Source organism: Nonomuraea sp. NPDC049028 (genome assembly GCF_043197735.1).
Classification (GTDB): Bacteria; Actinomycetota; Actinomycetes; order Streptosporangiales; family Streptosporangiaceae; genus Nonomuraea.
The window spans coordinates 553,438-606,331 of sequence record NZ_JBICTR010000008.1 but is presented as its reverse complement, the minus strand read 5'-3'; the positions used below and the strand labels follow the sequence as shown (position 1 = coordinate 606,331).

At 70.1% G+C, this 52,894-nt stretch carries 56 protein-coding genes and 2 tRNA genes; 27 read left to right on the top strand and 31 right to left on the bottom strand.

The genetic code is table 11. From position 1 onward, the window contains the following. Positions 1–430: 430 nt before the first annotated feature. Entirely contained in the window at positions 431–2,578 is a 2,148-nt protein-coding gene (gene helR, locus ACGFJ2_RS33470; RefSeq protein WP_393475073.1) for an RNA polymerase recycling motor ATPase HelR, read from the top strand. A gap of 14 nt (positions 2,579–2,592) precedes the next feature. Here the strand turns inward: helR and ACGFJ2_RS33465 are convergent, their stop codons facing one another. The 3 genes from ACGFJ2_RS33465 to ACGFJ2_RS33455 form a co-directional block, all read right to left on the bottom strand. Beyond that, a complete protein-coding gene (locus ACGFJ2_RS33465) occupies positions 2,593–3,606 on the bottom strand; it encodes an NAD(P)-dependent alcohol dehydrogenase (RefSeq protein ID WP_393475070.1) in 1,014 nt (337 codons plus the stop codon). Between the two features lie 82 nt (positions 3,607–3,688). Beyond that, on the bottom strand, positions 3,689–4,177 hold the full coding sequence (locus tag ACGFJ2_RS33460) for an RNA polymerase sigma factor (protein ID WP_393475067.1): 489 nt from the start codon (positions 4,175–4,177) through the stop codon (positions 3,689–3,691). Further along, positions 4,174–4,638, bottom strand: coding sequence for a hypothetical protein (locus ACGFJ2_RS33455; RefSeq protein WP_357959290.1), 465 nt, complete (start codon positions 4,636–4,638; stop codon positions 4,174–4,176). The genes ACGFJ2_RS33460 and ACGFJ2_RS33455 overlap by 4 nt, the downstream gene beginning before the upstream one ends. 72 nt (positions 4,639–4,710) lie before the next feature. On the opposite strand from ACGFJ2_RS33455, the gene ACGFJ2_RS33450 reads away from it, so the two are divergent. Further along, positions 4,711–5,145, top strand: coding sequence for a hypothetical protein (locus ACGFJ2_RS33450; RefSeq protein WP_393475064.1), 435 nt, complete (start codon positions 4,711–4,713; stop codon positions 5,143–5,145). On the opposite strand, the gene ACGFJ2_RS33445 is transcribed toward ACGFJ2_RS33450, so the two are convergent. Next, on the bottom strand, positions 5,140–5,742 hold the full coding sequence (locus ACGFJ2_RS33445; protein ID WP_393475061.1) for a TetR/AcrR family transcriptional regulator: 603 nt from the start codon (positions 5,740–5,742) through the stop codon (positions 5,140–5,142). The two genes, ACGFJ2_RS33450 and ACGFJ2_RS33445, sit on opposite strands and share 6 nt — an antisense overlap. 98 nt (positions 5,743–5,840) lie before the next feature. Between ACGFJ2_RS33445 and ACGFJ2_RS33440 the strand changes: the two genes are divergently transcribed. After that, positions 5,841–6,665 carry a class I SAM-dependent methyltransferase gene (locus ACGFJ2_RS33440; protein ID WP_357959279.1) on the top strand — a complete coding sequence of 275 codons (825 nt, stop codon included), beginning with the start codon at positions 5,841–5,843 and terminating at the stop codon, positions 6,663–6,665. 84 nt (positions 6,666–6,749) lie between these two features. On the opposite strand, the gene ACGFJ2_RS33435 is transcribed toward ACGFJ2_RS33440, so the two are convergent. From ACGFJ2_RS33435 to ACGFJ2_RS33420, 4 genes are all read right to left on the bottom strand, one after another. Further along, a complete protein-coding gene (locus ACGFJ2_RS33435; RefSeq protein ID WP_393475058.1) occupies positions 6,750–7,145 on the bottom strand; it encodes a hypothetical protein in 396 nt (131 codons plus the stop codon). Between the two features lie 8 nt (positions 7,146–7,153). Continuing rightward, positions 7,154–7,564 (bottom strand): hypothetical protein, encoded by a 411-nt coding sequence (locus ACGFJ2_RS33430; protein ID WP_358185335.1) that lies wholly within the window; start codon positions 7,562–7,564, stop codon positions 7,154–7,156. 107 nt (positions 7,565–7,671) lie between these two features. Continuing rightward, positions 7,672–8,895 (bottom strand): hypothetical protein, encoded by a 1,224-nt coding sequence (locus ACGFJ2_RS33425; protein ID WP_393475055.1) that lies wholly within the window; start codon positions 8,893–8,895, stop codon positions 7,672–7,674. Next, positions 8,892–9,398 carry a SigE family RNA polymerase sigma factor gene (locus tag ACGFJ2_RS33420; protein ID WP_358185341.1) on the bottom strand — a complete coding sequence of 169 codons (507 nt, stop codon included), beginning with the start codon at positions 9,396–9,398 and terminating at the stop codon, positions 8,892–8,894. Before ACGFJ2_RS33420 ends, ACGFJ2_RS33425 begins: the two co-directional genes overlap by 4 nt. Before the next feature lie 125 nt (positions 9,399–9,523). Between ACGFJ2_RS33420 and argG the strand changes: the two genes are divergently transcribed. The 3 genes from argG to ACGFJ2_RS33405 all read left to right on the top strand — a co-directional run bounded on the left by argG (position 9,524) and on the right by ACGFJ2_RS33405 (position 12,082). Continuing rightward, positions 9,524–10,972, top strand: coding sequence for an argininosuccinate synthase (gene argG / locus ACGFJ2_RS33415; protein ID WP_393475052.1), 1,449 nt, complete (start codon positions 9,524–9,526; stop codon positions 10,970–10,972). 110 nt (positions 10,973–11,082) lie between these two features. Further along, entirely contained in the window at positions 11,083–11,445 is a 363-nt protein-coding gene (locus ACGFJ2_RS33410; protein ID WP_393475049.1) for a hypothetical protein, read from the top strand. A gap of 64 nt (positions 11,446–11,509) precedes the next feature. Further along, complete coding sequence (locus tag ACGFJ2_RS33405) at positions 11,510–12,082, top strand: hypothetical protein (RefSeq protein WP_393475046.1); 573 nt, start codon at positions 11,510–11,512, stop codon at positions 12,080–12,082. A gap of 61 nt (positions 12,083–12,143) precedes the next feature. Here ACGFJ2_RS33405 and ACGFJ2_RS33400 read toward each other — a convergent pair whose 3' ends face one another. The 10 genes from ACGFJ2_RS33400 to ACGFJ2_RS33355 all read right to left on the bottom strand — a co-directional run bounded on the left by ACGFJ2_RS33400 (position 12,144) and on the right by ACGFJ2_RS33355 (position 20,580). Continuing rightward, positions 12,144–12,587 (bottom strand): hypothetical protein, encoded by a 444-nt coding sequence (locus tag ACGFJ2_RS33400; protein ID WP_393475043.1) that lies wholly within the window; start codon positions 12,585–12,587, stop codon positions 12,144–12,146. A gap of 247 nt (positions 12,588–12,834) precedes the next feature. Beyond that, a complete protein-coding gene (locus tag ACGFJ2_RS33395) occupies positions 12,835–14,547 on the bottom strand; it encodes a GMC oxidoreductase (protein ID WP_357959245.1) in 1,713 nt (570 codons plus the stop codon). A 100-nt stretch (positions 14,548–14,647) separates the two neighbouring features. After that, complete coding sequence (locus ACGFJ2_RS33390) at positions 14,648–15,052, bottom strand: GNAT family N-acetyltransferase (RefSeq protein WP_357959242.1); 405 nt, start codon at positions 15,050–15,052, stop codon at positions 14,648–14,650. Between the two features lie 10 nt (positions 15,053–15,062). Next, a complete protein-coding gene (locus ACGFJ2_RS33385) occupies positions 15,063–16,241 on the bottom strand; it encodes an ABC transporter permease (protein ID WP_357959239.1) in 1,179 nt (392 codons plus the stop codon). After that, positions 16,241–16,918, bottom strand: coding sequence for an ABC transporter ATP-binding protein (locus tag ACGFJ2_RS33380; protein WP_393475038.1), 678 nt, complete (start codon positions 16,916–16,918; stop codon positions 16,241–16,243). Before ACGFJ2_RS33380 ends, ACGFJ2_RS33385 begins: the two co-directional genes overlap by 1 nt. Next, the gene (locus ACGFJ2_RS33375; protein WP_393475035.1) at positions 16,911–18,650 is read right to left on the bottom strand and encodes a peptidoglycan-binding protein; all 1,740 of its coding nucleotides are present in this window, start codon (positions 18,648–18,650) and stop codon (positions 16,911–16,913) included. Before ACGFJ2_RS33375 ends, ACGFJ2_RS33380 begins: the two co-directional genes overlap by 8 nt. Beyond that, a complete protein-coding gene (locus tag ACGFJ2_RS33370) occupies positions 18,647–18,778 on the bottom strand; it encodes a hypothetical protein (protein ID WP_357959232.1) in 132 nt (43 codons plus the stop codon). The genes ACGFJ2_RS33375 and ACGFJ2_RS33370 overlap by 4 nt, the downstream gene beginning before the upstream one ends. Before the next feature lie 34 nt (positions 18,779–18,812). Further along, the gene (locus tag ACGFJ2_RS33365) at positions 18,813–19,697 is read right to left on the bottom strand and encodes a hypothetical protein (RefSeq protein WP_393475032.1); all 885 of its coding nucleotides are present in this window, start codon (positions 19,695–19,697) and stop codon (positions 18,813–18,815) included. After that, on the bottom strand, positions 19,694–20,044 hold the full coding sequence (locus tag ACGFJ2_RS33360; RefSeq protein WP_393475029.1) for a PadR family transcriptional regulator: 351 nt from the start codon (positions 20,042–20,044) through the stop codon (positions 19,694–19,696). The genes ACGFJ2_RS33365 and ACGFJ2_RS33360 overlap by 4 nt, the downstream gene beginning before the upstream one ends. Before the next feature lie 38 nt (positions 20,045–20,082). Next, positions 20,083–20,580 (bottom strand): NUDIX hydrolase, encoded by a 498-nt coding sequence (locus ACGFJ2_RS33355; RefSeq protein WP_393475026.1) that lies wholly within the window; start codon positions 20,578–20,580, stop codon positions 20,083–20,085. Between the two features lie 110 nt (positions 20,581–20,690). Between ACGFJ2_RS33355 and ACGFJ2_RS33350 the strand changes: the two genes are divergently transcribed. Continuing rightward, entirely contained in the window at positions 20,691–21,842 is a 1,152-nt protein-coding gene (locus tag ACGFJ2_RS33350) for a calcium:proton antiporter (RefSeq protein WP_393475023.1), read from the top strand. A gap of 15 nt (positions 21,843–21,857) precedes the next feature. Here the strand turns inward: ACGFJ2_RS33350 and ACGFJ2_RS33345 are convergent, their stop codons facing one another. Together ACGFJ2_RS33345 and ACGFJ2_RS33340 are read right to left on the bottom strand one after the other, a co-directional pair. Beyond that, positions 21,858–22,601, bottom strand: coding sequence for an ABC transporter permease (locus ACGFJ2_RS33345; protein ID WP_393475020.1), 744 nt, complete (start codon positions 22,599–22,601; stop codon positions 21,858–21,860). After that, positions 22,582–23,532, bottom strand: a complete 951-nt coding sequence (locus tag ACGFJ2_RS33340) for an ATP-binding cassette domain-containing protein (protein WP_393475017.1) — start codon at positions 23,530–23,532, stop codon at positions 22,582–22,584. The genes ACGFJ2_RS33345 and ACGFJ2_RS33340 overlap by 20 nt, the downstream gene beginning before the upstream one ends. 249 nt (positions 23,533–23,781) lie before the next feature. Here ACGFJ2_RS33340 and ACGFJ2_RS33335 point away from each other — a divergent pair, with 249 nt between their 5' ends. From ACGFJ2_RS33335 to ACGFJ2_RS33280, 12 genes are all read left to right on the top strand, one after another. Then, positions 23,782–24,789: a GH25 family lysozyme gene (locus tag ACGFJ2_RS33335; RefSeq protein WP_393475014.1), complete on the top strand. Its 1,008-nt coding sequence runs from the start codon at positions 23,782–23,784 to the stop codon at positions 24,787–24,789. 91 nt (positions 24,790–24,880) lie between these two features. Then, positions 24,881–25,387 carry an NlpC/P60 family protein gene (locus ACGFJ2_RS33330; RefSeq protein WP_357959215.1) on the top strand — a complete coding sequence of 169 codons (507 nt, stop codon included), beginning with the start codon at positions 24,881–24,883 and terminating at the stop codon, positions 25,385–25,387. Positions 25,388–25,431: 44 nt separating this feature from the next. Next, positions 25,432–26,295 carry a phosphotransferase family protein gene (locus tag ACGFJ2_RS33325; protein WP_393475010.1) on the top strand — a complete coding sequence of 288 codons (864 nt, stop codon included), beginning with the start codon at positions 25,432–25,434 and terminating at the stop codon, positions 26,293–26,295. Between the two features lie 97 nt (positions 26,296–26,392). Next, positions 26,393–26,596 carry a transposase gene (locus tag ACGFJ2_RS33320; protein ID WP_357959209.1) on the top strand — a complete coding sequence of 68 codons (204 nt, stop codon included), beginning with the start codon at positions 26,393–26,395 and terminating at the stop codon, positions 26,594–26,596. Positions 26,597–26,664: 68 nt separating this feature from the next. After that, positions 26,665–26,737, top strand: a tRNA-Thr gene (locus tag ACGFJ2_RS33315). A gap of 192 nt (positions 26,738–26,929) precedes the next feature. Then, a tRNA-Met gene (locus ACGFJ2_RS33310) sits at positions 26,930–27,003 on the top strand. A gap of 70 nt (positions 27,004–27,073) precedes the next feature. Further along, the gene (gene rpmG, locus ACGFJ2_RS33305; protein WP_019632658.1) at positions 27,074–27,238 is read left to right on the top strand and encodes a 50S ribosomal protein L33; all 165 of its coding nucleotides are present in this window, start codon (positions 27,074–27,076) and stop codon (positions 27,236–27,238) included. Positions 27,239–27,525: 287 nt separating this feature from the next. Beyond that, the gene (locus ACGFJ2_RS33300) at positions 27,526–27,975 is read left to right on the top strand and encodes a MaoC family dehydratase N-terminal domain-containing protein (protein WP_357959206.1); all 450 of its coding nucleotides are present in this window, start codon (positions 27,526–27,528) and stop codon (positions 27,973–27,975) included. A 1-nt stretch (position 27,976) separates the two neighbouring features. After that, complete coding sequence (locus ACGFJ2_RS33295) at positions 27,977–28,405, top strand: MaoC family dehydratase (RefSeq protein WP_393475007.1); 429 nt, start codon at positions 27,977–27,979, stop codon at positions 28,403–28,405. 77 nt (positions 28,406–28,482) lie between these two features. Further along, positions 28,483–29,514, top strand: a complete 1,032-nt coding sequence (locus ACGFJ2_RS33290) for a hypothetical protein (protein ID WP_393475004.1) — start codon at positions 28,483–28,485, stop codon at positions 29,512–29,514. Between the two features lie 49 nt (positions 29,515–29,563). Next, positions 29,564–30,598 (top strand): UDP-N-acetylmuramate dehydrogenase, encoded by a 1,035-nt coding sequence (locus ACGFJ2_RS33285; RefSeq protein ID WP_357959197.1) that lies wholly within the window; start codon positions 29,564–29,566, stop codon positions 30,596–30,598. A gap of 223 nt (positions 30,599–30,821) precedes the next feature. Next, on the top strand, positions 30,822–31,388 hold the full coding sequence (locus tag ACGFJ2_RS33280; protein WP_357959194.1) for a TMEM165/GDT1 family protein: 567 nt from the start codon (positions 30,822–30,824) through the stop codon (positions 31,386–31,388). Between the two features lie 30 nt (positions 31,389–31,418). On the opposite strand, the gene ACGFJ2_RS33275 is transcribed toward ACGFJ2_RS33280, so the two are convergent. Beyond that, on the bottom strand, positions 31,419–32,195 hold the full coding sequence (locus tag ACGFJ2_RS33275; RefSeq protein ID WP_393474999.1) for a TetR/AcrR family transcriptional regulator: 777 nt from the start codon (positions 32,193–32,195) through the stop codon (positions 31,419–31,421). A 67-nt stretch (positions 32,196–32,262) separates the two neighbouring features. Between ACGFJ2_RS33275 and ACGFJ2_RS33270 the strand changes: the two genes are divergently transcribed. Continuing rightward, positions 32,263–34,530, top strand: a complete 2,268-nt coding sequence (locus ACGFJ2_RS33270; protein WP_393474996.1) for an ATP-binding cassette domain-containing protein — start codon at positions 32,263–32,265, stop codon at positions 34,528–34,530. Positions 34,531–34,557: 27 nt separating this feature from the next. Here the strand turns inward: ACGFJ2_RS33270 and ACGFJ2_RS33265 are convergent, their stop codons facing one another. Both ACGFJ2_RS33265 and ACGFJ2_RS33260 read right to left on the bottom strand, forming a co-directional pair. Further along, positions 34,558–37,428: an AAA family ATPase gene (locus tag ACGFJ2_RS33265; protein ID WP_393474993.1), complete on the bottom strand. Its 2,871-nt coding sequence runs from the start codon at positions 37,426–37,428 to the stop codon at positions 34,558–34,560. A 268-nt stretch (positions 37,429–37,696) separates the two neighbouring features. Next, on the bottom strand, positions 37,697–37,843 hold the full coding sequence (locus ACGFJ2_RS33260) for a hypothetical protein (protein WP_357649218.1): 147 nt from the start codon (positions 37,841–37,843) through the stop codon (positions 37,697–37,699). Between the two features lie 195 nt (positions 37,844–38,038). On the opposite strand from ACGFJ2_RS33260, the gene deoC reads away from it, so the two are divergent. From deoC to ACGFJ2_RS33240, 4 genes are read left to right on the top strand one after another with little or no spacing between them, the layout of a single operon-like run. Then, positions 38,039–38,968: a deoxyribose-phosphate aldolase gene (gene deoC / locus ACGFJ2_RS33255; RefSeq protein WP_357959308.1), complete on the top strand. Its 930-nt coding sequence runs from the start codon at positions 38,039–38,041 to the stop codon at positions 38,966–38,968. A 2-nt stretch (positions 38,969–38,970) separates the two neighbouring features. Then, the gene (locus tag ACGFJ2_RS33250; protein WP_357959305.1) at positions 38,971–40,401 is read left to right on the top strand and encodes an aldehyde dehydrogenase family protein; all 1,431 of its coding nucleotides are present in this window, start codon (positions 38,971–38,973) and stop codon (positions 40,399–40,401) included. Continuing rightward, positions 40,394–40,588: a hypothetical protein gene (locus ACGFJ2_RS33245; RefSeq protein ID WP_357959182.1), complete on the top strand. Its 195-nt coding sequence runs from the start codon at positions 40,394–40,396 to the stop codon at positions 40,586–40,588. Before ACGFJ2_RS33250 ends, ACGFJ2_RS33245 begins: the two co-directional genes overlap by 8 nt. After that, complete coding sequence (locus tag ACGFJ2_RS33240; protein ID WP_393474989.1) at positions 40,581–41,429, top strand: aldehyde dehydrogenase family protein; 849 nt, start codon at positions 40,581–40,583, stop codon at positions 41,427–41,429. Before ACGFJ2_RS33245 ends, ACGFJ2_RS33240 begins: the two co-directional genes overlap by 8 nt. 3 nt (positions 41,430–41,432) lie before the next feature. Here ACGFJ2_RS33240 and ACGFJ2_RS33235 read toward each other — a convergent pair whose 3' ends face one another. Continuing rightward, a complete protein-coding gene (locus tag ACGFJ2_RS33235) occupies positions 41,433–42,749 on the bottom strand; it encodes an FAD-binding oxidoreductase (RefSeq protein WP_393474986.1) in 1,317 nt (438 codons plus the stop codon). 71 nt (positions 42,750–42,820) lie between these two features. On the opposite strand from ACGFJ2_RS33235, the gene ACGFJ2_RS33230 reads away from it, so the two are divergent. After that, positions 42,821–43,726 (top strand): LysR family transcriptional regulator, encoded by a 906-nt coding sequence (locus ACGFJ2_RS33230; protein WP_393474983.1) that lies wholly within the window; start codon positions 42,821–42,823, stop codon positions 43,724–43,726. An 8-nt stretch (positions 43,727–43,734) separates the two neighbouring features. Here ACGFJ2_RS33230 and ACGFJ2_RS33225 read toward each other — a convergent pair whose 3' ends face one another. Genes ACGFJ2_RS33225 through ACGFJ2_RS33215 form a run of 3 tightly spaced genes read right to left on the bottom strand, consistent with a single transcriptional unit; the run spans position 43,735 to position 46,184 of the window. Continuing rightward, positions 43,735–45,180 (bottom strand): amidase, encoded by a 1,446-nt coding sequence (locus ACGFJ2_RS33225; RefSeq protein WP_393474980.1) that lies wholly within the window; start codon positions 45,178–45,180, stop codon positions 43,735–43,737. 19 nt (positions 45,181–45,199) lie between these two features. Next, entirely contained in the window at positions 45,200–45,361 is a 162-nt protein-coding gene (locus ACGFJ2_RS33220; RefSeq protein WP_357649351.1) for a hypothetical protein, read from the bottom strand. Beyond that, positions 45,354–46,184, bottom strand: coding sequence for an SPFH domain-containing protein (locus tag ACGFJ2_RS33215; RefSeq protein ID WP_357959169.1), 831 nt, complete (start codon positions 46,182–46,184; stop codon positions 45,354–45,356). Before ACGFJ2_RS33215 ends, ACGFJ2_RS33220 begins: the two co-directional genes overlap by 8 nt. A gap of 58 nt (positions 46,185–46,242) precedes the next feature. Between ACGFJ2_RS33215 and ACGFJ2_RS33210 the strand changes: the two genes are divergently transcribed. After that, entirely contained in the window at positions 46,243–47,418 is a 1,176-nt protein-coding gene (locus tag ACGFJ2_RS33210; RefSeq protein WP_393474977.1) for a pyridoxal-phosphate dependent enzyme, read from the top strand. 30 nt (positions 47,419–47,448) lie between these two features. Here ACGFJ2_RS33210 and ACGFJ2_RS33205 read toward each other — a convergent pair whose 3' ends face one another. The 3 genes from ACGFJ2_RS33205 to ACGFJ2_RS33195 are packed head-to-tail and all read right to left on the bottom strand — an operon-like array spanning position 47,449 to position 51,068. Further along, positions 47,449–48,150 (bottom strand): hypothetical protein, encoded by a 702-nt coding sequence (locus ACGFJ2_RS33205; protein ID WP_393474974.1) that lies wholly within the window; start codon positions 48,148–48,150, stop codon positions 47,449–47,451. Between the two features lie 25 nt (positions 48,151–48,175). Next, positions 48,176–50,764: an ATP-dependent RNA helicase gene (locus ACGFJ2_RS33200; RefSeq protein WP_393474971.1), complete on the bottom strand. Its 2,589-nt coding sequence runs from the start codon at positions 50,762–50,764 to the stop codon at positions 48,176–48,178. Beyond that, a complete protein-coding gene (locus ACGFJ2_RS33195; RefSeq protein WP_357959159.1) occupies positions 50,751–51,068 on the bottom strand; it encodes a helix-turn-helix transcriptional regulator in 318 nt (105 codons plus the stop codon). Before ACGFJ2_RS33195 ends, ACGFJ2_RS33200 begins: the two co-directional genes overlap by 14 nt. 83 nt (positions 51,069–51,151) lie before the next feature. Between ACGFJ2_RS33195 and ACGFJ2_RS33190 the strand changes: the two genes are divergently transcribed. Beyond that, complete coding sequence (locus ACGFJ2_RS33190; RefSeq protein ID WP_393474968.1) at positions 51,152–52,303, top strand: MFS transporter; 1,152 nt, start codon at positions 51,152–51,154, stop codon at positions 52,301–52,303. Here the strand turns inward: ACGFJ2_RS33190 and ACGFJ2_RS33185 are convergent. Further along, positions 52,252–52,866, bottom strand: a complete 615-nt coding sequence (locus ACGFJ2_RS33185) for a TetR family transcriptional regulator (RefSeq protein ID WP_393474965.1) — start codon at positions 52,864–52,866, stop codon at positions 52,252–52,254. The genes ACGFJ2_RS33190 and ACGFJ2_RS33185 overlap by 52 nt on opposite strands. Positions 52,867–52,894 lie beyond the last annotated feature (28 nt).

Genomic DNA, 52,894 nt, shown 5'->3' with positions numbered 1-52,894 from the left:
GCGCGAGGCTGCCAACAGATGTCCTTCCGAGGGCTCGCGGCGGACTGACTACACGCACGCCAGACAACCTCGCAACGTGAGCAAGCGGAGCGGGTTGTCAGAACAGCAGCGTGGAAGCATGAGCGTACTCGCTCAAATGCAATTTGTCCACGCTTACGCAGACCCAGCGTTCCGGTCGCATTTCCATGATGACGTATGGAGCCCCCACTTGTCAACGCCGAACGCGACTGAAGATAGTCTCCGACGAACCGTGGGTGCGGCGGCGATGTGCCGCCTCGTGAAGGGGAAAGGGGATTATCCGCGCCTTTCCACTCTCAACGTATAGCGCACCGGGGGGCTTGCGGCAAGACCCGGGTCGTGCCGCAGAATCAGCGGCCGAGGCCAGAACGCCAGGAACGGGTCCCAGTGACCTCAGATCGGAGCTTGATACGTGAACCCCCTGACCACCAGCGCGTTCGACCTTCCCGACCGTCTTGCCCTCAAGGGCGACCAGGCGCTGATCGCCGGCGATGAGCGACACTTCGCGGCCATCGCGGAGAGCCTTGAGCAGTCGATCGCCGACCTGTCCGACCGCCTCGACGCCGAGCGCAAGGCGCCCGGCGGCATCGGCCGGGCGGCGATGGACCGGGACATGGAGATCCACCGGCTGACCGCTCGCCTGCGCGCGCTCCGCCGGTTCGGTTTGGACCTGTGCCTCGGACACATGGTCAGCGCGGACGACCCCGAGCCCGTGTACGTCGGCCGGCTCGGCCTCAGGGACAGCGCGGGCCGTCAACTGCTGGTCGACTGGCGTTCCCCGGCGGCCGAGCCGTTCTTCGGAGCCACCCACGCCAACCCGATGGGCCTGGCCAGCCGCCGCCGGTATCGCTGGACCCGCGGCCGGATCAGCGACTACTGGGACGAGGTGTTCACCTCGGACGGGCTGGTCGGGCACGCCGCGCTCGACGACCAGTCCGCCTTCATCGCCAGCCTGGGCAGCAACCGGTCGGCCCGGATGCGAGACGTGCTCGGCACCATCCAGGCCGACCAGGACGCCATCATCCGCGCCGGCTCCCGGGGCGCTCTCGTCGTCGACGGCGGTCCGGGCACGGGCAAGACCGTCGTCGCCCTGCACCGCTCCGCCTACCTGCTCTACTCCGACCCTCGCCTCGGTCACCACCGGGGCGGCGTCCTGTTCGTCGGTCCGCACCAGCCCTACCTGGCGTACGTCGCCGACGTACTCCCCAGCCTCGGAGAGGAGGGCGTGCAGACCTGCACCCTGCGGGACCTCGTCGCCGAGGGAGCCGCGGCGGCGATCGAGGCCGACCCGGACGTGGCCCGCTTGAAGTCGTCCGCGAACCTGACGCAGGCCATCGAACCGGCCGTCCGGTTCTACGAGAACCCGCCCACCAAGGGGATGACGATCACGACCCCCTGGTCCGACATCTGGCTGAGCGCCGAGGATTGGGCCGAGGCGTTCCAGGCACCGGATCCCGGCACTCCGCACAACGAGGCGCGTGACCAGATCTGGGAGGAGCTGCTCACGATCCTGATGGACAAGCATGACGGCGACGCCTCGCCTGACCTGCTCCGCAAGTCGCTACTGCGGGACAGGGAGCTGCTCACGATCTTCAACAAGGCGTGGCCGCTGATCGAGGCGGCCGACCTCGTCGGGGACTTGTGGTCCGTACCCGCCTACCTGCGGATGTGCGCTCCCTGGCTCAGCCCCGACGAGGTGCGAGCGCTGCAGCGCGCGGACGCCCAGGCGTGGACGGTGTCCGACCTGCCGCTCCTGGACGCGGCACGGCAGCGGCTCGGCGACCCGGAGGCGGCGCTCCGTAAGCGCCGGCATGACGCCTCTCTCGCCGCCCAGCGTGAGCAGATGGACATGGTCGTCGACAACCTGCTCGCCGCCGATGACGACGGTGAAGGTCTGGTGACGATGCTGCGCGGACAGGACGCGAAGGTCTCTCTGGTCGACGAGACCACATTGCCCAGCATCGAACCGGACCTGCTCGCCGGCCCGTTCGCGCACATCGTCGTGGACGAGGCCCAGGAGCTGACCGACGCGGAGTGGCAGATGCTGCTGCTCCGGTGCCCGTCCCGGAGTTTCACCATCGTCGGGGACCGCGCCCAGGCCAGGCACGGGTTCACGGAGTCGTGGCAGGAGCGGCTGGAGCGGATCGGGCTCGACCGGATCAACCTGGCCTCCCTGAGCATCAACTACCGGACGCCGGAAGAGATCATGACGGAAGCCGAGCCGGTCATCCGGGCCGTGCTCCCGGACGCCAACGTGCCGACCTCCATCCGCCGCGGTGACGTCCCCGTCGTCCACGGATCCGCCTCGGATCTGGGCTCGATCCTCGACACCTGGCTCGCCGCACACGCCGACGGGATCGCGTGCGTCATCGGGGACCCCACCTTCCGTACGACGTCCCGCGTCCGATCGCTGACCCCGGAGCTGTCGAAGGGGCTGGAGTTCGACCTGGTCGTCCTCGTCGACCCGGAGGCGTTCGGCGAGGGCATCGAAGGCGCGGTCGACCGCTATGTCGCGATGACCCGAGCGACCCAGCAACTCGTCATCCTCACCAGCTCCTGACAGGCGCGCTCCGGTCAGTCGTGGCTGATGACGATCTTGCCGAAGCCGCCGCCCGCCTCGCAGTAGCGGTACGCCTCGTGGACGTCCTCGAACGGGAACACCCGGTCGAGGACGGGACGCAGCCGGTGCGTGGCGACCGCGCGGTTGACCTGGAGGAAGTGGGCGCGGCTGCCGGTCGCCACGCCGCGCAGCACCGCGCCCGCCCCGAACAGCAGCGCCGGGTCGACCGGCCGGGCGCCCTCGGCACCGGACAGCCGGTAACCGACGAACGCCACCTCGCCGCCGAACGCCACCGACTTCAGCGACTGCTCCAGCGGCCCCGCCGGGTCGACGACGCGATCGGCGCCCATGCCGTCGGTGAGCGCGCGGACCTCCTCCGACCATGACGGGTTCGCCCGGTAGTCGATCACCTCGTCGGCGCCGAGCTTCCGCAGCCGCTCCGCTTTGGCGGGGCCGGACGTCGTCATGATCACCCGGGCGCCGCTCAGCTTGGCGAACATCAGCGTGAACAGCGACACCCCGCCCGAGCCGAGCGTCAGCACGGTCTGGCCGGGCCGTGGGGCGCCGCCGGAGGTCAGCGCGTTCCAGGCGGTCACGGCCGCCAGCGGCAGCGCCGCCGCCTCCTCGTACGACAGGTGCTCGGGGATGGGCACCACGCCGTCCTCGCTCAGCACCGCGTACTCGGCCAGCACTCCGTCGGTCATGGTGCCGAGCTGGGCGGCGTTCTCCAGCAGGAAGGGCCCGTCCTGCCAGCGCGGGAACACGGTCGCCGCCACGCGGTCGCCCGGCCTGACCCGGGTCACGTCCTCGCCGACGGCCACGACCTCGCCCACGCCCTCGCAGCCGGGCACGACGCCGGGCCTGATCGGCAGCGGATAGTCGTTCGCCAGCACCATCAGATCGCGATAGCCCAGCCCGTTCGCGCGGATCCTGACCACGACCTGCCCGCGCCCCGGCGCGGGCTCGTCCCGGTCCTCGATGGTCAGCCCGGCGAGACCGCGTCCCGGCCGCAGGTGATAGCTCCTCATCGCACGTCCTTTCCCCCGCTTCGGTTACGTGAGGATCCTCCGGGCGAGTCATGACATCGGACAATTCCCCTCAGGGAATCGCTCACGATTGCCAGGCATTGCGGAAGCTCAGCCGGGCCCGCGCCAGCCGGGACTTGACCGTGCCCACCGGCACCGCCAGCAGCCTGGCGGCGGTGGCCTCGTCGAGCCCTTCGACATCGCGCAGCACCAGCACGGCGCGGTGCTCGGGCGTGAGCCGTTCCAGCACGTCGCGGATGTCCACCGCGTTCTCCACGTCCTGCCGCGACGGCAGGGCGCCCGGCTCCGCGGGGCCGACGCGGTTGTCGCGCCTGGCGATCCTGACGGCCTCTCTCACGGCGATCGCCCGCGCCCAGCCGTACAGCGCGTCGGGCTCGCGCAGCGCGCGCAGGTTGCGGAAGACGGCGATCAACGCCTCCTGGACCGCGTCCTGTCCGCTGTCGAGCGCGATGGGCCCGCAGATCCGGCCGAGGTACGGTGTCAGCTCGCGGAGCAGGTCGTTCATCGCCATCGTGTCGCCGCGCTGAGCGGCCCGGACGAGCGCCGCGCTCATCGGGCACGCTCGGCGACCCGTGTCGCCAGCCGGGCCAGGGCCTTCTCCCCGGCTCTCCTGACGCCTAGGGGCACCAGCGCGCTACGTCCGGGCACGCGGATGCCGCCGGTCTGCGCCACCAGCGTGCCTTCCGGAACGGCGGTGGCCGCCAGGCCGACGAGCAGGAACCTGCTCTGCATCCAGCACCAGCCGGGCCGCAGGTCGACGTCGAAGCGGGCGCGCATGCCGTACGTGCTGCGGGCCTCGGCCACCAGCCGCCCGCCTCCGTCGTCCGCGACGATCCGCAGGTTCCGCATGTCCGGCTCGAAGGTGCCGAACTCCCGCTCCAAGTCGCTCGCCACCTCCCAGACCAGCTCCAAGGGGTCGGGCAGAATCCGCTCGGCGACACGCGCACCGGGGACGCCGGCGGCGAGCACGCGCAGCCGGCGCACCGGGTCCAGGTCGGCAACAGGCCAGTTCATGTCTTTCCAGAGGCGCCTTGGGGGCAGAAGGTTCCATGGAACCATTGGCGAGTTCGCCGCCTCCTGGAGGGCATGAACATCTCACGCCCCGGCGCGTTCGCGGCCGCCGTCCTGCTTCTCGACGCACTCGTCCATCTGTTCTGGGTGGTCCGGCCCATCGCCGACCCCCGCGCGCTCTCGCTGGCCGTCCTCAACGCCGAGGTGCCCTTCACCCCACGGGTGCTGCTGCCGCTCATCCTCGTGCTGAGCGTGGGGGCCCTGTCGGTGGCGGCGGCCTCCGGCGGGCGGGGCGGGTGGCCGGCCAGGGCGGTCACCATGGCCGTGGGCGCCGGTGTGCTGGTACGCGGGCTTGTCGGCGTGGTGTGGGCTTTCGGCCTCGGCACGGACACTGGAAGCCCGTTCTACTGGCTGAACCTGTTCCTCTACACCCCTGTCTGCCTGGCCATGACGCTCGCGGTCGGCATCGTCCTGGTACGCGCGCGGCGGCCGGTGAGCATCAGCTCATAGCAGTCGTCTTTGCGTGACATCGGCGATGACGGCGTTCACCACCTTGCCGACTTCCGCCGGCTCCGGCGCGACCCCTTCCCGGCCGGCGAACAGCATGTGCCCGGCTCCGATCAGGGAGAGCGCCAGCGCGTCCACGTCGGCGTCCGCCGCGATGCGGCCCAGCTCGCACTCCTCGTTCAGGTAGGCGGAGATCATGGCCACGGCATCCGTCAGGACCGGGATGCCGAAAGCCGGCCGGGCCCGAGGCAGCCGGGCCCGCAACTCATCCCGGAAGATGACGAGACCGACGATCGACACGGCGACCGGGTCGAACAGGGTCATCAGTGCCTCGGTCAGGTTGCCGGCGACGTCGCCGGTGCCGGCGGAGTCGCGAAGGGCGGCGGCCTGGCCTTCGAGCCGGGCGATGCGGTCCTGCACGAGCTCGGCGAGGAAGGCGTCGAAGTCCTCGAAGTGCTTGTGCAGGACCCCCTTGGCGACGCCCGCCTCCGCCGTGACCGCTCGGCTGGTCAGGCCGGGTGCCCCGTCCCGGAGCAGGACGCGCTCGGCGGCGTCGAACAACTGCTGCCGCACATCGCGGAGGGCCACTCCAGTCGGCATCGCCCGTTCCTCCCTTGTCGCACTCCTTCGCCCACCCTTCGCTCACCGCGAACGTCTGCCCGATTGCGGAGTGGGCGCCCGCCCACTATGGTGGGCGCATGCCCACTTTATCGCAGGAGCAACCAGAGCCTTCGCGGAACGAGCCCCATAAGGCCAGGCAGATGGCGGAGTCGTTCGGGGTCGACGCCGAACGTTACGACCGGGCCCGCCCCGACTATCCCGACGCCCTGGTGCGGCAGATCATCGCCGCCAGCCCCGGTCGTGACATCGTCGACGTCGGCTGCGGCACCGGCATAGAAGCCCGTCAGTTCCTGGCGGCCGGGTGCAAGGTGCTGGGTGTCGAGCCGGACGTCCGGATGGCCGAGTTCGCCCGCCGTACCGGGATTGAGGTCGAGGTGGCGACGTTCGAGGACTGGGACGCCGCCGGCCGTACCTTCGACGCGGTCGTCGCCGGGCAGTCCTGGCACTGGGTGGACCCCGTAGCGGGCGCCGCCAAGGCGGCGCGGGTGCTGCGGCCCGGCGGCCTGCTGGCGGTGTTCGCGCACGTGTACGACCCGCCGCCCTTCGTCGCGGAGGCGTTCGCCGCCGTCTTCCGGAAGGTGGCGCCCGACTCGCCGCTCAGCGCCGGACCGCCGCGGCCGGGCCAGGACATCTACCAGGCGATGTTCGCCCTGTTCGCCGACGGCATCCGGAAGGCGGCCGAGTTCGGCGAGCCGGAGCAGTGGCGATTCGACTGGGAGCGGTACTACAGCCGCGACGACTGGCTCGACCTGCTGCCCACCACCGGCGCGCTCACCCAACTCCCACCGGACCAACTGGCCGAGGTGCTGGCGGGTGTCGGTGCCGCCATCGACGCGATCGGCGGCGGCTTCACCATGGCCTACACCACGATGGCGATCACCGCGTCACTGAACCCCCGGTAGTCATCTAACGCGCCGGCCTCCGACCCTGAGCGCAGCACTTTCACAGCTGAGGGGGTGCTTGTCATCGTGTGCGCGCCGACGCGATCAAGGTAGTTCACCGACCGGCGCGGCGGTATGCGTCCCGTCGCCGGTGCATCGCCATACGGTGAGCCCCTGTTCGCAGCCGACATGCAGGCCACGATCGTGCGTGGCGCAGACCGGCCAGACTTTCCAGGTCAGCTCCATGATTGTTTCTTGGACGGCCTCGGCGACATCAGCGAGCAGGTCATTAATGTCGCCGTCGGCGATAATGCCGGCGCCGTGGTAGCCGCCCTGGAACTCCACCCAAGTAAGAGCGCCGTCGCCCGGGGTGATCAAGCGGAGCGCACCGGTGATTCCTCGGGCGCGAACGTCGCGCTCGACCACCTCCAGCGCCTGCTCCAGCGCCGACGGCATACGGGGTTCGAATGCCGTGTAGATGCGATCGCTCAAATCGTCCATTGCCCTATTCAATAGGGCGTCACAGCCGACACGCCGTACAAGGCGGCCTGCACGATGACGATCCCAGTGGCGACGCGTAGCACGATCAGTTTCCGGTAGAGCGCCAGAGCCACCCGATCTACCTGCGCCGACTTCGACGCGACGCGCTGCTCGCTGGGACTGGAGAGGTCCAGTAGGGATTTACCGGTGCTGGGCCGATACCAGAGCCCTAACAGGAGAATGATGGCGGCCACGGGGGCGCACGCTTGCGACACCACGCCCGTCGCCGCCGATAGGTAGCCTTCGAATGCCGTCTGCCTGCTCAACGAAAAGAAGAACCCTGTTCCTAACAGGACGAGCACGCTCACCGCATCCGCATAGAAAATGTTCCGCCGAATGCGGGCGATATCTGTAGGCGGCGGGAGGATCGACCCAACCATGACCCGACGGTAACACGCGGGTAGCAAATGGCGGCCGAACCATTCTCGCCGCCGCGGTCGAGGCGGCGACAATGCCGTCTCGACCGCTTCTGAGGGGCGCGCGACGGCTACCGGATCTTGGACAGGTCGATCATGTACAGGTCGTCCCCGAGCGAGTAGCTGAGGATCCTTCCGGTGGAATCCGTCATCGGCAGCCTGATCGAATTACCCTCCGGCTTGATGCCGAGGCTGGCCGACTTGCCGCTGACCAGGTCGTACAGTCCGACACCCGCGGGCTGCGGGCCGTACGCCGAGAAGGCGAAGCGGTCCTGGGTCGGTGGTTCGAGCGTGAGAGGGTGGCCGATCGCCTTCCTTTCCTGCGAGCCGTCCCGCTGCCGGTAGAAGCTCTCGCCGCTCGAGGTGGTGCCCAGGCAGATGCGTACGCCACACGAGCGGAGTTGCTCGCCGGCGTGGACGACGGCGGTGGCGGTCTCCCCGGTCTCCAGGTTCCGGATCCGTTCGAACAGCGGGCCCCCTCTCCGTTCGACCACTGGGCCCGTCTCGGGCTGGCCGCCCGGCCCCGGTGTGCCGGCCCACGGCCAGGTCAGCAGGTGCATTCCGGCGCTCTCCGCGATCGGCTCCACCGTGCCGCCCCCGAGGGGAACGGTGGAGACTCCGCCCGAGCGCAGCGAGAAAACGATCTTGTCGTTGACCACCTCGAGCCCGTCGATCCTGTTGCCGTCGTCGATCTGGATCTTCTGGTCAGCGACGATCTTCGCCTCGCCGCCCTTCAGTGGTACGGCCCAAAGGTGCGCGACCGAGTCCTCCGTCGCGGTCCACCAGGCCACGTGGCCGCCGCCCACGGCGAAGTCCGAGGCGAACGACACCGTCCCCGCGGGCCGAGGCACGTCGGCGATCTTGCGTTGGGCGGCGGTCTCGAGGTCGTAGGCGTAGATGGCCGCCGTGCTCTCGAATCCATCCCTTGTCGTCATGAGCACCGTGCGGTCGTCGATGACCGTGGCCGGCTGCCACGCCGTCCCGCCGTACCCCTTCCCCGCGACCTTGAGCACCGCCTCCGGCCAGACCTTCTCCACGGGCTCGGCCGGCGTCTCGGCGCGCGCCTGCGAGGCGACTTCGCCTTGTACAGCCGTCGTGGTCTCGCCGCCACGCACTACGGCCAGCGTCCCGCCCGAGACCAGCACGATCGCCGCGGCGGCCAGCGCCATCCGGGACCGCCGCCTCCTGCGCAGGTGAACCCGTTCGAGCCGCTCGGGCAGCATCCCCGGCAGTCTGGGCGCCTGCTCGGCCGCATGGCCGAACGTCCTGCGCAGGGTCTCCTCGACCTCGTTCATCGGACCTTCCCTCCGGTCGTCGAATTCCGCTCAGTCGGCAGGGCGGAGCGCAGCTTGCTCAGCGCGCGGGCGGCCTGGCTGCGTACCGTGCCACGGGATATCCCGAGCACGGCGGCGATCTCCGCGTCGTCGAGCTGCTCGTAGTAGCGCAGCACCAGCACCGCGCGCTGTTTGCGTGGCAGCCCGGCCAGCGCCTGCCACATGCTGCGCTCGTCGCCGCTGGGCAGCGGATCGTGGTGCTCGCGCTCCGGCAGGTCCCAGACGAGCAGCTCACGTCGCCGCAATCGCCACTTGGCGATGTGCAATCTGGCCATCGTGGTACGTGCGTAGCTCTCCGGGTTCTCCTTCAGACGTAATCGCGGCCAGGCGCCACGGAGCTTCAGCAGCGCCTCCTGGACCAGGTCGGCCGCGTCATGGGGGTTCCCGGCCAGTACATAGCCGTAGCGCAGCAGCGCGTCGCCGCGTTCTGCGACGAACTCTGCGAAACGGGGATCGCCTTCCAACGGTTCTCGCCCTTCGTCGTTCTTCCACCTCCGAGAGGAGCGAGGGGCAAAAACTGTTGCACGCGAAGACCACGGCCCGCGCCGAATCTTGCATGATCATGCGAAGCAATGCATACTCTTGTCTCATGTCCAAGGTTCTCACCTCCCTGCCCACCGGCGAGCGGGTCGGCATCGCCTTCTCGGGTGGTCTCGACACCTCGGTCGCCGTCGCCTGGATGCGCGACAAGGGCGCCGTCCCGTGCACCTACACCGCCGACATCGGCCAGTACGACGAGCCCGACATCGCCTCGGTGCCCGGTCGCGCGACGGCTTACGGGGCTGAGATCGCGCGTCTGGTCGACTGCCGCGCGGCGCTGGTCGAGGAGGGCCTGGCCGCGCTGACCTGCGGCGCGTTCCACATCCGATCGGGCGGGCGGGCCTACTTCAACACCACCCCGCTGGGCCGGGCGGTCACCGGAACCCTGCTGGTCCGGGCGATGCTCGAGGACGACGTGCAGATCTGGGGCGACGGCTCGACGTTCAAGGGCAACGACATCGAGCGGTTCTACCGCTACGGCCTGCTCGCGAACCCCCACCTGCGCATCTACAAGCCCTGGCTCGACGCCGACTTCGTGTCCGAGCTGGGTGGGCGCAAGGAGATGTCGGAGTGGCTGCTGGCCCACGGCCTGCCCTATCGCGACAGCACCGAGAAGGCCTACTCGACCGACGCCAACATCTGGGGCGCCACCCACGAGGCCAAGACCCTGGAGCACCTCGACACCGGCATCGAGACCGTGGACCCGATCATGGGCGTGCGGTTCTGGGACCCCACGGTCGAGATCCCCACCGAGGACGTGACCATCGGCTTCGACCAGGGCCGCCCGGTGACGATCAACGGCAAGGAGTTCGCCACCCCGGTCGACCTGGTGATGGAGGCCAACGCGATCGGTGGCCGGCACGGCATGGGCATGTCGGACCAGATCGAGAACCGGGTGATCGAGGCCAAGAGCCGCGGCATCTACGAGGCGCCCGGGATGGCGCTGCTGCACGCGGCGTACGAACGGCTGGTCAACGCGATCCACAACGAGGACACGCTGGCGACCTACCACAGCGAGGGACGGCGGCTCGGCAGGCTGATGTACGAGGGCCGCTGGCTCGACCCGCAGGCGCTCATGGTCCGCGAGTCGCTGCAGCGCTGGGTCGGCACGGCGGTCATCGGCGAGGTGACGCTGCGGCTGCGGCGCGGTGAGGACTACTCGATCCTCGACACCTCCGGTCCGGCTTTCAGCTACCACCCGGACAAGCTGTCGATGGAGCGTACGGAGGACTCGGCGTTCGGTCCGGTGGACCGGATCGGCCAGCTCACCATGCGCAACCTCGACATCGCCGACTCGCGCGCCAAGCTGGAGCAGTACGCCAGTCTCGGCATGCTCGGCCCCACCCATCCCGCGCTCATCGACGCCTCCCAGACGCCCTCGACCCCGCTGATCGGCGACATGCCGCAGGGCGGCGCCGAGATCATCGCCTCACGCGGCGAGGTCTCCGAGGACGAGGAGATGCTCGACCGCGCCGCGATGGAGCTCGGCAACGACTGACCGGCCTCGGGCGGACGCGGCGGCGCCGCGTCCGCGCTGAGCAAAAGGGCATATGCCTGTGTACCTAGCTTCCGATATAGGATCTTGCCGAAGTACCGTCAAACGGACGGATGGTGATGGCATTGCCTTCGGGTACACCTGGCGCAGGTGCGGATGAGCCGGCCCGGATATACGACAGAGCGGCGATCAAGAGGCTTGGCGACGAGCTCGTCGACGACACCACCGGGACTTCTCCCGTGTCACATCTGGAGGAGGCCGGCGGCTTTCCCCCGAACATGCGGCTCGGCTGGGGCGCATTGGGAGTGATGGGATTTCCGCTGGCCCTTGAGCACGACAAAATAGTCGCCTACGCCGAGCTGAAGCTGGGCGACATGGCCCAATCGTTGCACGGCCATCGAGACGAGTTGTATACGGCATCCGCGAACGTGGACACCGCGGAAGTGGAGAACATCGAGAATGTCAGACGCATTTAAAATCCCCATTCCAGGTGGCACGCCCAGTCCGTACGAGCCCGGCGGTGGCGGCGATCTCCGGTGGATGCAGCTGACCGCACTCGGCGAATACACCTTCGCCGCCGCCATATTGCCGGTGCTGTATAGGTCCGTGCTCCTGCAGGGCCTCACGATGCCGGCGGATCCGCAGTTGCTGCACAGGGCGGCGGATGGCTGGAGCGCCATCAGCGGCAACGTGTCCGCCTCCGGTGAGTCCATGCGGGATCGGCACGACAGTGTGTCGGCGGCCAGCTGGCAGGCGCTGGATCGAGCGGCTTTCGGGCAGAAGGTCGACGAGTTCGCCATGGGCTCGCAGACCGCCGCCACCTCGGCCCATCGTCTTTCGTTGATTCTCAGAATTCTGGCCAACATCTGGACCGCGTGGATCTACTGGAACCTCTATGCTGCCACGCACTCGGCGGCGTTGGCGGTGGCCGCGCTGTTCGGCGGAGCCAGCGGCCGGATCTACACTTATTTGGAGGCGCGTTCAGTGGCTCTCTCGGTTGAGCAAGAGCTTCTGTTCCTGCGCAATAATGTTTTGTGGAAGTGCTTCGAATTGCTCGTGGCGTGTGGGGCCGCCTGGGGGTACGACAAGGTCCTGACAGACGGCCTGAAGTGACGGGTGCGGCGACATCGCCGAATGACTCCGGTCGCCGAACGGTCCGACGCGGGTCACCCGGTCAGTAGCCGAACTCCTTACGCATGCGGTCCAGTTCGCCCGCCGTGTCGCTCATCATTCGGTCGAAGGCTCTCTGCGCCTCTTCGAACTGCGCTCTGGCGGCTTCCGGGTCGCCGTTCAGGTTCAGGGCGTCCCCGTCGAACGAATCCGTGAGGATCTCTGACAGCTGACGCTTGAGGTCCGCGTCGGCCTCGTGAATCGCCTTGAGTATCGCCGCGGACATCTCTTCCACGCTCATGCGCTTGGCCCGTGGGTCGATGTCGAGTCTGCTCACCCCGGAAATGGTGCACTCGACCGCGATGTGGTCGTCGGCGGTGGTGGCCCGGCCGACCGCGTCCGTGGCCCTCTCCTGCGCTTCCGTGAAACGGGCCACCCGCTTCTGTGAATCCCGCAGGAACGCGTCGACATTAATGTTCGCGAAATCACCGAAGCCAGGTGCCGCCACTTGTCCTACCTCAGCTCTCTACGTGCCGTCAGGGCGATGCAGGGCACAACGATATCGACACTGACCGAGATCGCGTTTCGGACCTCACCACAAGTCCAAGTGCATCGACATGGGCCAGCAGTACGTCCGGGAGGGCTTCAGTCAGTACGACTGCACAGGTAGCCCCGGTTACTACCCCCTCTGGGTTCGATAGGACTCGCACGGTCGCCGTCTGCCGCAAGGGAGGCGGCGTTCCGTTCAGAGACGGTCAGATCCGGTCGGCCAGTTGCCTGGCGAGGGTCAGTCCCGTGAGGACCGGGTTGACCGATCCGACCGTCGGGAACAACGACTGGTCGCAGGCATAGGCGTTCCGTACGTGATGGAAGCGGCCCACCGGATCGGTCACCGAGGTGGCCGGGTCGTCGCCCATCCACAGCGTGCCGGATTCGTGGTAGGTCGTCCCGAGTCCTCGATGCCATTCAGGGAACGGCCTGTCCAGGGGGAACGGCTGCGCGTGCCATGCGTTGTCGTACAGATACTGGATCTGGTCCGGCGAGCCGGAGACCACCTGGGCGATGGCGACCGCCGCGTTGTCCATCGCCTGCCAGACCTGCTCATCCCGCGGATCGAGCGTGAGGTGCAGGTACGCGCGCGCTATGCCGTACTCGTCGACCTCGTGCGGGCTGAGATTGATCCAGCTCTTGTCCGGGTCCGGTATCTCGGTCGTCCGGTCCCCGTGCATCTCGCCGACGCAGCGCAGGGTGACAGTGATCCAGTCGGGATCGGTGTTGGCCAGCTGCCGTTCGAGCAGGTCCATGTCCGGGAGCATGCGGAACAGGAGTTCGTCGGATCCGCCCTGGCTCGTCGACGCGGTGATCTGGATGTGGAACCGGCCGGCGGGCACCAGCCCGCGCAGCAGCAGCGCGCCGGTCTGCACGTGTTCGGGCAGCGGCGGCAGCGCCGTTCGGCGGATCCTGACGGTGAAGTCGCTGCGTACGTGCGCCATCAGGTTGCGGCCCATGAGCGGGGTGGGGAACGAGCCCAGGGCGAGCCGGGTGGTCTCCACCGCGCTCGCGGCGAGGATCACGGCACAGTCGGGGGAGATCGGTAGGGACTCCGGCCGCCCGGCGGCGTCGACGTCGATCGCGGTCACCACCCCGTCGGCCGCGTGCGCCCGGAGGACGTGCGCCAGGGGCACCACGAAGAGCCGCCGGTCCGCGTCGCGTCCCCCGGAGGCGGTCACATCCTCGCGGACCGCGTCCATGAGCATCGGCACGCTGCTGTACTTGTCGAAGCTGAACAGGCCCGACACCGGCGAGTCTCCCTGCACCGCGAGCGGCGCGACCTCGGCGCCGCGATCGCCGAGGCCGGTCTCGAACCCCGGTGTCACCGCGGCGGCGGACGCGAACGCCTCGAACAGCGTCGTATAGAGGTCACCCGCGATGAAATCGGTCGCGGGCACGACGCCGATCTCGCTCTCCACCTCCAGGTAGGTGCTCTCCAGGTACGCGGCCGTCGACGCCGGCCAATGCCGGAGATCATCCGCTGTGAGCCGGGGGCACCAGCCGCCCCAGTAGAGGGACTTGCCGCCGGTGCAGTACGCGAGCCCGGGAAAGTCGACGTTGCCCCGCCACGGCAGCCCCCACACCAGCTCCCGGGGCACGCGCGGATCGGCGCCGGGCGCGATGGGCGCGGGGACGTTGAGCCCGATACGGCCGAGGTTCTGCACGTGCTCGGGCACCAGGTAGGGGCCGGCGTCCAGCAGCAGCACCCGCTTGCCCGGGTGCCGCCGGTAGATCTTGGTCGCGCAGTACGCCCCGTACATCCCGCCGCCGACCACCACCGCCGAGAACGGCGGCCCGCCGCTGCCCGTCGCCTCCTGCCAGGTGCTGCAGAAGAAGCGGCCGAGAACATCGAGTGAGAAACTGGTCTTCTGGACGTCCACCGGCTGCCCGGAGGGGACGAGTTCGGGGAGTGCCATGGACGAAGTAGACCCCGCGAAAGACCCTCCCGCAATCCTTCGCGCCGCCGCTCCTCCGCGCCGCCGCTTCGTCGCGCCGCGATCCTCACAACCGCGATCCTCAGAGTTGCATCAACCCCGCCGCCGTAGGGCGGAAGCCGCACTGGGCGTAGAACCCCTCAAGATGCGGTTCGTAGTCCACATGCAGCCACTCGGCGCCGCGCGCCTTGGCCTCGTCGGCGGCCGCGCGGACCAGGCGGACACCGAGGCCCGCCCGGCGTTCGGCGGGATGCACGGTGGTGTCCAGGACGAAGGCATGGATGCCGCCGTCCGTGGCGACGTTCACGAAGCCGACCAGGCGGTCCGCGCGGTGGGCGGCGACCCAGCAGAGGCTGTGGCCGAGGATGGGGGCGAACGAGATCGGGTCGTGGCCGGGCCATGAGGCCGTGAAGAGGTCGTTGAGGTCGTGGTCGGTAAGGGGAGGGCACACGGTGAGTGTGATGCCGTCCTCAGGTGTCGGGTTCATGATCGACAAGCTACCTGAGCGCGTCCACCGGCTCCATTCTGGCCGCCCGCAGTGCCGGGTACAGACCGGCCAGCAGCCCGACCACGGCTCCGGCGATGGGCGCCCCGATCGCCAGCCGTACGTCCAGGAGCGGCGTCCACTGCTTGGCGGCCGAGACGGCGACGACGGCGACCACGCCGATGCTCGCGCCGATCACGCCGCCCGCGAGCCCGATCAGGGTCGACTCCAGCAGGAACTGGGCGGCGATGTGGCGGCGGGCCGCGCCCAGCGAGCGGCGCAGGCCGATCTCGGCGACGCGTTCCATCACGGTGACCAGCGTGACGTTGGCGATGCCGACCGCGCCCACCACGAGCGAGACCAGGCCGAGGATCAGGAACAGCGCGTTGACGTCGTCCTGCGCCTGGTCGCGCGCCCTGGTGGGGCTGGGCGGGGCGACGACCTGCAGTTGGTCGCCGTTGCCGGGGGAGAGCGCGTTCGGCGCCTGCCCGGCGATCAGGTCGGCGGCGCCGAGGCTGGTGTTGACCAGCACCCTGGTCACGTCACGCAGCCCGAACTGCTTGCCCACCGTGGGCGGCACGATGACGGCGGCGCTCAGGTTCCGTTCGCGGCGCAGGTCGCCGAGGATGCCGATGACCGTGTACGCGTGCTTGCCGATGAAGATCGCCGGAGCCCGGTCGAGACTGGTGACGCCGAGCATCTTGGCCGCCTGGTCGCCGAGCACGGCCACCCGGTCCGCCCGCTTGACGTGGCCGGCGTCGTAGAACCTGCCCTGCACGACCCGGCCCCTGGCGGCCTCGGGCAGGCCGGTCGTGGCGGCCAGTACGGTCAGGGTCTGCGTGGTCACCCTGGCCGGGTCGACGAGGTCGTTGGAGCGGACGGACAGGTTCGAGCTGTCCTTGGTCTCGGCCACCGCCGCGGCGGAGACCACTCCGCGCAGCCTGGTCACCCGATCGAGCGAGTCCCAGGCGACCAGCGGTACGTTCGCGCTCTCGGGCACCTCCACCGTGATGGCCGTGGCGACCAGCTCGTCGAAGCGTCCGACGATCTGGTTGCCCGCGGTGGCGGCCACGCCGAGCGTGATGACCAGCGTGGTGATGCCCAGCACGGTGCCGAGCGTGGTGAGCGCGGAGCGCACCGGCCTGGCGAGCATGCCCGCGACGGCCTCGCCGAGGAGATCCCGTACGTGCATCACGCCTCTTCCACCAGCACGCCGTCGGTGATCCGCACCCGGCGACCGGCGCGTGTGCTGACCTCCCGCTCGTGCGTGATGACCACGATCGTCAGCCCCTGCTCGCGCAGTTCGTCGAACAGGTCGAGCACCGCCTCGGTGTTGCGGCTGTCGAGGTTGCCGGTGGGCTCGTCGCACAGCAGCAGGGACGGCTCGCCCATGAGGGCCCTGGCCATGGCCGCGCGCTGGCGTTCGCCGCCGGACAGCCGGTCGGGCAGGAAGCCCACGCGGTGGCCGAGCCCGACCCGCTCCAGCGCGGCCAGCGCCCGCTCTCGCCTGCCCTTGCGCGGGTGGCCGCCGTAGATCTCCGCGAGCATCACGTTCTCCACGACGGTGCGGTGGGCGAGCAGGTGGAAGGACTGGAAGACGAAGCCGATGCGGTCGCCGCGCAGCTTGGTCCGTTCGCCGTCGCGCAGGGTGGTGGTCTCGGTGCCGTCCAGGCGGTAGCTGCCCGAGCTGGGCCGGTCCAGCAGGCCCAGGACGTTGAGCAGCGTGGACTTGCCCGAGCCTGACGGGCCGACGATCGCCAGGTAGTCGCCGCGCGCCACCCGGAGCGAGACGTCGTCGAGCGCGCGGACGGGCGGCTGCGCGGGGTAGTCCCTGCACACGGCGGTCAACTCGATGACCGGCTCAGACACCGCTGACCACCACTCGGTCGCCGGCGTTGAGCGCGCCGTTGACCTCGACGTTCCCGTCGGCGGTCAGGCCGGTGCGGATCTCGACCTCCTTGGTCTTGTCCGTGGCGTACTCCACCTGCACACGCGCCTTGCCGTCGGCCCCCGTGACGACCGCGGCCACCGGGACCACCAGCACCGGCTCCTTGGTCGCCCCCACGGTCACCCTGGCCGTGACCGTGGCGCCCGACTGGCCCTTGAGCCCCTTCGCCGAGCTCGGCGTGAGCAGGACCGGCTGGGTGCCCTCGGGGCCCTTCTCCTGGCCGGGCACCGTGGCCTTCTCGCCGACCGCGGTGAGCGCCGCCGGGTACGTCTTGCCCGAGTCGAGCTCGATGACCGCGCTCATGCCCGTACGCAGCAGGTCGGATTCCGCGCTCTCGACCGACCCCGTCACCATGAACGTCGAGCTGGTCACCGTGGCGATCTCCTTCTCGACGGCCTCGCCCGCCTTCACCGCGGCCTTCTGCACCCGCGCGGGCAGCTTCGGCAGGAACACGATCTCGCCCGGCGGAATCGCCGTGCCGTAGGTCCGTTCGAACTCCGCCAGCAGCGACCTGGCCGCGCTCACGTCCTTGGCCGCGTTGGCCACCTTGAGCTTGGTGGGGGAGAGCCGCCGGGCCTGGCGCAGCGCCTGCTCGGCCGTGACCAGCCCGTCCTTCGCCGTGCGCTCGGCCTTGCGCAGCTCTTCCAGCAGCTTCTCGCGGGCCTGCCGCGACTCCTCCTTGATCCGGCCGTACGCCTCCTGCGCCTGGTCCAGATCGGCCCTGGCGTTGCGTACCTTCAGCTCCAGCAGGCTCGTGTCCTGGGTCGGCTGAGGCGCGGGCGTGGCGGTGGGCAGGGCGGTAGAGGTGGTGGTCGGGGCGGTGGTCGGCTGATTCCTGGCCGCGGCGAGCGCCTGCTCGGCTTCGAGCAGCTTCTCCTCGGCCGCGCGCACGGTCGCGTCGGCCGTCGCCAGCTTGGCGTCGTCCTCCGGAGTGAGCCGCTGCCTCTCGGCCTCCTTCAGCGCGGCGCGCGCCGACTTCAGGTCCGCCTTGGCGTTGGTCAGCTTGACCTTCAGCGGGAGTACGTCACGCCCCTGGTCGAGCGTGTTCTTCTCGGTCGCCAGGGTCTCCTGCGCCGTCTGTACGGCCTTGCGCAACTGGTCGTGGGTCTGCCGGTCGGTCAGTGTGGGCTGCTGGGCCTCGTACCCCTTCTTCTTGTACATCCTGGTGACGGCGGCGATCGTGGCCTTGTCGAACACCCCCGAGGTGGGCCCGCCGTACCCGAGCCTGCGCAGCGCCTTCTGCAGCTGCTTGACGTCCTTGCCCTCGGTGCCCGGGCCGATCGTGCGGTGCATCGGCACGGAGCCGCGCAGCGCGAACACCGGGCGGCCGTTCACCTCCATGAACGCCGCTCCCTCTTTCAGCCTGCCCTGGCGCGGCGCCCGGGTGACCCGCTGCAGCTCCGAGGTGCCACCGACCACTCCCGCGAGGGTGATGGGCAGGGGCGAGCCGTATTCGAGCGTGCCGCTGACCACGACCGTGCTGACCAGCTTGCGGCGCTCGACGGCGGCGGTGACGAGCGACGCCTTCGGCGCGGCGCGGCGGGCGGCCTCGTCGGCGGGGGATCGCAGGCGGGTGCTGACGACCCAGCCGGCGGCGGCGATGGCCACGACACCCGCGATGACGAAGGCGAGCAGCCGCCTAGGGGACTTCATACGGCCAGCTCGACCAGCTGGGGCTGGTGGGACGGCTCTGGCGCGTTCTCGGCGGTGCCCCCGCAGCCGCCGAGTGCGACCAGCGCGGCCATTGCCATGACAGGAGCAAGAGGGGATCTCTTGGGCATGGCAGAGGACCATACTCCGTTTAACAGAGCATGGTCAATCCAGGGCGTGCCGCCGCTGCCGGTAGGGCGCGAACGCCGTCGCCAGGGTCAGTACGACCAGTACGCCCCAGTAGGCGAGGTGCTGCCTGGTCAGCTGGTCGCCGTGCAGACCCAGGTCGCCCGACGTGACCACCAGGTAGATGCCCGAGGCCAGGGCCCAGCGCGGGTCGCGGGCCAGGTACGCGCCCGCCACGGCCAGCCCCAGCGCCACCGCCTCGACGGCCATCTTGCTCAGACTGATCGGGAACAGCGTGCCCTCCGGCAGCCACGACGGGCCCGCCCACGCGGCCGCCAGCGCCGCTGCGAACCACCACCACGACCGGACTCGTGGCCGGGGCCGCCGCCAGGCCAGCACCGCCAGTCCGGACAGTACGACCGCGTAGCCCATGGCCACCGCCTGCGGGCTGCTGGTCTCGAACAGGGGACGGTCGGCGAGCGCTGACGGGTAGACCGGCAGGAGGGTGAGGTCCAGGGGCTGCCAGCCCCCGGCGATCGAGACCGCCTTGACGCCGGTGGCGAGAGTGAGCAGGAACGCCGTCCGCGTCCATCCGCGCATGACCGCCAGCAGTGTGAGCACCGACAGCAGCGTCCACAGCGGCAGCGAGCCCGCGAACGGCAGCAGCGCGGCCAGGTTCACCGCCGACACCGCCGTGACCCCGAGATGCAGGCCGTCCGCCCATGCGGTGCCCGTCGCCTGATGGGTGATGCGGGTGCGCACGCCGCCTCGGAGCAGTCCCCACGCCTCCCTGAGCACCGGGGTGGACTGTCCTGGAGCGGCGGATTCGAGCAGGACGTCGAGTAATTCGTCGCCGTGCGCCGCGCGGTATCGCCTCGGGTAGGCCAGCAACAGCGTGCGGTAGCGCCGTTCGAGCGTGGTCATGCGGTCAGGAGACGGACGAGGGAGGTGAACATGGTCGGCCGCAGGACGAGGGACGCGGCCTCCTGCATGCGTCTCGCCTCGGCTTCCACCAGCGCCTGGCCCTCGTCGGTGATCCTGAAGTAGCGCCTGTTGCGGCCGTTGACCGTCTCCTCGCGGTCCACGGCGATCACGCCTCGCTCGTTGAGCCGCTCAAGGATGCCGTACAGGGTGCCGACAGAGGGCTGGACCCGGCCGCCGGACAGCTCCTTGATCGACTTGCTGATCGCGTGTCCGTGCAGCGGTCCGCCGCGCAGCGCGGTGAGCACGAAGTACATCGGCTCGCTGACTTCTGAGGTTCCCCTGGGCATGGGACGAGATTAATCCGTTAAACGAAGCGTGTGCAACGCTAGAGCGTCCGGTACGCGATCAGCCAGCTTTGCCCGGCGCACAACCGTTCCACCTCCTCGGCCGGGAGCCAGGCGGCCCGCGTACTCTCCGACCCCGGAGCGGGCCGTACGGCGGGTCCCGGCGAGTCGAGCCGCGCCTGGAACATCACCAGATTCGTCAGCGCCTCATAGCGGTACCCGTTGGGCACCGGCCCCGTCAGTTCGATCCGCAACCACGCGAAAACGGACAGCTCCTCGGGCGCCAGCACCAGCCCGGTCTCCTCGGCCAGCTCCCGGACGGCGGCGTCCACGGGGGACTCGCCGGGTTCGAGGTGGCCGCCGGGGATGTCCCAGCCGCGTCCCGCGCGGTCGACGCAGGTCAGCAGCATCCTGTCGCTGTCGTCCCGTACGACGGCGAAGGCCGTGGTGATCTGGCCGGTCGGCGGCAGCCGCGAGGACAGGACGACCTCCAGCCGGTGCGCTACCGGGATCCATGGCACGGTCTCCGTCGCGATCACGTGATCCATGGTCTATTTCACCCCAAAACGGATGACAAGGCATGATCGGTGGTAACTCCGGAAGATTGGGCAACACCCTGTATATGCTTCGTTACATAACGAGACAGTGGATGGTCGCAGTCCCCCTACTCGCGCTCCTCGCTCTGGTCCTGTCATGGGGTCGCGAACTCCCGCCCGTCCTGGTGATCATCGTGGCCGTACTGCTCGCCGGCGCCGTCCTGGCCGCCGTGCACCACGCCGAGGTCATCGCGCACCGGGTGGGCGAGCCGTTCGGATCGCTGGTGCTGGCCGTGGCCGTGACGGTGATCGAGGTGGCGCTGATCGTCAGCCTGATGATCTCAGGTGGCGAGCATTCGGCGTCACTGGCCCGGGACACGGTGTTCGCCGCGGTCATGATCACCTGTAACGGCATCGTCGGTCTGTCACTGCTCCGCGGAACGCTCCGGCGAAAGGTGGCGGTCTTCAACGCCGAGGGCACGGGCGGCGCGCTGGCGACGGTCGCGACGCTGAGCACGCTCAGCCTCGCGCTGCCGACGTTCACGACGAGCGCCAAGGGGCCCGCCTTCTCCGCCGCGCAACTCGGGTTCGCGGCGGTGGTGTCGCTCCTGTTGTACGGGCTGTTCGTGCTGACGCAGACCGTACGGCACCGCGACTACTTCCTGCCGGTCACCACCGCTGAGGCCGCGCCCGCCACGGCTGAGGCCGCGCCCGCCACGGCTGAGGCCGCGCCCGCCACGGCTGAGGCCGCGCCCGCCACCGCTGAGGACGCGGCTGCCGACGCTGAGGAGCACGCGCCGCGGCCTTCGGCGCGGGCCACCATGATCAGCCTCGGGCTGCTGCTGGTGGCCCTGGTGACGGTCGTCGGCCTGGCCAAGGTCGAGTCGCCGGTGATCGAGCTGGCGGTGTCGTCGGCCGGGCTGCCTCAGGCGGTGGTCGGCGTGGTGATCGCGCTGCTGGTGCTGCTGCCGGAGACCATCGCCGCCGTCCGCGCGGCCAAGCGCGACCAGATCCAGATCAGCCTCAACCTGGCCCTGGGCTCGGCGATGGCCAGCATCGGGCTGACGATCCCGGTCATCGCGGTGGCCTCGATCTGGCTGACGGGGCCGCTCGTGCTCGGCCTCGGTGCCACGCATCTGGTGCTGCTGGGGCTGACCTTCGTCGTCACGACGCTCACCGTGGTGCCGGGGCGGGCGACGCTGCTGCAGAGCGGCGTGCATTTGGTGCTGTTCGCCGCGTTCCTGTTCTTGGCGATCAGCCCCTGAACGTCACGTGCCCCGTCACACGCCCCGGCGCATCGCCCGGTTGCCCAGCCAGAGGCCGATCGCGGCGATGAGGCAGGTGGCCGCGGTGCCGTACAGGATGGACAGGTTGGTGAGGTCGCCCGCGAAGAGGGCGCGTTCGGCCTCGACGATGTACGAGACCGGGTTGATCTGTCCGATGACCCGCAGCCACGCGGGCCCGGTCTCCACAGGGAGCAGCACCCCCGACAGCAACAAGACCGGGAAGAGCACCACCTGGGTGACCACGTAGAACAGGTTCCCGCTGGGCGCCGACTTGATCGCGAGGACGAACGAGAGCGCCCCCAGCCCGACACCGAGCACGATCAACATCGCGAGCCCGCCCAGCACACCCGCCGGATACAGCCGGAAACCCAGCGGGAGCGCCAGCAGGATGATCAGCACGGCCTGGCAGAACAGGACCGCCATCTCCTTCATCGTCCTGCCGACCAGCATCGCCGTACGGCTCAACGGGGTGACCATCAGCCGCTCCATCGAGCCGCCCAGCAACTCGACCAGCATCAGATAGCCCGACGACATGGGCGCCATCAGGCACATCATGACGAGAATGCCCGGCACGAACCACTGCCACGACGAGCCCATCGCCCCATCGAGCAGCGAGCCGAACAGGAACAGGAACAGCAGCGGCTGCCCCATCGAGAACAGCAGCCCGACGGGCTCGCGCAGCGCGGGGGTGATTTCGCGGGTGAAGACCGTCGTGGTGTCACGCAGGAATGTCGTCATCGGTGAGACTTCTCCCGGTAAGAGTGAGGAACACGTCGTCGAGGGTCGGGCGGGCGGTCTCGGCGGTGGCGACCTTGACGCCGTTCGCCTCCAGGGTGCGCAGATATTCGGGCAGGGCCGTGGCCGCGTTGGCGACGCGCAGCCGCACGGTCGTGCCCTCGACCTCGGCGGCCGCCTCACTGGTCATCCCGGCAGCCGTGGCCGCTTCCTGCTCCGTCGCGGTGGTGATCGTGATGCGGTCGCCGGCCAGGTCGTTCTTGAGTCCTTCTGCCGTGCCGTCCGCGATGATCTCGCCGTTGTCGATGATCACCACGCGTTCGGCCATGCTGTCGGCCTCTTCGAGGTAGTGGGTGGTCAGGAAGAGCGTCGTGCCGTACTCCGCACGCAGCCGCAGGATGTGCGCCCAGACCTCGGCGCGGCTCTTGGGGTCGAGACCGGTGGACGGCTCGTCGAGGAAGAGCAGTCCCGGACGGTGGACGAGGCCGAGCGCGATGTCGAGGCGGCGGCGCTGGCCGCCCGACAGCGTGCCGGGCTTGCGCTGGGCCAGCGGCCGCAGTTCGAGCAGGTCGAGCAGCTCGTCGGCGCGCCTGCCCGCCTCCGCGGGGGCCAGGCCGTAGCAGCGGCCTTGGGTGACGAGTTCGTCGCGGACGCGGAAGTTCTCGCCGGCGCTGCTCTTCTGGCCGACGTACCCGATGCGGGCGCGTACGCCGGAGGGGTCGCGGGCGATGTCCCGGCCCGCCACGGTGGCGGTGCCGGAGGTGGGCGGTAGCAGGGTGGTCAGCATGCGGAGGGTGGTCGACTTGCCGGCGCCGTTCGGGCCGAGGAAGGCGACCAGCTGGCCGGCCTCCACATCGAGATCGATGCCGCGTACGGCCTCGACGGCCTCTTTCTTCAACTTGAACACTCGGGTCAGTCCCCGGGCGTGGATCATGGTCGTTCTCCTCCGGGCATGGCGAAGAAACCCCAGGTCGGGGGCTCGATTGAGGATCGGAATCAGCTTGAGCCAGATAAAGCCGGTTTGGCAAACGTGAAAGTGACGTTCATAAACGGCACTGACCTGCGAAAACGTCATCTCGTACACACCCTGTGGATGACCAATTTTCGGCCGCTGAAATGCGGTTTTATACCGATATAAGAAATTTCTTGCGAGGCTGCTCGACGCTCGGCGATGATCTCCCGCGTGAAACGTCTGTTGTTATTGGCGGCGGTCGCCACGGCCGGGATGACCGGCACCGCGTGGGCCGCCGACGGGGTCGTCGGGGTGGACGTCAGCAACTGGACCGGCGAGGTCGACTGGTCGACCGTCGCGTCCGGCGGTGGCAAGTTCGCGTTCGTCCACGCGACCGAGGGGACCGACTACCGCAATCCCTCCTTCGACGCGCAGTACGACGGCGCGGCGGAGGCCGGATTGCTGCGCGGGGCGTACCACTTCGCGCAGCCGCACGAGTCCGACGGTGCCGCCCAGGCCGACTTCTTCCTGCAGAACGGCGGGGACTGGAAGATCGACGGGCGAACGTTGCCCGGAGTGCTCGACCTGGAGGAGAACCCGTACAAGGACAAGAACGGCAAGGACGGCTGCTACGGCCTGTCGCACAAGGACATGGTCGGCTGGATCAAGTCGTTCACCGCGAAATACCGGGAGCGGACCGGCCGCCAGGCGATCATCTACACGACCCGGGCCTGGTGGCAGACGTGCACCGGCGACTCCGGCAAGTTCGGCGCCCACCCGCTGTGGCTGGCCCGATGGGGCGGCGATCCCGGTGAGCTGCCCAAGGGCTGGGAACGGCACACGTTCTGGCAGTCCGCCGAGAAGGGCACGCTGGCCGGCGGCCAGAACTCCTTCAACGGCTCCGAGGACGAGCTGGCCGAGCTGGCCAACCCGCCCGCCGAGGTGACGGTCTCCGGCCTGGCCAGGAACAGGAAGACGTACACGGTCACCGTGTCCAACACGGGACCGGTCACCGTCACGCACGTCAAGGTGTCGGGGCGCGCGTTCGGCGGCCAGCGGGTGGTGCGGGCGCCGGGCTGCGACTTCAGCGGTACGGCGGTGCGCTGCGACGTCGCCGAGCTCGGGCGCGGCCAGAAGACGACACTGACCTTCACCACGAACGCGAAGCCCAAGGGCAAGGGCAAGGTCGGCATACGTGTCACGGTCGGCTCGGTGAAACTCACCCTCACGGCCCGATAGACCTGGTCTGCTCGCCGGGCCGCCCGATAAAGCAGAATAAATCCCGATGCCTAGGTTGCGAGGGTTAGCGGCGGCATCGGGATGGCGTTGGGTGGCGATCGCCCTCATCCTGCTGACCGCCACCGCGTCGGTGCCGCTCCTGCGGCACCCCGCTCCTTCGGCGATCGTCAGAATCGCGTACGAGATCCAGCAGCGGGGCGTCGTCTACTCCTGGGGAGGCGGCCACGCGACGGATCCCGGACCGTCGAAGGGCACCTGCCTGGGCTACCGGGGAAAGACGCGCCCCTGCCCGGCGGCCAAGACCCGGGGGCTCGACTGCTCGGGTTTCACCAGGTGGGTGTACGCCCGAGCCTTCGGCGCCGACGTACTCGGCCCCGGCACCACCGACGCCCACGTACGCAGACTGCGCCGAGTCGGCTCGGCCGAACCAGGCGACCTCGTCTTCTTCGGAAAAATCACCAAAAACACCGTTAAGACCCACCACGTCGGCGTCTACCTGGGCCACGGCAAGATGATGAACGCCCCCGAGACGGGAGCCTCGGTACGCGTCGACGACATCCGACGAATCAAGGACCTCGCAGGCTTCTACCGCTACTGACCTCAGTGTGTACGGTCCACGGGAGTGAGAGGAGGCCGGTAGTCGTGAGCGATGCCAGGCGCATCGATGGTGAGGTGATCCAGCGCTTGCTGTCCCAACGCGTGACAGGGTATGAGCCGCTGTCCGGATTCGCGGCCAACACGGTCGCCGCAGTGACCCTGGAGTCCGGGGCACGCGCTGTCTTCAAGGCCGCCGCCGCGCGTGAAGTCGAGGTGGAGTTATGGGCCTTGCGATCCATGTCGGAGAGGGGCGTTCCGGTCCCCGAGGTCATCGCCGGCGCGGCCGACGCGGAGATTCCGTACCTGATGACGCGACTCGTCTCTGGCGAGCCAGGGGCCGCGTCGCTCAAGGCGGCGTCCGAGGTGGGACGGTTGCTGCGTGCCGTGCACTCTCTTCCTGTGAAGGGAGCGGGCTTTTTCAAGGAGGCGTCCGGCTCTCCACCATGCGCAGGTGAGGGAACCTGGGCTGATCAGGTCGCGGGGCTGGCGGATCGACTCGGCCTTGTCGCCAATGCCGGGATCTTGACCCCGACGCTCTTTTCCCGATGTCGGGATCTCCTCGTGGACGGTACTCGGTGGGATCAGCCCTGCGTGTACGTGCACGGTGATCTCCACCCGCGGCATGTCCTATCGGTCGGGTCCCGGATTGCGGGGATCATCGACTGGGCGGACTGCGGTGCCGCCAGCCCATGGTTGGATCTGGCCAGGATGGACTTCCGCGAGCCCGGCTTGCAACGTGCGATGCTCGACGCGTACTTCCCCGCGGGTATTCCACTCGACGCGCCATCGCACATGGCCAGCCACCGACTGCTCTACATGCTGCTGGCACTCGTGTGGGAGTACGAGTGCGGCGGGGACTGGCTGCACGAGCGCGTGCCCGGCATCGAATCGGCACTCATCGCAACCTAGATGCGTCGACGCAAGGACCGCAGTAGCAACTCGGTATGGCGTGTAACGCATGTCGCCTATCGGAAATTGAGAGACCCAGGAGCTACTGTGTGCCGCTATGGACAGGCGATGGGTTGGGTTAGACGGCTACGAGGTCGTTCTCGCCGAGCGTGACGGGCGACAGGTGCTCCGGGTACGCAGGGACGGGGTTCCCGTCGCCGACTGCGTGTCGGTCGCAGAGGTGGCCCGGCACGTCGATCTGGCCGATCTCTGCGAGGTCGTGGAGCTGCCGTTCCAGCGGGGTTATGAGGCGGTCGGCTAGTGGGGCTGACGAGTTCGCGTCATCGCTGAGGGCCGTGTATGGTTACACCTGTCCGCAGCGCCGGACAGGCCCCTATAGCTCAGTCGGCAGAGCGTCTCCATGGTAAGGAGAAGGTCAACGGTTCGATTCCGTTTGGGGGCTCGCACACTGACAAGGCAATTCGCCCGACCCGTGAAATCGCGGAGTCGGGCGTTTCTTGTTGTGCGTGGATTTTGCCCGCCGTACCCCGGCTGCTAGGCTTAATGGTCGGCCAGCCCGGGCGAGCTGGTCGATTACGTATGTGCTCCCCAGGTCAGGTATCCTCTACGGGCCGGGGTCGTTCGTCCGGCTTAAGGCGGAGTAGCTCAGTCAGGCAGAGCAAACGGCTCATAATCGTTGTGTCGCCGGTTCAAGTCCGGCCTCCGCTACTGCCCCTCCCCAGGTCGCCGACCTGGGCTTGGGCATGTCCCAGTCCCAAACGTAGAAAGGCACTCCCACGTGGCTGCCACCGACGTTAGGCCGAAGATCACGCTGGCCTGCCAGGAGTGCAAGCACCGCAACTACATCACGCGGAAGAACCGGCGCAACGACCCGGATCGGCTTGAGCTGAAGAAGTACTGCCCCAACTGCCGCTGCCACCGCGCGCACCGCGAGACCCGCTAGCTCTTTTCCGAGCGCGGTCTCGCCGGGGGCATTCTCCTGGCCTTAACCAACGCACAACCGGCGTCCTGCACCAGGGCGCCGGTTTGTCGTGTCTTCTGGCCGTCCCGGTGGCGGAAGCCGTCGGGTGTCATGGCGGCAGTGTCCGCTGGTCGTTCCGGTGGGCAATCCGCCAGCCGTCATAGCGGTGGAATTCACCGGCTGTCCCTGCGGCAAAGTCGTGGTCATCCCGGCGACAGCCGAACCTTGTTCTGTTAGCGTCTGCGTAACGGACATGCGAGGGAGCACAGATGGCCTTGAACCGCGACTTCGTGGGCCGGACGTACGCGTCCAAGTCCTCGTACGAGGTCAGCCGGGTGAAGATCAGGGAGTTTGCCGCCGCGATCGGTGACGGCAATCCGATCTACCGAGACCGGGACGCCGCCCAGGCCGCCGGGCATCCCGATGTGGTCGCGCCGCCGACCTTCCCCATCGTGTTCAGCCTGCAGAGCGGCGGTGAGGCGCTGGCCGATCCCGACCTCGGCCTGAACCTGGCCATGGTGGTTCATGGCGAGCAGCGTTTTGAGTACGTTCGCCCCATCTACGCCGGCGACGAGCTCGTCACCAGCTCTACGATCACCGACATCCGCAGCGCCGGGCGCAACGAGTTGCTGACGGTGAGAAGCGACATCACCACGGTCTCCGGTGAGCCGGTCTGCACCACGTACAACACGATCGTCGAGCGCGGAGGGGCGGCCTGAGATGACTGCCACGGTGAAGTACGACGAGATCGAGGTCGGGTACGAGATCCCGGCCACCGGCTACGACGTCCGCAGGCTCAACCTCGTGATGTACGCGGGGGCGTCGGGCGACTTCAACCAGATCCACTGGAACGAGCGGTTCGCCAAGGCCGTTGGGCTGCCCGACGTCATCGCGCACGGCATGTACACGATGGCGCAGGGCGGCCGGTTCGTCACCGACTGGGTCGGCGATCCCGGCGCGGTGGTCGACTTCGGGGTGCGGTTCTCCTCGATGGTGGTCGTGCCCGATGACGACGAGGGCGCGACGATCACCGTCAGCGGCGTCGTGGAGGAGAAACTGCCGGACAAGCGGGTGGTCGTCGGGCTGACGGCCCGGGCGGGCGACACCCGGGTGCTGTCCAAGGCCCGCGCGGTGGTTCAACTCGCGTAGCGCGACGAGCCCCATCGATGAGCCCGGCGGGATGAGTCGGATGATAGGCGGGGCGGCTCTCGGGTACGCGGGAGCCTATGGATACAGCACCGCACCAAGGCAGGATCTGGCCCACGGTCGAATCGATCCCGGTCTCCGCGGTGACCGACAAGCCGCCCGGCCACCTGGGTCCCGTCAGGACCGAGGACGTGGCGGGCGCCGTCGGTACGGGCCGCGACACGACCGGCGGCGCGGGCGCGGCGACGGGTGTCGGCACCGCGGGGGCCAGGCCAAGAGGCGCTCGCGCCAATCCCGCCGACGAGCTGGGCTTCTCCGGTGACCCTGAGCAGCGGGGCGATCCGGGGGACGACATGCTGCACGCCCAGCGTGTCTGGGACGGAACCCTGGCCGCCAACCGGCTCGACGCGGCGGGCGTCGCCGCCGAGCGGCAGCGGGTGGCGACCGCCGACGTCACGGCGTCCGTGAGCCTCATCGTCGACGGCCGGCCGGATGACGTACGGGCGTCCATAGAGTCGGTGCTCGAGCACACCGACGCCCATGTCGTGGCCCTCGACCTGGGCGACGTGGACGGCGCCGGCGAGGTGCTGCACAAGCTGGCACTGCGCCATCCGGACCGGATCACCGAGTGGCGGGTGGCCGAGACCCCGCACTGGCGGGGCGGCTCGGCCACGTGGGGCGCCTGCCGGGCCAAGCTGCTGCGCCTCGACACGTCTGAGGTGCACGTACTGATGGAGACCTCGGTCGTACTGACGGGCGACGCGCTCACGCCGCTCGTCGCGGCGGTCGCGGATGGCGCGGTGGCGGCGGGGTGGCATGGCCTGGAGCGACCGCCGGAGGGCGCCGTGACACCGCCGGACGATACGGAGGCAGCGCAGGGCGGCCTGGAGCGGCAGCTGATCGGCGCGGGGTGGCGCGAGGCGGGACCGGGGCGCGTGCGCGCGTTGCGCGGCGACCTGATGGCGGTACGCAGGTCGGCCGCGATCAGCGCGCTGCCCGAGGACGCCCGAGACGGGGAGAACGCCGACCTGGAGCTCTCTATGGCCCTCAAGGGCGAGCTGGTCGTGCCCTCCGACCGCCTTCCCGTACGCCACCTACGCCGGCACGGGTGAACCAGGACAAGGTGCTGGGCATGCCGAGGGCCTCATAAGCTTGTGCCCCATGGAGAACCTCGCGCCGTACACCACCCTCGGGCTGGGCGGCCCCGCCCGCGAATTCGTCGAGGCCAGTACGGCGGAGCACCTCGTCTCCCTCGTGGCCGAGGCCGACCGGCAGGCCCAGCCCACCCTGGTGCTCGGCGGCGGGAGCAACCTGGTGGTCGCCGACGAGGGGTTCGACGGGCTGGTCATCCGGGTCGTCACCCAGGGCGTGTCCGTCTCCCGTGACGGCGACGAAGTGCTGGTCACGGTCGAGGCGGGGGAGGACTGGGACGGACTGGTCACCCGCGCGGTGGCCGAGGGCTGGTCCGGCATCGAGTGCATGTCCGGCATTCCGGGGCTCGTGGGCTCGACCCCGATCCAGAACGTCGGCGCCTACGGCCAGGAAGTGGCCCAGACCATCAGGTGCGTACGCGTCTACGACCGCAGGACGCGGCAAGTGGTCGACCTGGAGGCGCGGCAGTGCGGCTTCTCCTACCGTGACAGCGCGTTCAAGCGGGATCTGGCGCGGCATGTGGTGCTCGGCGTGACGTACGCGCTCGACGTCTCGGAGTTGTCGGGTCCCGTGGCCTACCAGGAGCTGGCCACCCGGCTCGGCGTCGAGCCGGGCGCCCGCGTGCCACTCGACCAGGCTCGTCGAGCCGTGCTGGAGCTGCGGCGCGGCAAGGGCATGGTGCTCGATCCGGCCGATCCCGACACCCGCAGCGCCGGGTCGTTCTTCACCAACCCGGTCCTGTCGGCCGCCGAGGCCGAGGAGCTGGCGGCGCGGGCCCCCGGTCATCCGCGCTGGGACATGCCGGACGGCTTGGTCAAGGTGCCTGCCGCCTGGCTGATCGAGCAGGCGGGCTACCCCAAGGGCTACGAACGCGGCCCGGTCCGCATCTCCACCAAGCACACGCTGGCCCTGACCAACCCCAACGGCACAGGCACCACGGCTGACCTGCTGCTGCTGGCCGGGGAGGTGCGTGACGGGGTGCTGGAGAAGTTCGGCGTCACGCTCGTCAACGAGCCGGTGCTGGTCGGCTGCTCGCTGGAATAGGTCCCTGAGGGCCGCTGTTATGGTTGTTCGGAATTACCGAAGGGGAGTAGTCCCAATCGCGTGATCGACATGCTGGCGCGCTTGCGCGCCCGGTCACGCGGGCCTGTACGGGCGGACGAGACCTTCGGCCTGGTAGCTATGGATCAAGACGCTACCGGGCCGAAGTCGTGCCCGAAAACTCCCTGGGTGCCTGCTTCCGGCTCGGTCGCGCGGAAGAGGACAGTTGGAAGCGTTCTGGATCAGCCTCGCGGTCATTTTCGTGGCCGAGATGGGCGACAAGAGCCAGCTCATGGCGATGACGTTCGCCACCCGTTTCAAGCCTTGGCCGGTGCTGGCCGGCATCACGATCGCGACGACCGCCGTGCACTTGGTCAGCGTCGCGGTGGGCGGGCTGATCGGCGACGCGTTGCCCACGACCGCCATCTCGGTCGTGGCCGGCCTCGCCTTCCTGGGTTTCGCCCTGTGGACGCTGCGCGGTGACGAGCTGACGGACGAGGAGTCGAGTAAGGCCCGGCGCACCACCAGGAACGCCGTGGTCGCGGTGACGGTGGCGTTCTTCCTGAGCGAGCTGGGTGACAAGACCATGTTGGCCACCATCACGCTGGCGACGCAGCACGGCTGGCTGGGCACCTGGATCGGGTCCACGGTGGGCATGGTCGCCGCTGACGCCCTCGCGATCGTGGTGGGGCGCCTGCTGGGCAAGCACCTGCCGGAGAAGGCGATCAGGTATGGTGCCGCCGCCGTGTTCGCGATCTTCGGAATCGCGCTGCTGGTCGATGCGGTCGTCTAGCGCGGTGAACGGACAGCCGGATGGACGCCGCTAGCGTCGTTCGATGAGGACCTGGAGGCCGTCCAGGACGCGCTGGAGGCCGAACTCGTAGGCGTGGTCAGCGCTGTAAGCGGCGTTGTTGGCGGCTCCGGCGGCCGCGCCGACCCGGCTGGCCGTCGGGTAGGCGGCCTCGTCGTAGACGCGGGCGAGCAGCGGGGAGCTGACGGCCCACCACTGCTCGTCGGTCATCGCCTCGCTCTGGGCGGCCCGCTGGTCGGCGGCCGAGCGGGCGGAGGAGTGCACGAAGCCGAGCAGGTAGGTCAGGGCGGCGTCCATCTCCACGTCGCCCAGGCCGAGCCCTTCGAAGGCCCGCAGCTCGTGCTCGTACTTGGCCAAGACCCCCGGGCCGAGCGGCGGCCGTGTGGTGGACACGGCGAGCATCCACGGGTGCCGTTCGTACACCGTGCGGTTGGCCCGCGCCACCGCCTCCAGCCGCGCCCGCCACGGCAGCTCCGACAGGTCGGGGCGGGGCATCTGGCCGAGGACCGTGTCGAGCATGAGGTCGAGCAGCTCGGCCTTGCCCGGCACGTACGTGTAGAGCGACATCGTGCCGATCCCGAGCGCCTGGGCGACCCGGCGCATCGTCGTCGCGTCGAGGCCCTCCTCGTCGGCGACGGCGATCGCGGCCGTAACGACCTCGTCGACCGTGTGGCCCTGACGTGGCCCGCGCTGTGCCGGCCGCGTTCCCGGCCGCCGCCAGAGCAGCTCGATGGTGCGGGCGGGGTCTCCGGCGCTGGTCCGGGCGATCGTGGGCGGCACGTCATCCATCTTCTCACTCAACATAACTCCGTACATAGTACGATGTACGACGTACGGAGTTTATCGAGGGCGAGGAGTGGCGTTGCAGACGTCCCGTATCCAGATCATCGGCGCGCGCGAGAACAATCTCCGCGACATCTCCCTGAGCATCCCGAAGGGGCAGATCACCGTCTTCACCGGCGTATCCGGGTCCGGGAAGTCGTCCATCGTGTTCGACACCCTCGCCGCCGAGGCGCAGCGTCAGCTCAACGAGACCTTCACCAGCTTCGCCCGCAACAGGCTGCCGAAGTATGGGCAGCCGGACGTCGACGTGATCGAGAACCTGTCCGCCGCGATCGTGGTCGACCAGAAGCGGCTCGGGGGCGGCTCGCGCTCGACCGTCGGCACGATCAGCGACATCTACTCGCTGCTGAGACTGCTGTTCTCGCGGGTCGGCAAGCCGTTCGTCGGCTACTCCAACGCGTTCTCGTTCAACGATCCTCAGGGCATGTGCCCCGAATGCGAGGGTCTGGGCAGGACCGTCGCGCTCGACCTCGACGTCTTCCTGGACAGGTCCCGGTCGCTGAACGAAGGTGCCCTCCTGCACCCGCACTTCGCCGTCGGCACCTGGTACTGGAAGATCTACGCCAACTCCGGCCTGTTCGACAACGACAAAAGGCTGGCCGACTACGACGAGCGGGAATGGGCGACGCTGCTGCACGGCGCCCAGACCAAGGTGCCGCTGGAGTGGCAGGGCGGCACGATCAACTCCAGCTACGAGGGCCTGGTGGCGCGGTTCACCCGCCTGTACATCAAGAAGGACGTCGCCGAGATGTCCGAGGCGAACCGCCGGCTCTTCCAGGAGTACGTCACGACGGCCACCTGCCCGCTGTGCGCGGGCGCCCGGCTCAACCAGGACGTGCTCGGCTGCGAGATCGACGGCTTCAACATCGCCCGGCTCGCCGCGATGGAGGCCACCGAGCTCGTGGAGGTGCTGGCCGGATTCACCGACCCGGTGGGCGCCCCCGTGGTGGCGAGCCTGATCGACCGGGTGCGCGACCTCGTCACGATCGGCCTCGGCTACCTCAGCCTCGACCGCGAGACCGCCACGCTCTCGGGCGGCGAGTCACAGCGCGTCAAGATGGTGCGGCACCTCAGCAGCAGCCTCACGGACATGATGTACGTCTTCGACGAGCCGAGCGTCGGGCTGCACGCGCGCGACGTCGAACGGCTCAACACGCTGCTACGCAAGCTACGTGACAAGGGCAACACGGTCATCGTCGTCGAGCACGACCCCGAGGTGATCGGGATCGCCGACCACGTCGTGGACATCGGCCCCGGGGCCGGGACGCACGGCGGGCAGGTGGTGTACGAGGGCACCGCGGCGGCGCTGCCCGAGGCCGGCACCCTGACCGGCCGGTACATGAAGCGGCGACTACCCCTGAAGACCGACTACCGGCGCCCCACGGGCGCGATGACGATCGCCGGCGCGAACACGCACAACCTGAAGGACGTCACCGTCGACATCCCCGCCGGCGTGCTGACGGTCGTGACGGGCGTCGCGGGATCCGGCAAGAGCACGCTGGTCAACGACGTGTTCCTGAGCCGGCACCCCGAGGCGGTGGTCATCGACCAGTCGGCCGTCAGCGTCTCGCGCCGCTCCAACCCCGCCACGTACACCGGGATGCTGGACGAGATCCGGCGGCTGTTCGCGCGGGCCGGGTCGGTGAGCGCCTCGCTGTTCAGCCCCAACTCCAAGGGCGCCTGCTCCGCCTGCCAGGGGCTCGGCGTCATCTACACCGACCTGGCGTTCATGGACGGGCTGAAGTCGACCTGCGAGGACTGCCAGGGGCGGCGCTTCCGGCCCGAGGTGCTGGAGCACAAGCTGGATGGGAAGTCGATCAGCGACGTACTGGAGATGACGGCGGCCGAGGCGTACGCGTTCTTCCCGCAGCCGAAGCTCAGGCGGGTGCTGCGGGCGGTCAACGACGTCGGGCTCGACTACCTCACGCTCGGCCAGCCGCTCAGCACGCTGTCGGGCGGCGAGTGCCAGCGCATCAAGCTGGCCACTGAGCTGCACAAGAGCGGCACCGTGTACGTCCTGGACGAACCGACCACCGGGCTGCACATGTCGGACGTGAAGCGGCTGCTCGACATCATGGACCGGCTCGTCGACGCCGGGAACTCGGTCGTCGTCATCGAGCACAACCTGGACGTGGTCAAGAACGCCGACTGGGTCATCGACCTCGGGCCCGAGGGTGGCGGGCAGGGGGGTCAGGTGCTCTTCGAGGGCACGCCGCGCGATCTGCTGGCGGCGACCGGCTCCCACACCGCCGAGTTCCTCCGCCGCGACCTGGCCTCCTAAGACGCCCCGGCCGGGGGAGGCTCGCTTCTACCGAGACAGCAGGGAGAGGCGGTGTGCGGCCGCCGCTGCCTCGCCGCGGGTGGTCACGCCCAGTTTGGCCAGGATGTTGGACACGTGCACGCTGACCGTCTTGGCCGAGATGAACAGCTCGGCGGCGATGTCCCGGTTCGTACGGCCCAGCGCCACCAGCCGCAGCACCTCCGTCTCGCGCGGCGTGAGCAGCTCGGGGACGGTCGCCTGCTGCTGGACGACGCCGACCCGCCGGGAGAGTGCCTCGATCTCGTCGATCAGCGGCGTCGCCCGCAGCGCGGCGGCCAGCGGCGCGGCCACGGCGAGCCGGGTCGCCGCGCCCTCCCTGTCGCCCGACCGCGCCACCACGGTGGCCGCTCTGACGAGGGCCTTGGCCTGGTTGTGCGGGCGCTTGAGACGCTCCCAGGCGGCCGCGGCCGCGTCGAAGTCGCGCGAGTACGTCAGTTTGTACGCCTCCGCCACCGGCCCGCTGACCTTGAGGCTCGCGGCCACCTTGGCGGCCTGCTCGCGCACCGCGCGGACCCGGTCGGGCTCGGCGTCCTCGGCGGTGTCGCAGACCAGGGTGAGCAGGGCCAGCCGCCGCCAGCCCAGCATGGCTTTGGGGGACTGCGACGACGGGGACTGCGACGACAACGACAGGATGCGCTCGGTCACGGCCAGCGCGGCCAGCGACTCGCCCTTGAACAGGTGCCAGCCGATCCGCAGCCGGGTGCTGTTGGTGATGTCCTGCAAGAACTCCTCGGGCCGCTCCTTGAGCACGCCCAGCTCCGCCAGGATGCCTTCGACGACCGCGAGTTCGCCCCTGCCCAGCGCGATGTCGGCGCGTACGCGGAGCAGGTGGTTGTGGGTGCGCAGCACGGGGCCGAGGCTGAGCGCCTGCCCGATGGCCTCGAGGGCCTCGTCCCAGCGGCCGATGGCCTCCAGCGCCTCGGCCCTGTTGAGCAGGATGAACAGCCCGTTGAGCCGCATCCGGCCGTACTGCTTGGCCAGCTGCCAGCCCTCGTCGGCCAGCGCGAGGGCTTCCTCGGAGCGTCCCAGGTCGCTCAGCGCGTCGATGTTGTTGCCGATCGCCCGCGTGATGAGCCGTCCCGAGCTCTCCTGACGGCCCATTTCCAGCGCGCGCAGGTTGGTGGCCAGCGTCGCCTCTGTGTCACCGTCGATGGAGTGGCCGAGCGCCAGGTTCAGCAGGAGGTCTCCTTCGAGGCACTTGTCGCCGAGATCCCGGCTCAGGCGCAGGCCCTCCTCGATGAGCCGGGTGCCCTCCTTGACGTCGCCACGGAGCATCAGGTGCTGGCTCATCGGCATGATGACGCTCGCGCGGGCCAGGGTCGGCTCGGGCACCAGACGCAGTGCGTGCTGGAAGTCGTCGACGACGCCCGTCTTGCCCTTGTAGATCTTGAGGTTGGCCCAGCGCACGATCAGCGTGGCGACCCGGGCCGGCTCCCGGGTCTCGTCGAGCTGCGCCAGGGCCGCCTTGACGAACTTGATGCCCCGGTCGAGCTCGCCGCCCGCGAGGGCGGCCTCGCTGGCCCGTTCGAGCACCGCCGTGTGGTCGGCGCCGATGCGCTCGGCCGCGTCCGGCACCCGGTCCCACAGCATGAGTACGCGTTCGAGCAGCGGGATCGCCTCGGTGTACGCGAAGGCCCCGAACGACTTCTGTGCCGCGTCCCAGGCCGAGATGAGCGCCCAGAGGTCGTTGCGCGCGCCGTACCAGTGGTGGGCCAGCTCCACGGCGGCCCGGCCCGGTGGCACCAGCTTGCGGTCGCGGGAGATCTCCTCGGCGTAGCGCGAGTGCAGCCGTTGATGCTCGCCGGGCAGCAACTCGTCGTGTACGGCCTCGCGGATGAGGGAGTGCCGGAAGACGTAGGCGCGGTTGTCGGCGATCTGCAGCACGTTCCCGGCGATGGCCGACCGCAGCGCGGCCTCCAGCTCCAGGTCGGACAGGCCGCTGACCGCGGCGAGCAGGGCGTGGCCGACCCTGATGCCGCCCGCGGCGGCGATGCGCAGCACGCGCTGGGTCTCCTCGGGCAGCCGCTCGACCGAGCCGAGTATCAGGTCCTGCATCGACTCGGGGAACGCGCAGTCCTCGCCGCAGTCCAGCAGGGCCTCGACGAACAGCGGGATGCCCTCGCTGCGCTCGTAGACCTTCTCCACCTTGGGGTAGTCGGGGTCGATGCCGAGGATCCCGGCCATCTGCAGGGCGACCTCGTCCCTGGACAGGCGGGGCAGGTCGAGCCTGAGCACGCTGCTGACCCTGCCCAGCTCGGCGAGCACCGGCCGGAGCGGATGTTGCCGGTGCAGGTCGTCGGAGCGGTAGGTCATGACGATCAATATCTGCGCGGTGCCGAGGTTGCGGCTGAGGAAGGCGATCAGGTCGCGGCTGGACCGGTCGGCCCAGTGGATGTCCTCGATGAGCAGGATCGTCGGCCGGTTGCCGGCCAGCCGTTGGAGGAGCGTCAGGAACTGCTCGAACAGCCGGGCCCGCCCTGTGTCGGTCTCGCCGTCGCCGCTGGGCTCGCCGAACTCGGGGAGCAGCCGGGCCAGGTCGCGTTCGGCGCCGCCCGGCAGCAGCGCGGCGATCTGGGTGGTGCCCTGCTCCCTGACCAGCTGCCTCAGGGCAGCCGTGAACGGCGCGTAGGCCAGGCCCTCCGTGGAGAGTTCGACGCACCCGCCGTACAGCACATGAGCGCCGCTCCGCGCCGCCTGCTCGGCGAAGCGCTGTACCAGCCGGGTCTTGCCGACCCCCGCCTCCCCGCCGACCAGCACGGCTGTCGCGGTGCCCTTCCGGGCCTCGTCGAAGGCTTGAGAGAGGGCCGTGAGCTCCTCTTCCCGCCCCACGAAGACGGGACTTACCGAACGTCCCAGCATGTCGTCCAGCATGTCATGCCTCACCAGCCGCTTTCGACGCATTTAGGGCAGATTGACGAGCGGCCTTGGCCCGATGGGGCGGTGGCCGCAAATGGGGTTCCCGGGGGTTCGTCACACCGACCGTCCCGATCCCGTGTGACGGTCCGTCGTGGTCGGGGTCCCTGCGAGGGATGTCTCCTCCGGGGGAGCCCGATGGAGGGAAGGCGGTGCTAGGGAGGGATGGTGGCCCGGCCGCGAGGGAGGGTGCGGCCGGGCGCTTGCGGGGCGGTCATGAGGAGCGGCGCTTGCCGAACAGCGAGCGGCGCTCGGACTTGTTGCCCTCCAGTGCCTCGCGTACCTGACGGTGTCGCGCGGCCGCCTGGCGCAGCTCGTTGACGTGGCTCTTCATGATCTGGTATTCGATCTCGGGACTCATGGTGGTGTGTCTCCTTCTTGTGTCTTGCTGACACTCTTAAGGTTCGGGCTAAGGTCCCTACCGCCACATCGGGCGGATGCCCTATCTCCCGGGAAACTCCAGGCCGGGGGGTACCTAGGAGGCGCGCCGATGCCGCCTTAGAGATCCGGTTTGGACGTAGCCCACCTGGTCGGCGATCCTGTGGAGGTGTCAACTGTGACTACCTCGCTCGCCGACGTCGGCTCGTCCGGCGCGACGCTGCGAGCATTCCTGCACGGCCTGCCCGGTGTCGACCGGGTCGGCGCGGACCAGCGAGCGGCGATGCTCGGCACCCGCTCCATCAAGACCAGCGCCAAGGCCATGGCGATCGACCTGGCCATCTCGATGGTCGACCTCACCACGCTCGAGGGCGCGGACACGCACGGCAAGGTCCGTGCGATGTGCACCAAGGCGAGGCACCCCGGCGAGGGAGCGCCCCGGGTGGCGGCCGTCTGCGTCTATCCCGACCTGGTGGCCGTGGCCGCCGGCGCGCTGCGCGGCTCGGGGGTGAAGGTCGCCTCGGTGGCGACCGCCTTCCCGAGCGGACGCACCTCGCTGGAGGTCAAGGTGAGCGACACCGCGCTCGCCGTCGCCGCGGGCGCCGACGAGATCGACATGGTGATCGACCGCGGCGCGTTCCTGTCCGGCGACTATCTCAAGGTGTACGAGGAGATCGTCGCGGTGAAGGCCGCCTGCGGCTCCGCCCACCTGAAGGTGATCCTGGAGACCGGCGAGCTGTCGACCTACGACAACGTACGGCGGGCGTCCTGGCTGGCGATGCTGGCCGGCGCCGACTTCATCAAGACCTCCACCGGGAAGGTGGCCCCGGCCGCCACGCCGCCGGTGACGATGATCATGCTGGAGGCGGTGCGCGACTTCCGCGACGAGACGGGCCGGCAGGTCGGCGTGAAGCCGGCCGGCGGCATCCGCACCACCAAGGACGCCATCAAGAACCTCGTGCTGGTCAACGAGACCGCCGGCGAGGACTGGCTGTCGCCCGACTGGTTCAGGCTGGGTGCGTCGTCGCTGCTGAACGACCTGCTGATGCAGCGCCAGAAGCTGACCACCGGCCGTTACGCGGGCCCCGACTACTTCACCTTGGACTGATGATGGCGACCTTCGCATACGCACCGGCGCCCGAGTCGCGCGACATCGTCGATCTGAAGCCGTCGTACGGGCTGTTCATCAATGGCGAGTTCGTGGACGGCTCCGGCTCCGCCTTCAAGACGATCAACCCGGCGACGGAGGAGAAGCTGGCGGAGGTCGCCACGGCCTCCTCCGACGACGTCGACCGGGCCGTACAGGCCGCGCGCAAGGCGTTCGGGGTCTGGAGCGCGATGCCGGGCACCGAACGGGCCAAATACCTGTTCAGGATCGCCCGCATCATCCAGGAACGCGCCCGCGAGCTGGCCGTGCTGGAGTCGCTCGACAACGGCAAGCCCATCCGGGAGTCGCGCGACGTGGACCTGCCGCTCGTCGCCGCGCACTTCTTCTACTACGCCGGCTGGGCCGACAAGCTGGAGTACGCCGGGTTCGGCGCGGACCCCCGGCCGCTCGGCGTCGCCGGGCAGGTCATCCCGTGGAACTTCCCCCTGCTCATGCTGGCCTGGAAGATCGCCCCCGCGCTGGCCTGCGGCAACACGGTGGTGCTGAAGCCGGCCGAGACCACGCCGCTGACGGCGCTGCTGTTCGCGGAGATCTGCCAGCAGGCCGACCTGCCGCCCGGTGTCGTCAACATCGTCACCGGAGCGGGTGAGACCGGCGCCGCCGTGGTCGCCCACCCCGACGTGAACAAGGTGGCCTTCACCGGCTCCACCGAGGTCGGCCGGATCATCGCCCGGACCGTCGCGGGCACCGGTAAGAAGCTCACGTTGGAGCTGGGCGGCAAGGCCGCGAACATCGTCTTCGACGACGCCGCGCTCGACCAGGCCGTCGAGGGTGTGGTCAACGGCATCTTCTTCAACCAGGGGCACGTGTGCTGCGCGGGCTCCCGGCTGCTGGTGCAGGAGTCGATCCAGGACGAGCTGCTGACGGCGCTCAAGCGGCGCCTCGGCACGCTGCGCCTGGGCGACCCGCTCGACAAGAACACCGACATCGGCGCGATCAACTCGGCCGAGCAACTGGCGAAGATCCGCTCGCTCAGCGACCTCGGCGAGCAGGAGGGGGCCGAACGCTGGTCGCCCGCCTGCGAACTGCCCGACAAGGGCTTCTGGTTCCCGCCGACCGTCTTCACCGGCGTGGCCCAGTCGCACCGCATCGCCCGGGAGGAGGTCTTCGGCCCGGTGCTGTCGGTGCTGACGTTCCGCACCCCGGCCGAGGCCGTGGAGAAGGCCAACAACACGCCGTACGGGCTGTCGGCCGGGATCTGGACGGAGAAGGGCTCGCGCATCCTGTGGATGGCCGACAAGCTCAGGGCCGGAGTGGTCTGGGCCAACACGTTCAACAGGTTCGACCCGGCCGCGCCGTTCGGCGGGTACAAGGAGTCCGGATACGGCCGAGAGGGCGGGTTGCTCGGGTTGGAGGCCTACCTTGATGTGTGAGCACCGCCGTTCCCGCCGGGGTGGACGGCGGGCGCAGGCCACGCGCGGCCACGCCTTCGCCCGCGCCGGAAGGCCCGTACGTACCGGCTGGTACGCCCACCGCTGCGGGGTGAGCCGGTGCGGCCAGGTCTTCGTGCCGGTCGAGATGTCGGAGGAGACCATGCGGAGGGGGCGCGGCGATGAGTAGGTTGGCCGTTCGCAAGACGTACAAGCTGTACATCGGCGGGGCGTTCCCGCGCTCCGAGAGCGGGAGGTCCTACGCCGTGACCTCGCCCAAGGGCGACTTCCTCGCCAACGCCTCGCGGGCCTCCCGCAAGGACGTCCGTGACGCCGTGGTGGCGGCGCGCAAGGCGTTCCCCGGCTGGTCGGGCGCCACGGCCTACAACCGGGGCCAGATCCTCTACCGGATCGCCGAGATGCTGGAGGGCCGCCGCGCGCAGTTCGCCGAGGAGCTGGGCGGCGGCAAGAAGGCGGCGCTGGAGGCCGTGGACGCCACGGTCGACCGGCTGGTCTGGTACGCGGGCTGGTCGGACAAGATCGCCTCCGTGCACGGCACGGCCAACCCGGTCGCCGGCCCGTACTTCAACCTCTCCTCGCCGGAGCCCACGGGGGTCGTCGCCGTCGTCGCGCCCGAGGACCCGCTGGTGGGGCTGATCTCGGTGATCGCGCCGGTGATCGTGACGGGCAACACGTGCGTCGTGATCGCCTCCGAGCGGACGCCGCTGCCGTCCATCACCCTGGCGGAGGTGCTGGCCACCTCGGACCTGCCGGGCGGCGTCGTCAACGTCCTCACGGGTCATCAGCGGGAGCTCGCGCCCTGGCTGGCGGCTCACATGGACGTCAACGGCCTGGACCTGACCGGTGTGTCCGACGCCGAGCTGGCGCTGACCTGCGAGCAGGCGGCGGCGGAGAACCTCAAGCGGGTCCGGCGCCCGTCGCCGGACGAGGACTGGCGGGCGGCCCCGGCCCTCACCCGCATGACGCGTTTCCTGGAGACGAAGACGGTCTGGCACCCGATGGGGGTCTGACCGTCAGGCCGGTGGGATGTTGGCGTTGAGCCGGAACAGGTTGCCGGCATCCCACACGGTCTTCAGCGCGGCCAGCCGCCGGTAGTCGTCCGGGTCGTAGGCCAGGCGGACCTGGTCGGGCGCGGTGTTCTCGCCGTACAGGAAGTTGAGGCCGCGGCCTCCGGTGTCCCACGGCGACAGCGCCTCGCGGACCCCGTCGTGGAGCGGGCGCACCTCGCCGGGGTCGCCGCCCGGCGCGAGCCGGGACAGGACGCCGACCTGATACTGGGCGTCGCGGTTGACCACGGGCCCGAGGCCCGGCTTGTCCAGCGCGCCACCCAGGTGCCTGATCTCCAGGATGGCGCGCTCGGTCTCCAGCAGCGCGTCCACGGCCCGCGCGGGCAGCTCGCGCAGCAGCGAGTGGGTGGCGTAGTAGGCCATCGGCTCGGCCGGGTCGTTGTGGATGCTGCCCGACTCGGTGTACGGCAGCTCCTTCACCGAGTCCACGAGCCGGGGCCCGATCGCGCGCAGCGGCTCCAGCAGGCGCTCGCCCTCCTCCGGGCCGCCCGTGTACGCGATCCGCACGTGGCCGACGCGGCGGCCGCGGAACACCTCGGGCACCTGCGGGGCGTCGGGGAACGGGATCACCGCGATGGACGAGGTCATCTCCTCCGGCAGGTCCCGTGTCCACTCGGCCCAGCGCTTCACCACGTCGGTGGCGAGATCGAAGAACAGGCCGCCCCCGTACAGACTGGTCACCGGGACCAGGCCGATCTCCAGCGCCGTGACCACGCCGAAGTTGCCGCGCCCGCCGAGCAGCGCCCAGAACAGGTCCGGCTCCGTCGCGGCCGTCACCTCCCTGAGTACGCCGTCGGCGGTGACCACTTCGACGGCGCGTACCTGGTCGACGGCGTAGCCATAACGGCGCGCCATGAGCCCGAGCCCGCCGCCGAGCGTGTAGGACACGGCGCCGACGGACGGGGCCGAGCCGGACAGCGGGGCCAGCCCGTGGCGGGCCGCCTCCTCGATGACCCGCGACCAGCGCACGCCCGCCTCGATCCTGGCCGTCGCGGTCTCGGGATCCACCTGTACGCCGGTCATCCTGCGGGTGCTGATGAGCAGGCCGCCGTCGGCCGCCATCGGCATGCCGTGCCCGGTGGCCTGCACGGCCACCGGCAGCCCGTCCGCCGCGGCCATGGCCACGGCCGCGCGTACGTCGGCGGCGTCCGTCGCGCCGACGATCACGTCCGGCCGGTGCCGGGCGAGAGCCTGGAAACCGGCCCGCTCGTCGTCATATCCCTCATCACCCGGTCGGAACACCGGGCACTTCAGCATGTCCATGCGATTCAGCTTGTGTCCGGCTCATTCAGAAGTCAAAGAGATGGATTGTCTGGCTGCTAGCATGATTTGTTATGGAGCTCCGGCAGCTTGAGTACTTCGTGGCCGTGACCGAGGAGGCGGGTTTCACCAAGGCCGCGGCGCGGCTCCACGTCGCCCAGCCCGGGGTGAGCGCGCAGATCCGGCAGCTGGAGCGGGAGCTGGGCCAGCCGCTGTTCGACCGCTCGGCGCGGCAGGTGCGCCTCACCGAGGTGGGGGAGGCGGTGCTGCCGTACGCGCGCGCCGCCCTCGCGGCGGTCGCCGCCGCCCGGCTGGTCGTCGACGAGATGACCGGGCTGTTGCGCGGGCACGTCGTGATGGGCACCGTCTCGGCGCCTTCCGTGCTCGACCTGCCGGGGCTGCTGGCCGACTTCCACGACCGGCATCCGTCCGTGGAGATCTCGTTGCAGGAGTCCGATCCGGAGAGCCTGATCGAGGCGGTGCGGGCGGGGCGGATGGACCTCGGGCTCATCGGCATCGGATCGAGCGTGCCGGCGGGGCTGGACGCGCAGGTGGTGATCGACCAGGCTTTGGTGGCCGCCGTCGGGCTCACTCACGACTTGGCGGCTCAGGGTTCGGCGGGGATGCCCGTCATCACGTTGCGGGAGCTGGCGGATCGGGCGCTGATCTGCCTGCCGCGCGGCACCGGTCTGCGGGCCGCGCTCGACGAGGCGTGCGCCGCCGCCGGGTTCACGCCGCATGTCGCCTTCGAGGCCAGCGAGCCGTACGTGCTGGGGCAGCTCGCCGCCAAAGGGCTCGGCCTGGCCGTACTGCCCGAGTCGGCGGTCACCGTCGCGAAGGACGACCTGCACGTACTGGAGATCACCGAGCCGCGGCTGCGCGGCCGGATGGCGCTCATCTGGCGGGCCACGGGGCCGTCGGGGCCTGCCGCGCGAGCGTTCATCGACCACGCCCGCCGCCGACTGCCCGACTTCCGCTGAATCGGACGTCAGCTTGAGAAGCCGCGCGGCCGGACCGGCGGGTGGGCGGCCGACAGCTGGGCGGCCAGGCCGAGGAGTTGCGGCTCGCCGCCGGGTGGGGCGATGAGCTGGACGCCGATCGGCAGGCCGCTGGAGTGGGTGGCGATGGGGACGGTGAGCGCGGGCCAGCCGCACATGTTCCAGGCGCCGGTGGCGGGCGCGTACCTGACGTTGGCCAGCAGGTTGCGCGCGAGCCCGCGCTCGCCCCAGCGGTCGGCTTTCGGCGGAATCCGGGCCAGTGTCGGCGTGATGAGCACGTCGGCGTCACCGAACCACTGGTCCGCGCCGTAACCGTGCCAGCGGGCGCGGCCCCGCTCGCCGTCCAGTCTGAGCGCGTGGAGCACCCGGCCCGCGCGGGCCAGCGCGCGGGTGCGTGGTTCCAGGCGCGTGCGGTCGAGGCCGGTGGCCGCTCCGGAAGCGCGGGTCAGCCAGGTGGCGATCGTGGCGGGGCCGAGGGCGGCCGGCAGGCGTTGCTCGTGCTCGACGACCGTGTGCCCGGCGACCCTGAGGGTCTCGGCCGCCGCGCGTACCGCCGCCTGGAACTCGCGGTCCATCGGCAGGCCCACCGGCAGCGGCTGCGGGGCGTAGGCCACGCGCAGGTCGAAGGGCTCCGGGGTCTCGTGCGGCGGCCGGGGCGCCCATACCTCGTCGTCGTCATCCGCCCAGACCGAGCGGAGCATGCGCGGCCGGGGCTCGATCCGCTCGCCGCCGCGCCAGGACTCGGCCAGGCCCTCGTCGGCGGCCAGGACGGAGAGCATCAGCGCCAGGTCGGGCACGTTCCTGGCCAGCGGGCCGTTCTCGGTGAGGCCGCCCCAGGTCTCCGTCGGCGGTGGTACGAGACCCGTGCCCGGCTTGATGGCGAACACCCCGCAGCATGCCCCGGGAATGCGCAGCGAGCCCATCCCGTCGTTGCCCAGCGCCAGCGGCACCATCCCGGCCGACACCGCCGCGGCGCTGCCCGCCGACGAGCCGCCGGATGTACGGGCCAGGTTCCAGGGGTTGCGCACGGTGCCGTAGGCGCTGTCGCCGAAGGCGACCAGGCCCAGCTCGGGCAGGTTCGTCAGGCCGACGATCACCGCGCCGGCCGCGCGCAGCCGGCCGACCGTCTCGTGGTCCTTGGGCGCGGGCGTGTCCGCCGTCGCGGCGGATCCGCCGCGGGTGGCCTCGCCCGCGACCTCCAGGTTGTCCTTCACCGCGACGGGTACGCCCGCCAGCGGCAGGTCGGCCAGGTCGCGGCGCTCCTGCACGGCCCGCGCCTCGTCCAGGGCCCGCTCTCTGACCAGCCGGAACGCCCCGACTCCTGGATCGCGCTCGGCGATCGCGTGAAGGTGTTCCTCGACGATGGCCGCGGCCGTGACCTCACCCCGACGTACGGCCGTCGCGATCTCGATGGCGGACCTGCCTGTCCACAACATGCTTAAAGTGTGCGGCTTTTCACCCTTCGTTGCGAGGCTCCCGGCCGGCCTGCTTCAGCGCGAGCCGCAACGCGTACTCGATCTGCGCGTTGACGCTGCGCAGATCGTCGGCCGCCCACTTGGCGAGGGCGTCGTAGACGGCCGGATCAAGGCGCAGCAGGAGCTTCTTGCGCTCAGGCATACAGGCTGCCGGTGTTCACCACCGGCTGGATCGCCCGGTCGCCGCAGAGGACGACCAAGAGGTTGGAGACCATCTGCGCTTTACGCTCCTCGTCCAGCTCCACCACCTGCTCGGCGGCCAGCCTATCGAGCGCGAGCTGGACCATGCCCACAGCGCCTTCGACGATTCGGGTACGCGCCGCCACGACCTGCGCGGCCTGCTGGCGGACCAGCATGGCCTGGGCGATCTCGGGAGCGTAGGCGAGGTGCGTGATGCGCGCCTCCAGCACTTCGATCCCGGCCAGCTCGGTGCGCTCGCGCAGCTCGGCGGTGAGCTCGGCGGCCACCTCCGTGCCGTCGCGCAGGCTGGTGCGACCGGCTTCGTGCGAGTCGTAGGGGTGCGTGGTGGCCAGGTGGCGCACGGCCGCCTCCGACTGAATCTCGACGTAGTCCTCATAGTCATCCACCGAGAACTTGGCCTTGGCCGCGTCGTCCACCTTGTAGACGACCACCGCGGCGATCTCGACAGGGTTGCCGTCGGCGTCGTTGACCTTGAGCTTGGCCGTCTCGAAGTTGCGGACCCTGAGCGTGATCGTGGTCTTGTTGGTGAACGGCAGCACCCACTGTAAGCCCGCGTCCTCGACCGTGCCGATGTAGCGGCCGAAGAACTGCACCACCTTCGCCTCGTTCGGGTTGACCACGGTGAACCCGCTGGCGACCAGTGCGAAGAGGACGATCCACCCGATGCCCAGAACCTCCGGCGAGCCGATGGCCGCCACGGCGGCGAGCACCAGCAGGACGAGGAGGACCAGGAAACCGTTCAGGCGGAAGGCGTATCGTTCCATCCCGACTCCTTGCTATCGAAGTGATATCACAATGATAGCGCGTCTACGCTTGGTCCGCGTGAACGGACCATCTCTGGCCACCGGCCAGCGCTCCCTGGGCGACCCCTCGATCACGTATCCGCTGTGGCCGCCGCTGACCCACGGCTGCCCCAGGACGAGCACCGCGTCATTGGCCTATCCGGTCGAGGTCGACTACGACTACGCGCGGGTCAGCGCGACCCTGTTCGAGCAGGAGCCGGGGCCCGACCTCGCGCGCTGGTCGCCGCTGCTGCCGCCGCTGCACGCGCCCACGCTGGGCGAGGGCGGCACGCCGCTGATCCCGCTGGAAGGCGTGTACGTCAAGGACGAGTCGCGCAACCCCACCTGGTCGCACAAGGACCGGCTCAACCGGGTCGCCGTCAGCGCGGCCGTGGGCGCGGGGGCGCCGGGCGTGGTGGTGGCCTCGTCGGGCAACCACGGCGCCTCGGCCGCCGCGTACGCCGCCCGCGCCGGGCTGCCCGCCATCGTGCTCGCCTCGGCCGACGCGCCGCCCGCCGTCCATTCGCTCGTCCGCGCGTACGGGGCCAAGGTGCTCGCCGTGCCGGTCGAGGCGCGCTGGCCGCTGATGCGCGAGATCGTGGACCGGCTCGGCTACCACCCGGTCAGCAACCTGACCGTCACCCACACCGGGCACCCGTTCGGGGCCGAGGGCTACAAGACGATCGCGTACGAGCTGTTCCTGCAGCTCGGCGGGGTGCCGGCGGCGGTGTTCGCGCCGACGGGCTACGCGGAGCTGCTGTACGGGGTCTGGAAGGGGTTCACCGAGTTGCGCCGGCTCGGGCTGGCGGGTACGACGCCGCGCATGTTCTCCTGCGAGGCCGCCGCGGGCGGTCCGCACGCGCGGGCCGTCGCCACGGGGGCGCCGGCCGCGATCGTCTCGCTCGGGCACACGGACGCGTACGGCATCGGCGGTTCGGTGGGCGGCCACCGGGGCGTACGGGCGGTGCGCGACAGCGACGGCGAGGCGCTGCTGGTCACCGACGAGGAGATGCGGGCGGCCCAGCGGGCGCTGGCCAGGCAGGGGCTGTGGCAGGAGCTGTCGGGAGCGGCGGGGCTGGCCGCCTACCGCAAGCTGGGGCGGGACTTCGATGGGCCGGTGGTCTGTGTCGCCACGTCCAGCGGGTTCAAGGATGTGGGGGTGGGGTCGGAGACGGTCGAGGTACTGACGAACCCGACCATGGACGACGTACTGTGAGGTCGTCTGCGGGGTTGCGGCGCGTCTGGGTCACGCCTTCAGCCATACCCGGAGCGGGCCGATCGGGGTGAAGCCGTGCCGGGACGCGGGGGCCGGGTCGGTCTCGTAGCCGACCAGTGGGCGGCCGGGGAACAGCTCGGCCGCCAGCGCCACTGTGCCCGACCAGGCGGCGTCCAGGTCGCAGCCCAAGGCGAACACGTTCGAGACGCCCACCACACTGCCGCTCGCGTTGAGCGCGGACCCGCACACGATGTCGCCGCCGATCCGGCCCGCCAGCACGGTGACCTCGCTCAGCAGCGGCGGCCGGAACAGATCCGTGTCATCCGCCGGAAAACAGGCGCGCTCCCAGTCACGGAGCGTGTCCGCGTCGCGGACCGCCTCCCAGGCGATGAGATCCCCGGTCGCCGCCGGGGCGATGGCCTCGCCGGTCGTCGTGGGGGCCGGGCGGTGGATCCACTTGGCCTCGAACAGCAGGTTCCACCCGGGTGGCGGCTGGAGCACGGCGAAGCTGTCCTTGGCCGAGGCGCTCCGCTTGCCCTCGACCCCGGCCAGCAGGTCGGCCCACGTCGCCTCGGGGGAGAGGGTGACGGCATCGGGATAGTAGGTCGGGGTGACGCCGGCGTTGGTCCAGCTCAGCGCGCTGAACGTGCCGGGGGACCCGTGCGAGCGGCACACCGCGTCGCACCACTCGGCGTTGTTGCGCGCCGCCTCAAGCAGCCGGTCATCGGTCATCTCGGCTCCCGTTCGGCCGCGGGGGTCATCTCGGGTTCGCGCGGCGGGTGGGGGCCGCGGTCAGCGGGTCCTCCGGCCAGGGGTGCCGGGGGTAGCGGCCGCGTAGCTCCGCGCGGACCGCACGGTAGCCCTCGCGCCAGAACGACGCAAGGTCCGCGGTGACCGCCACCGGGCGTCCGGCGGGGGAGAGCAGGTGTACGAGGAGCGGCACACCCGCGATCCTCGGCGTCTCCGTCCAGCCGAACAACTCCTGCAGCTTGACCGCCAGCACCGGCTGCCCGCCCGAATAGTCCACGCGGACACGGGAACCGCTGGGCACCGCGACGCGCTCGGGCGCCACCTCGTCCAGTCGCCGGCTCCATGGGATCAGCCGCTTCAGGGCGGTGGCCACGTCGATGCGCTCCAGGTCGGCTCGGCGGCGGGCGCGGGACAGCTCCGGCTCCAGCCAGCGTTCGGCGATCTCCGCCAGGTCGTCCATCGGGAGCCACGGGTCGCCGAGTTCGCGATGGCAGAACGCCAAGCGGTCCCTGAGGGCGGTGGCCTCCTTGGTCCAGGTCAGTACGTCCTCGGTGCGCAGGCCGTACAGGATGGCCTCGCGTACGTCGGCGTTCTTGAGCGGGGTTGCGGAGAGCTCGATCGCGCCGAGCCGCTCGACGACGCGGGCGGACACGTCGCCGCGGCGCTCGCCCGGCGGGGTGCGCCAGGCGATCTCCTCCTCAGTGGTCACCGGGAACGCCAGCCTGGCGGTCTCCTCGTCGATCACCACGGCCTGACGGATCCGCGCCGACGCCGAGCCGGTGGGACGGTCGGCCACCGCCACGGCCAGCCACATCGCCTCGCCGAGCCGCGACCCCCCGGCCAACTGCGCCTGGGTGCCGGACGCCATCAGGTATCCACCGCCCCGCCGCCGTGCCACCCGCTCAGGAAACGCCAACGCCACCGCCAGCCCGGCCACGGCGTCGTCGGTCATCTCCCGCCTGGCCGGTGACGCGGGTCCCCGGTCCTGGAGTGGGGTGCTTCTTGTGAGGCGGCGGACCTCCTGGCGCCAGCGGGCTGTGAAGCCGTCGCGGCCGTGGCGGGCCGAGCGCCAGATCTCCACGAGGTCGTCACCCGCGTCGCGGGGGAGCTGGTCGGACAGGAGCGCCACCACCTCGGCGGCGCGCGGTCCCAGGTCGAGGAGCGCTCTGGCCAGGCGCGGGTGCACGCCGACCAGTGCCATCCGTCGCCCCCGCGCGGTCACTCGCCACATCACCCGGTCGGTGCCACCACCGGTTACCTGGCCGGTGCTGTCGCCGGTCACATGGTCGGTGCCGTCGTCCGGCCCGTACCAGGGCGTGGTGGTGCCGGGGGCTGGTTCCAGGGCGCCCAGGGTGTGGAGGGTGCGGGTGGCGGCGGTCATCGCGGCAGGTGGTGGTGGGTCGAGCAGGGCGAGGCCTGAGGCGTCCGGGGCACCCCAGCAGGCGGCCTGGAGTGCGAACCCCGTGAGGTCCGCCAAAGCGATCTCCGGCCGTGCGTGGTCGGCGAGCCGCTCGTGCTCCGCCGCCGTCCAGCACCGGTACACCGTGCCGGGAGCCTCCCGCCCGGCCCGGCCGGCGCGCTGGTCGGCCGATGCCTTCGAGACCCGTACGGTGGTGAGCGAGCCGAGGCCCCGGGCGTGGTCGGTGCGCGGCTCCCTGGCCAGGCCCGAGTCCACCACCACCCGCACCCCCGGCACGGTCAGGCTCGACTCCGCCACCGACGTGGCCAGCACCACCCTGCGCGCCGACCCGGGCGACAGCACCGCGTCTTGGACCTGGGCCGGCGCCTGCCCGTGCACCTGAAGCACCTCGACACCACCCGAGAGCCCACTGCCGAGCTGGGCGGCCACCCTGGCGATCTCGCCCGTGCCGGGCAGGAAGCACAGGATGTCGCCCTCCCGTTCGGCCAGCGCCTGCCGTACGACCTGGGCCACGTGCGAGAGCAGCGCGGGGTCGACCCGGAGGCCGTGCGGCGGGGCGACCGGGCGTACCGGTGGCGTCCACACGATCTCGACAGGGTGTGTCGCGCCCGACGCGCGGACGATCGGCGCGTCGCCGAGCAGGCGGGACCAGGGGGCGGCGTCCGCGGTGGCCGAGGCGGCGAGGAGGCGCAGGTCGGGGCGGAGCGTGTCCCGTACGTCGAGCAGGAAAGCGAGCGCCGTGTCGGCGTCGAGGTGGCGTTCGTGGCATTCGTCGAGCATCACCACGTCCACGCCAGAAAGCTCCTGGTCGCGCTGGAGCCGCTGCAGGAGTACGCCGGTGGTGACGACCTCCACCAGGGGGTTCGCGCCGGTGTGCCGTTCGCCGCGGATCGTATAGCTGACGCCCATCCGTTTGGCCGCGGCTCGTACGGCCAGTCGCCGCGGCTCCGCCACCAGCACCCGTAGCCCGGCCGCCGCCAGGGCGAGCGGGACGACGGTGGTCTTGCCCGTGCCGGGCGGTGAGGTCAGGACGGCCGACCCGGCGCGGTCGAGCACGTTGAGCAGCTCGGGCAGGACCTGCTGGATGGGCAGTCCATCAGCCGGGGACACCGGCCGCCCGTCAGGCTGGGGCAGCGGTAGGCCGTCGAACGCGGGCCGTCGCTCAGACCGGGACATGAGCCGCCGAAAGGATCGCGTCGAGCAGGCCGGGGAAGCGGGCGTCGAGGCCGTCGCGCCGCAGGCTGATGTACTTCAGCCGCCCCTCCTGTCTCGACATGATCACCCCGGCCTCGCGCAGCGTTCGGTAGTGGTGCGAGGCCGTCGACTTGTGGACGCCGAGGTCGTCGCCCGCCGCCGTGCACGTTATCTCGCCGCGGCTGGCCAGCCGGATGACGATTTCCATGCGTATGGGATCGGACAGCGCCCGCAACACCTCGGTGAGCTGGATGTCGGCAGTGGCCGGATGGGGAAGCAGGCGCATGGTCCGACCTTACCTCCGTCGCATTGTTTGACAACAATCCAACGATAGTCCAGTTTGATGAGCATCAAACTGAAGGAGACTCAGTGAGCAGTCGGCTCTATCCTCTCGCGCTCGGGAATTTCGCCGTCGGCACCGGCATGTTCGTCACCGCCGGGCTGCTGGCGCCCATTTCACATGATCTGGATATCTCGTTATCGGCGGCCGGCCAGCTGATGACCGTGTTCGCGCTGGCCTACGCGTTGCTGTCGCCGGTGCTGGCCGCCCTGACCGCGCGGCTGTCGCGCCGGCGGGTGCTGCTGATCGCGCTGGCCGTGTTCGTGCTGGGCAACACGTTGACCGCGCTGGCGCCCACGTACCCGCTGGTGATGGTCACCCGCGTGGTCGCGGCGGCGGGGGCGGCGATGTTCACGCCGACCGCCTCCGGTGTCGCCACGGCGCTGAGTTCGCCCGAACGCCGTGGTCGCGCGCTCGCGCTGGTGATGGGCGGCCTGAGCGTCGCGTCGGCGATCGGCGTGCCGCTGGGTACCTGGCTCGGGTCCGCGTTGAGCTGGCGGGCCACGATCTGGCTCGTGGTCGCGCTCGGCGTCCTCGGCTTCGCCGGGGTGGTCGCCGTGGTGCCCGACGTCATGATCGAGGCCACGGGACGGCTGGCCGACCGGTTCGCCCCGCTGGCCGACCGGCGGGTGCTGGCGGTGCTGACGACGCAGTTGCTGATGTTCGCCGCCGGGTTCGCCGCCTACACCTATATCGGCTCGCTGTTCGACCTGCCGCTGCCGGCCGTGCTGTGGGCGTGGGGGATCGGCGGGGTCGTGGGCAACCAGGTCGGCGGGCGGTTCACCGACCTGTACGGGCCGCGGCGGATGGTGCTGATCGGCATCGCCGCCTCGACGGTGTTCATGGCGCTCATCCCGGTCGCCAACCTCGCCCTGCCCATCGCCCTGGTGTGGGCGCTCTGCTGGGGCGCGCTCGGGTGGCTGGTCGCGCCGGCGCAGCAGTACAGGACCGTGGCGGCCGTGCCGCACAACGTGCCGATCGGTCTTGGACTGCTGTCTTCGGCGCAGTACGTCGGGTTGTTCGTGGCGGGCATCACCGGCGGCCTGGCGCTTGACGGGTACGGCAGAGCGGGCGTGATCGTGCTGGCCACCGGGCTCGCGCTGCTGGCGCTGGTCTTCACGCTGGTGACCTATCGGCCGGAGACGGTCAGCTCGTCGAGCGAGAGCGTGCCGGTCAGATAGCGCTGTACGTTGGGCGCCACCAGGGCCGCCACCCGGTCCACGGGCAGCGAGGCCAGCGGATCGACCTTGAGCACGTAGCGGAACATGGCCATGCCGACCAGCTGCGACCCGGCGAGCAGCGCGCGGATCTCGGCGTGGTCGCCGGGCAGCCGCTCGGCGAGCGGCCCGAGCAGATCCACCCGCGTGAGGTTCGTCACCAGGTCGGCCGCGGCCGGGGTGGCGGCGGCCGCCTGAAGGATGGCGGTCAGCCGCGGGCCGTGCGCGGGATGCTCCCAGAGCGACAGATATCTGGTCACCAGCCGCTCGCCTATGTGCTCCGGGTCGCCGTCGAGGGCCTCGGCCATCAGCCGGACCGGCATGCTGTGCTCGATCGCCGCGCGGAACAGCCCCTCCTTGCTCCCGAAGAAGTGCATCACCAGCGCCGGATCGACACCCGCCGCGCGGGCCACGGCCCTGATCGTGGTCTGCTCGTAGCCCTGCGCGGTGAAGGAGTCGACCGCGGCCTCCAAGATCGACGTCCTGGTCGGGGGGCTGCCCGGGCGCCTTCCGCGTTCTTCGGCCATGGGGCCATTCAACTACGGAAATTCATCT

Coding starts and splice junctions, on each gene's coding strand:
- ACGFJ2_RS33465 (WP_393475070.1), bottom strand. CDS start 3,606: ATGAGGAGCTATCACCTGCGGCCGGGACGCGGTCTCGCCGGGCTGACC.
- ACGFJ2_RS33460 (WP_393475067.1), bottom strand. CDS start 4,177: ATGAGCGCGGCGCTCGTCCGGGCCGCTCAGCGCGGCGACACGATGGCG.
- ACGFJ2_RS33455 (WP_357959290.1), bottom strand. CDS start 4,638: ATGAACTGGCCTGTTGCCGACCTGGACCCGGTGCGCCGGCTGCGCGTG.
- ACGFJ2_RS33450 (WP_393475064.1), top strand. CDS start 4,711: ATGAACATCTCACGCCCCGGCGCGTTCGCGGCCGCCGTCCTGCTTCTC.
- ACGFJ2_RS33445 (WP_393475061.1), bottom strand. CDS start 5,742: ATGCCGACTGGAGTGGCCCTCCGCGATGTGCGGCAGCAGTTGTTCGAC.
- ACGFJ2_RS33440 (WP_357959279.1), top strand. CDS start 5,841: ATGCCCACTTTATCGCAGGAGCAACCAGAGCCTTCGCGGAACGAGCCC.
- ACGFJ2_RS33435 (WP_393475058.1), bottom strand. CDS start 7,145: ATGGACGATTTGAGCGATCGCATCTACACGGCATTCGAACCCCGTATG.
- ACGFJ2_RS33430 (WP_358185335.1), bottom strand. CDS start 7,564: ATGGTTGGGTCGATCCTCCCGCCGCCTACAGATATCGCCCGCATTCGG.
- ACGFJ2_RS33425 (WP_393475055.1), bottom strand. CDS start 8,895: ATGAACGAGGTCGAGGAGACCCTGCGCAGGACGTTCGGCCATGCGGCC.
- argG (WP_393475052.1), top strand. CDS start 9,524: ATGTCCAAGGTTCTCACCTCCCTGCCCACCGGCGAGCGGGTCGGCATC.
- ACGFJ2_RS33410 (WP_393475049.1), top strand. CDS start 11,083: ATGGTGATGGCATTGCCTTCGGGTACACCTGGCGCAGGTGCGGATGAG.
- ACGFJ2_RS33405 (WP_393475046.1), top strand. CDS start 11,510: ATGCAGCTGACCGCACTCGGCGAATACACCTTCGCCGCCGCCATATTG.
- ACGFJ2_RS33395 (WP_357959245.1), bottom strand. CDS start 14,547: ATGGCACTCCCCGAACTCGTCCCCTCCGGGCAGCCGGTGGACGTCCAG.
- ACGFJ2_RS33390 (WP_357959242.1), bottom strand. CDS start 15,052: ATGAACCCGACACCTGAGGACGGCATCACACTCACCGTGTGCCCTCCC.
- ACGFJ2_RS33385 (WP_357959239.1), bottom strand. CDS start 16,241: ATGCACGTACGGGATCTCCTCGGCGAGGCCGTCGCGGGCATGCTCGCC.
- ACGFJ2_RS33375 (WP_393475035.1), bottom strand. CDS start 18,650: ATGAAGTCCCCTAGGCGGCTGCTCGCCTTCGTCATCGCGGGTGTCGTG.
- ACGFJ2_RS33370 (WP_357959232.1), bottom strand. CDS start 18,778: ATGCCCAAGAGATCCCCTCTTGCTCCTGTCATGGCAATGGCCGCGCTG.
- ACGFJ2_RS33365 (WP_393475032.1), bottom strand. CDS start 19,697: ATGACCACGCTCGAACGGCGCTACCGCACGCTGTTGCTGGCCTACCCG.
- ACGFJ2_RS33360 (WP_393475029.1), bottom strand. CDS start 20,044: ATGCCCAGGGGAACCTCAGAAGTCAGCGAGCCGATGTACTTCGTGCTC.
- ACGFJ2_RS33350 (WP_393475023.1), top strand. CDS start 20,691: ATGGTCGCAGTCCCCCTACTCGCGCTCCTCGCTCTGGTCCTGTCATGG.
- ACGFJ2_RS33345 (WP_393475020.1), bottom strand. CDS start 22,601: ATGACGACATTCCTGCGTGACACCACGACGGTCTTCACCCGCGAAATC.
- ACGFJ2_RS33340 (WP_393475017.1), bottom strand. CDS start 23,532: ATGATCCACGCCCGGGGACTGACCCGAGTGTTCAAGTTGAAGAAAGAG.
- ACGFJ2_RS33320 (WP_357959209.1), top strand. CDS start 26,393: ATGGACAGGCGATGGGTTGGGTTAGACGGCTACGAGGTCGTTCTCGCC.
- ACGFJ2_RS33300 (WP_357959206.1), top strand. CDS start 27,526: ATGGCCTTGAACCGCGACTTCGTGGGCCGGACGTACGCGTCCAAGTCC.
- ACGFJ2_RS33295 (WP_393475007.1), top strand. CDS start 27,977: ATGACTGCCACGGTGAAGTACGACGAGATCGAGGTCGGGTACGAGATC.
- ACGFJ2_RS33290 (WP_393475004.1), top strand. CDS start 28,483: ATGGATACAGCACCGCACCAAGGCAGGATCTGGCCCACGGTCGAATCG.
- ACGFJ2_RS33285 (WP_357959197.1), top strand. CDS start 29,564: ATGGAGAACCTCGCGCCGTACACCACCCTCGGGCTGGGCGGCCCCGCC.
- ACGFJ2_RS33275 (WP_393474999.1), bottom strand. CDS start 32,195: ATGGATGACGTGCCGCCCACGATCGCCCGGACCAGCGCCGGAGACCCC.
- ACGFJ2_RS33265 (WP_393474993.1), bottom strand. CDS start 37,428: ATGCTGGGACGTTCGGTAAGTCCCGTCTTCGTGGGGCGGGAAGAGGAG.
- ACGFJ2_RS33260 (WP_357649218.1), bottom strand. CDS start 37,843: ATGAGTCCCGAGATCGAATACCAGATCATGAAGAGCCACGTCAACGAG.
- ACGFJ2_RS33250 (WP_357959305.1), top strand. CDS start 38,971: ATGGCGACCTTCGCATACGCACCGGCGCCCGAGTCGCGCGACATCGTC.
- ACGFJ2_RS33245 (WP_357959182.1), top strand. CDS start 40,394: ATGTGTGAGCACCGCCGTTCCCGCCGGGGTGGACGGCGGGCGCAGGCC.
- ACGFJ2_RS33240 (WP_393474989.1), top strand. CDS start 40,581: ATGAGTAGGTTGGCCGTTCGCAAGACGTACAAGCTGTACATCGGCGGG.
- ACGFJ2_RS33235 (WP_393474986.1), bottom strand. CDS start 42,749: ATGGACATGCTGAAGTGCCCGGTGTTCCGACCGGGTGATGAGGGATAT.
- ACGFJ2_RS33230 (WP_393474983.1), top strand. CDS start 42,821: ATGGAGCTCCGGCAGCTTGAGTACTTCGTGGCCGTGACCGAGGAGGCG.
- ACGFJ2_RS33225 (WP_393474980.1), bottom strand. CDS start 45,180: ATGTTGTGGACAGGCAGGTCCGCCATCGAGATCGCGACGGCCGTACGT.
- ACGFJ2_RS33220 (WP_357649351.1), bottom strand. CDS start 45,361: ATGCCTGAGCGCAAGAAGCTCCTGCTGCGCCTTGATCCGGCCGTCTAC.
- ACGFJ2_RS33215 (WP_357959169.1), bottom strand. CDS start 46,184: ATGGAACGATACGCCTTCCGCCTGAACGGTTTCCTGGTCCTCCTCGTC.
- ACGFJ2_RS33205 (WP_393474974.1), bottom strand. CDS start 48,150: ATGACCGATGACCGGCTGCTTGAGGCGGCGCGCAACAACGCCGAGTGG.
- ACGFJ2_RS33200 (WP_393474971.1), bottom strand. CDS start 50,764: ATGTCCCGGTCTGAGCGACGGCCCGCGTTCGACGGCCTACCGCTGCCC.
- ACGFJ2_RS33195 (WP_357959159.1), bottom strand. CDS start 51,068: ATGCGCCTGCTTCCCCATCCGGCCACTGCCGACATCCAGCTCACCGAG.
- ACGFJ2_RS33185 (WP_393474965.1), bottom strand. CDS start 52,866: ATGGCCGAAGAACGCGGAAGGCGCCCGGGCAGCCCCCCGACCAGGACG.